Source organism: Pantoea sp. EA-12 (genome assembly GCF_030053355.1).
Taxonomy (GTDB): domain Bacteria; phylum Pseudomonadota; class Gammaproteobacteria; order Enterobacterales; family Enterobacteriaceae; genus Pantoea; species Pantoea vagans_C.
In genome coordinates this window covers 1-57,671 of sequence record NZ_JASGBY010000017.1, presented here as the reverse complement: position 1 = coordinate 57,671, position 57,671 = coordinate 1, and the positions used below count along the sequence as shown (strand labels likewise).

Annotated in this window: 54 protein-coding genes and 1 pseudogene (1 of these 55 running past the window's edge); 34 read left to right on the top strand and 21 right to left on the bottom strand. The window is 53.3% G+C overall.

What is annotated here, in order from left to right; genetic code table 11:
- The 4 genes from QMZ30_RS21175 to coaD form a co-directional block, all read left to right on the top strand.
- A protein-coding gene (locus tag QMZ30_RS21175) for a glycosyltransferase family 4 protein (protein WP_283228854.1) crosses the window boundary here: on the top strand, positions 1-838 show its 3' portion. It extends 296 nt beyond the left edge of the window; the window shows 838 of its 1,134 coding nt (coding positions 297-1,134); its start codon lies beyond the left edge, outside the window; it ends in the stop codon at positions 836-838.
- An 85-nt stretch (positions 839-923) separates the two neighbouring features.
- Entirely contained in the window at positions 924-2,198 is a 1,275-nt protein-coding gene (gene waaA, locus QMZ30_RS21170; protein WP_283228853.1) for a lipid IV(A) 3-deoxy-D-manno-octulosonic acid transferase, read from the top strand.
- A gap of 3 nt (positions 2,199-2,201) precedes the next feature.
- Positions 2,202-2,978, top strand: coding sequence for a glycosyltransferase family 2 protein (locus QMZ30_RS21165; protein ID WP_283228852.1), 777 nt, complete (start codon positions 2,202-2,204; stop codon positions 2,976-2,978).
- The gene (coaD, locus tag QMZ30_RS21160) at positions 2,975-3,463 is read left to right on the top strand and encodes a pantetheine-phosphate adenylyltransferase (protein ID WP_283228851.1); all 489 of its coding nucleotides are present in this window, start codon (positions 2,975-2,977) and stop codon (positions 3,461-3,463) included. Before QMZ30_RS21165 ends, coaD begins: the two co-directional genes overlap by 4 nt.
- A 1-nt stretch (position 3,464) precedes the next feature.
- On the opposite strand, the gene mutM is transcribed toward coaD, so the two are convergent.
- The 4 genes from mutM to radC all read right to left on the bottom strand — a co-directional run bounded on the left by mutM (position 3,465) and on the right by radC (position 5,659).
- A complete protein-coding gene (mutM, locus tag QMZ30_RS21155; protein ID WP_283228850.1) occupies positions 3,465-4,274 on the bottom strand; it encodes a bifunctional DNA-formamidopyrimidine glycosylase/DNA-(apurinic or apyrimidinic site) lyase in 810 nt (269 codons plus the stop codon).
- Positions 4,275-4,344: 70 nt separating this feature from the next.
- Positions 4,345-4,512, bottom strand: coding sequence for a 50S ribosomal protein L33 (rpmG, locus tag QMZ30_RS21150; RefSeq protein ID WP_001051798.1), 168 nt, complete (start codon positions 4,510-4,512; stop codon positions 4,345-4,347).
- A gap of 11 nt (positions 4,513-4,523) precedes the next feature.
- On the bottom strand, positions 4,524-4,760 hold the full coding sequence (rpmB, locus tag QMZ30_RS21145) for a 50S ribosomal protein L28 (RefSeq protein ID WP_007885297.1): 237 nt from the start codon (positions 4,758-4,760) through the stop codon (positions 4,524-4,526).
- 242 nt (positions 4,761-5,002) lie between these two features.
- The gene (gene radC / locus QMZ30_RS21140; RefSeq protein WP_283228849.1) at positions 5,003-5,659 is read right to left on the bottom strand and encodes a RadC family protein; all 657 of its coding nucleotides are present in this window, start codon (positions 5,657-5,659) and stop codon (positions 5,003-5,005) included.
- Between the two features lie 190 nt (positions 5,660-5,849).
- Here radC and coaBC point away from each other — a divergent pair, with 190 nt between their 5' ends.
- The 3 genes from coaBC (at position 5,850) to slmA (ending at position 8,219) form a co-directional block, all read left to right on the top strand.
- The gene (gene coaBC, locus QMZ30_RS21135; protein WP_283228848.1) at positions 5,850-7,070 is read left to right on the top strand and encodes a bifunctional phosphopantothenoylcysteine decarboxylase/phosphopantothenate--cysteine ligase CoaBC; all 1,221 of its coding nucleotides are present in this window, start codon (positions 5,850-5,852) and stop codon (positions 7,068-7,070) included.
- The gene (gene dut, locus QMZ30_RS21130; RefSeq protein ID WP_039328147.1) at positions 7,048-7,506 is read left to right on the top strand and encodes a dUTP diphosphatase; all 459 of its coding nucleotides are present in this window, start codon (positions 7,048-7,050) and stop codon (positions 7,504-7,506) included. Before coaBC ends, dut begins: the two co-directional genes overlap by 23 nt.
- Positions 7,507-7,622: 116 nt before the next feature.
- Entirely contained in the window at positions 7,623-8,219 is a 597-nt protein-coding gene (slmA, locus tag QMZ30_RS21125; RefSeq protein ID WP_039328145.1) for a nucleoid occlusion factor SlmA, read from the top strand.
- 85 nt (positions 8,220-8,304) lie between these two features.
- Here slmA and pyrE read toward each other — a convergent pair whose 3' ends face one another.
- Both pyrE and rph read right to left on the bottom strand, forming a co-directional pair.
- Complete coding sequence (gene pyrE / locus QMZ30_RS21120) at positions 8,305-8,946, bottom strand: orotate phosphoribosyltransferase (protein ID WP_034823839.1); 642 nt, start codon at positions 8,944-8,946, stop codon at positions 8,305-8,307.
- Between the two features lie 49 nt (positions 8,947-8,995).
- Complete coding sequence (rph, locus tag QMZ30_RS21115; RefSeq protein WP_283228847.1) at positions 8,996-9,712, bottom strand: ribonuclease PH; 717 nt, start codon at positions 9,710-9,712, stop codon at positions 8,996-8,998.
- Positions 9,713-9,858: 146 nt separating this feature from the next.
- Between rph and QMZ30_RS21110 the strand changes: the two genes are divergently transcribed.
- Entirely contained in the window at positions 9,859-11,043 is a 1,185-nt protein-coding gene (locus QMZ30_RS21110; RefSeq protein WP_283228846.1) for a NupC/NupG family nucleoside CNT transporter, read from the top strand.
- A 42-nt stretch (positions 11,044-11,085) separates the two neighbouring features.
- Here the strand turns inward: QMZ30_RS21110 and QMZ30_RS21105 are convergent, their stop codons facing one another.
- A complete protein-coding gene (locus tag QMZ30_RS21105; protein WP_283228885.1) occupies positions 11,086-11,529 on the bottom strand; it encodes a DUF3574 domain-containing protein in 444 nt (147 codons plus the stop codon).
- A 173-nt stretch (positions 11,530-11,702) separates the two neighbouring features.
- Here QMZ30_RS21105 and QMZ30_RS21100 point away from each other — a divergent pair, with 173 nt between their 5' ends.
- The 12 genes from QMZ30_RS21100 to QMZ30_RS21045 all read left to right on the top strand — a co-directional run bounded on the left by QMZ30_RS21100 (position 11,703) and on the right by QMZ30_RS21045 (position 25,386).
- Positions 11,703-12,566, top strand: a complete 864-nt coding sequence (locus tag QMZ30_RS21100) for a YicC/YloC family endoribonuclease (RefSeq protein WP_039328135.1) — start codon at positions 11,703-11,705, stop codon at positions 12,564-12,566.
- 123 nt (positions 12,567-12,689) lie between these two features.
- Positions 12,690-13,646, top strand: coding sequence for a trehalose operon repressor TreR (gene treR, locus QMZ30_RS21095; protein WP_283228845.1), 957 nt, complete (start codon positions 12,690-12,692; stop codon positions 13,644-13,646).
- Positions 13,647-13,842: 196 nt separating this feature from the next.
- Entirely contained in the window at positions 13,843-15,294 is a 1,452-nt protein-coding gene (treB, locus tag QMZ30_RS21090; protein WP_283228844.1) for a PTS trehalose transporter subunit IIBC, read from the top strand.
- Positions 15,278-16,927, top strand: coding sequence for an alpha,alpha-phosphotrehalase (locus QMZ30_RS21085; RefSeq protein WP_283228843.1), 1,650 nt, complete (start codon positions 15,278-15,280; stop codon positions 16,925-16,927). The genes treB and QMZ30_RS21085 overlap by 17 nt, the downstream gene beginning before the upstream one ends.
- 25 nt (positions 16,928-16,952) lie before the next feature.
- Positions 16,953-18,242, top strand: coding sequence for a maltoporin (locus QMZ30_RS21080; RefSeq protein WP_283228842.1), 1,290 nt, complete (start codon positions 16,953-16,955; stop codon positions 18,240-18,242).
- A gap of 404 nt (positions 18,243-18,646) precedes the next feature.
- On the top strand, positions 18,647-19,570 hold the full coding sequence (lpxP, locus tag QMZ30_RS21075; protein WP_039328123.1) for a kdo(2)-lipid IV(A) palmitoleoyltransferase: 924 nt from the start codon (positions 18,647-18,649) through the stop codon (positions 19,568-19,570).
- A gap of 138 nt (positions 19,571-19,708) precedes the next feature.
- The gene (locus QMZ30_RS21070) at positions 19,709-21,154 is read left to right on the top strand and encodes an efflux transporter outer membrane subunit (RefSeq protein WP_283228841.1); all 1,446 of its coding nucleotides are present in this window, start codon (positions 19,709-19,711) and stop codon (positions 21,152-21,154) included.
- Between the two features lie 70 nt (positions 21,155-21,224).
- Positions 21,225-22,367: an alanine racemase gene (locus tag QMZ30_RS21065; RefSeq protein ID WP_283228884.1), complete on the top strand. Its 1,143-nt coding sequence runs from the start codon at positions 21,225-21,227 to the stop codon at positions 22,365-22,367.
- Positions 22,368-22,535: 168 nt separating this feature from the next.
- Positions 22,536-22,931, top strand: a complete 396-nt coding sequence (locus tag QMZ30_RS21060; protein WP_283228840.1) for a polyketide cyclase — start codon at positions 22,536-22,538, stop codon at positions 22,929-22,931.
- Positions 22,932-23,369: 438 nt separating this feature from the next.
- The gene (locus QMZ30_RS21055) at positions 23,370-23,636 is read left to right on the top strand and encodes a hypothetical protein (protein ID WP_283228839.1); all 267 of its coding nucleotides are present in this window, start codon (positions 23,370-23,372) and stop codon (positions 23,634-23,636) included.
- Between the two features lie 191 nt (positions 23,637-23,827).
- Complete coding sequence (locus tag QMZ30_RS21050; RefSeq protein ID WP_039328108.1) at positions 23,828-24,472, top strand: oligosaccharide flippase family protein; 645 nt, start codon at positions 23,828-23,830, stop codon at positions 24,470-24,472.
- Positions 24,473-24,768: 296 nt separating this feature from the next.
- Entirely contained in the window at positions 24,769-25,386 is a 618-nt protein-coding gene (locus tag QMZ30_RS21045) for a trimeric intracellular cation channel family protein (protein ID WP_071885761.1), read from the top strand.
- Here the strand turns inward: QMZ30_RS21045 and ligB are convergent.
- Positions 25,327-27,069, bottom strand: a pseudogene (ligB, locus tag QMZ30_RS21040) (NAD-dependent DNA ligase LigB); the annotation flags it as partial. The gene QMZ30_RS21045 and the pseudogene ligB sit on opposite strands and share 60 nt — an antisense overlap.
- 239 nt (positions 27,070-27,308) lie before the next feature.
- Between ligB and gmk the strand changes: the two are divergent.
- From gmk to recG, 5 genes are read left to right on the top strand one after another with little or no spacing between them, the layout of a single operon-like run.
- Entirely contained in the window at positions 27,309-27,932 is a 624-nt protein-coding gene (gene gmk, locus QMZ30_RS21035) for a guanylate kinase (protein WP_282996494.1), read from the top strand.
- A gap of 57 nt (positions 27,933-27,989) precedes the next feature.
- Entirely contained in the window at positions 27,990-28,265 is a 276-nt protein-coding gene (gene rpoZ, locus QMZ30_RS21030) for a DNA-directed RNA polymerase subunit omega (RefSeq protein ID WP_034823855.1), read from the top strand.
- Between the two features lie 20 nt (positions 28,266-28,285).
- Positions 28,286-30,394, top strand: coding sequence for a bifunctional GTP diphosphokinase/guanosine-3',5'-bis pyrophosphate 3'-pyrophosphohydrolase (gene spoT / locus QMZ30_RS21025; RefSeq protein ID WP_283228838.1), 2,109 nt, complete (start codon positions 28,286-28,288; stop codon positions 30,392-30,394).
- 2 nt (positions 30,395-30,396) lie between these two features.
- Positions 30,397-31,092 carry a tRNA (guanosine(18)-2'-O)-methyltransferase TrmH gene (gene trmH, locus QMZ30_RS21020; protein WP_058972461.1) on the top strand — a complete coding sequence of 232 codons (696 nt, stop codon included), beginning with the start codon at positions 30,397-30,399 and terminating at the stop codon, positions 31,090-31,092.
- The gene (gene recG, locus QMZ30_RS21015) at positions 31,089-33,167 is read left to right on the top strand and encodes an ATP-dependent DNA helicase RecG (RefSeq protein ID WP_283228837.1); all 2,079 of its coding nucleotides are present in this window, start codon (positions 31,089-31,091) and stop codon (positions 33,165-33,167) included. Before trmH ends, recG begins: the two co-directional genes overlap by 4 nt.
- Positions 33,168-33,181: 14 nt before the next feature.
- Here the strand turns inward: recG and QMZ30_RS21010 are convergent, their stop codons facing one another.
- Positions 33,182-33,658, bottom strand: a complete 477-nt coding sequence (locus QMZ30_RS21010; protein WP_283228836.1) for a MarR family winged helix-turn-helix transcriptional regulator — start codon at positions 33,656-33,658, stop codon at positions 33,182-33,184.
- Between the two features lie 62 nt (positions 33,659-33,720).
- Between QMZ30_RS21010 and QMZ30_RS21005 the strand changes: the two genes are divergently transcribed.
- The 3 genes from QMZ30_RS21005 (at position 33,721) to QMZ30_RS20995 (ending at position 37,927) form a co-directional block, all read left to right on the top strand.
- On the top strand, positions 33,721-34,656 hold the full coding sequence (locus QMZ30_RS21005) for a quinone oxidoreductase family protein (RefSeq protein ID WP_283228835.1): 936 nt from the start codon (positions 33,721-33,723) through the stop codon (positions 34,654-34,656).
- Positions 34,657-34,748: 92 nt separating this feature from the next.
- Positions 34,749-36,125, top strand: coding sequence for a nucleobase:cation symporter-2 family protein (locus QMZ30_RS21000; protein WP_283228834.1), 1,377 nt, complete (start codon positions 34,749-34,751; stop codon positions 36,123-36,125).
- 122 nt (positions 36,126-36,247) lie between these two features.
- A complete protein-coding gene (locus QMZ30_RS20995) occupies positions 36,248-37,927 on the top strand; it encodes an AsmA family protein (protein WP_283228833.1) in 1,680 nt (559 codons plus the stop codon).
- Positions 37,928-38,042: 115 nt separating this feature from the next.
- On the opposite strand, the gene fabY is transcribed toward QMZ30_RS20995, so the two are convergent.
- From fabY to typA, 5 genes are all read right to left on the bottom strand, one after another.
- A complete protein-coding gene (gene fabY, locus QMZ30_RS20990) occupies positions 38,043-38,990 on the bottom strand; it encodes a fatty acid biosynthesis protein FabY (RefSeq protein ID WP_039328080.1) in 948 nt (315 codons plus the stop codon).
- A 59-nt stretch (positions 38,991-39,049) separates the two neighbouring features.
- Entirely contained in the window at positions 39,050-39,487 is a 438-nt protein-coding gene (dtd, locus tag QMZ30_RS20985) for a D-aminoacyl-tRNA deacylase (protein ID WP_283228832.1), read from the bottom strand.
- Positions 39,484-40,353: a virulence factor BrkB family protein gene (locus QMZ30_RS20980; RefSeq protein WP_418903624.1), complete on the bottom strand. Its 870-nt coding sequence runs from the start codon at positions 40,351-40,353 to the stop codon at positions 39,484-39,486. Before QMZ30_RS20980 ends, dtd begins: the two co-directional genes overlap by 4 nt.
- A 3-nt stretch (positions 40,354-40,356) precedes the next feature.
- Positions 40,357-40,953 (bottom strand): glucose-1-phosphatase, encoded by a 597-nt coding sequence (yihX, locus tag QMZ30_RS20975; protein ID WP_283228831.1) that lies wholly within the window; start codon positions 40,951-40,953, stop codon positions 40,357-40,359.
- A gap of 184 nt (positions 40,954-41,137) precedes the next feature.
- Positions 41,138-42,958, bottom strand: coding sequence for a ribosome-dependent GTPase TypA (gene typA / locus QMZ30_RS20970; protein ID WP_283228830.1), 1,821 nt, complete (start codon positions 42,956-42,958; stop codon positions 41,138-41,140).
- 439 nt (positions 42,959-43,397) lie between these two features.
- On the opposite strand from typA, the gene glnA reads away from it, so the two are divergent.
- The 3 genes from glnA to glnG all read left to right on the top strand — a co-directional run bounded on the left by glnA (position 43,398) and on the right by glnG (position 47,458).
- On the top strand, positions 43,398-44,807 hold the full coding sequence (gene glnA, locus QMZ30_RS20965; protein ID WP_097095542.1) for a glutamate--ammonia ligase: 1,410 nt from the start codon (positions 43,398-43,400) through the stop codon (positions 44,805-44,807).
- Between the two features lie 184 nt (positions 44,808-44,991).
- The gene (gene glnL, locus QMZ30_RS20960; protein WP_039328063.1) at positions 44,992-46,041 is read left to right on the top strand and encodes a nitrogen regulation protein NR(II); all 1,050 of its coding nucleotides are present in this window, start codon (positions 44,992-44,994) and stop codon (positions 46,039-46,041) included.
- Between the two features lie 7 nt (positions 46,042-46,048).
- Complete coding sequence (glnG, locus tag QMZ30_RS20955; protein WP_039328060.1) at positions 46,049-47,458, top strand: nitrogen regulation protein NR(I); 1,410 nt, start codon at positions 46,049-46,051, stop codon at positions 47,456-47,458.
- Between the two features lie 49 nt (positions 47,459-47,507).
- Here the strand turns inward: glnG and hemN are convergent, their stop codons facing one another.
- Positions 47,508-48,881, bottom strand: coding sequence for an oxygen-independent coproporphyrinogen III oxidase (gene hemN / locus QMZ30_RS20950; RefSeq protein ID WP_283228829.1), 1,374 nt, complete (start codon positions 48,879-48,881; stop codon positions 47,508-47,510).
- 236 nt (positions 48,882-49,117) lie between these two features.
- Positions 49,118-49,639 carry a Der GTPase-activating protein YihI gene (gene yihI / locus QMZ30_RS20945; protein WP_283228828.1) on the bottom strand — a complete coding sequence of 174 codons (522 nt, stop codon included), beginning with the start codon at positions 49,637-49,639 and terminating at the stop codon, positions 49,118-49,120.
- 554 nt (positions 49,640-50,193) lie between these two features.
- Here yihI and yihA point away from each other — a divergent pair.
- Complete coding sequence (gene yihA / locus QMZ30_RS20940; RefSeq protein ID WP_039328050.1) at positions 50,194-50,835, top strand: ribosome biogenesis GTP-binding protein YihA/YsxC; 642 nt, start codon at positions 50,194-50,196, stop codon at positions 50,833-50,835.
- A gap of 86 nt (positions 50,836-50,921) precedes the next feature.
- Here yihA and spfP read toward each other — a convergent pair whose 3' ends face one another.
- The 5 genes from spfP to QMZ30_RS20920 form a co-directional block, all read right to left on the bottom strand.
- A complete protein-coding gene (gene spfP / locus QMZ30_RS25930) occupies positions 50,922-50,969 on the bottom strand; it encodes a small protein SpfP (RefSeq protein ID WP_071892919.1) in 48 nt (15 codons plus the stop codon).
- Positions 50,970-51,244: 275 nt separating this feature from the next.
- Positions 51,245-54,034 (bottom strand): DNA polymerase I, encoded by a 2,790-nt coding sequence (gene polA / locus QMZ30_RS20935; RefSeq protein WP_283228827.1) that lies wholly within the window; start codon positions 54,032-54,034, stop codon positions 51,245-51,247.
- A 366-nt stretch (positions 54,035-54,400) separates the two neighbouring features.
- Positions 54,401-55,030: a thiol:disulfide interchange protein DsbA gene (gene dsbA / locus QMZ30_RS20930; protein ID WP_038644001.1), complete on the bottom strand. Its 630-nt coding sequence runs from the start codon at positions 55,028-55,030 to the stop codon at positions 54,401-54,403.
- A gap of 26 nt (positions 55,031-55,056) precedes the next feature.
- Positions 55,057-56,043 (bottom strand): serine/threonine protein kinase, encoded by a 987-nt coding sequence (locus QMZ30_RS20925; RefSeq protein ID WP_039328041.1) that lies wholly within the window; start codon positions 56,041-56,043, stop codon positions 55,057-55,059.
- 46 nt (positions 56,044-56,089) lie between these two features.
- Positions 56,090-56,365, bottom strand: a complete 276-nt coding sequence (locus QMZ30_RS20920; protein ID WP_039328039.1) for a YihD family protein — start codon at positions 56,363-56,365, stop codon at positions 56,090-56,092.
- 71 nt (positions 56,366-56,436) lie between these two features.
- On the opposite strand from QMZ30_RS20920, the gene mobA reads away from it, so the two are divergent.
- Entirely contained in the window at positions 56,437-57,012 is a 576-nt protein-coding gene (gene mobA, locus QMZ30_RS20915) for a molybdenum cofactor guanylyltransferase MobA (RefSeq protein ID WP_283228826.1), read from the top strand.
- Positions 57,009-57,515 carry a molybdopterin-guanine dinucleotide biosynthesis protein MobB gene (gene mobB, locus QMZ30_RS20910; RefSeq protein WP_283228825.1) on the top strand — a complete coding sequence of 169 codons (507 nt, stop codon included), beginning with the start codon at positions 57,009-57,011 and terminating at the stop codon, positions 57,513-57,515. Before mobA ends, mobB begins: the two co-directional genes overlap by 4 nt.
- The last annotated feature ends 156 nt before the right edge of the window (positions 57,516-57,671 follow it).

Here is a 57,671-nt window from a genome sequence, read left to right as displayed (position 1 = left end):
TCGCGCTGGTGACGGCGTGCATCGCGTGTGGCTTGAGCAGCGGGCACGCATCGTCTCGCCCTGGCAGCGTTTAAGCGCCAACCTCAGCCCTTATCATCGCTATGTACTGCAGGCTGAAGCGGAAATGTTCAACGCGCCGTCCTTAAAAGCCGTCATCTGTAATTCAGAGATGGTCAAACAGGATATTTTGCGTCATTTCACGCTCGATGGCAGCAAGATACACGTCATTCATAACGCCATCGATAGCCAACGTTTTCAGCCAGCCACAGAAGCCCAGCGCTTTGCCATGCGTCAGCAAATGACATTGCCGCAAGATGCCACGGTGATGATCTATGTCGGCTCCGGCTTTGAGCGCAAAGGATTGAAAGCCGCCATTAGCGCATTAGCCAACAGTGACCGTTATCTGATTGTCGTTGGCCAGGATAAGCAATTGTCGCGCTATCAGCAGTTGGCTAACCAGCTTAACTGTCTTGATCGCCTGCGCTTTGTTGGCGTACAGCAAGATGTCCAGCCGTACTATCATGCGGCTGATGCACTGCTGCTGCCGACGCTCTATGATCCTTTTCCGAATGTGGTGCTGGAAGCGATGGCCTGTGGTTTAGCGGTGATCACCAGCACGGGCTGCGGTGGTGCAGAATTCATTGCAGCGGGTCAAGAAGGCTTCGTCTGCGATGCGTTGGATATCAAAGCGTTAAATGATGCCATTATGGCGACACCCGCGCTTTTACAGAATTCTGCCATGGGCGAAGCCGCACGCCGCAGAATCGAACCTTTTGGTCCGCAACGACTGGCGCAGGCACTGACCTCACTTTATCAGCAGGTACTGAAGGCCAACTGACGAAGTGGTATGAGCAGGCGACCAGTTTCTGATAACATGCCGCCTTTCATGTGTTTTTTGACGCGAACCTGTCGTAACGATAACTATGACAACTCTATACACAGCCCTGCTCTATCTGATTCAGCCATTCATCTGGCTGCGCCTGTGGCTGCGCGGTCGAAAAGCACCGGCCTATCGTAAACGCTGGGCTGAGCGCTACGGCTATTGCGTCGGCAAAGTGCAACCGCATGGCATTGTGCTGCATTCTGTTTCCGTGGGCGAAACCCTGGCCGCGGTACCCTTGGTACGCGCACTGCGTCATCGCTACCCAACGCTACCCATTACTGTCACCACCATGACGCCAACCGGTTCGGAACGCGCTCAGTCTGCCTTTGGCAAAGACGTGCATCACGTCTATCTGCCTTACGACTTGCCTGGCTCCATCAACCGTTTCCTCGACACCGTCAATCCACGTCTGGTGATCATTATGGAAACCGAATTGTGGCCCAACATTATCCGTATTCTGCATCAGCGCCAGATTCCTCTGGTGATTGCCAACGCTCGCCTGTCTGAACGTTCGGCAAAAGGCTATAAAAAGCTGGGCGGCTTTATGTGTGATTTGCTGCAACGTATTACGCTGATTGCAGCGCAGAATAACGAAGATGCCGATCGCTTCCTCAGCCTCGGCCTTAAACGTTCACATCTGGCCGTCACGGGCAGCCTGAAGTTTGATATTTCTGTCACCCCCGAACTGGCCGCAAAAGCCGTCACGCTTCGCCGCCAGTGGGCTTCGCGCCGCCAGGTGTGGATTGCGACCAGTACTCATGAAGGTGAAGAGACCATCATTCTGGATGCCCATCGCCGTCTGCTGCAGCAATTCCCAGACCTGCTGCTGATTCTGGTGCCACGCCATCCTGAACGTTTCAAAGACGCCTGCGATCTGACGCAAAAACGCGGCTTCAGCTTTATTCTGCGCAGCAGCGGTGAAATTCCTTCCAGCGAAACGCAAGTGGTGATCGGCGATACCATGGGCGAACTGATGATGCTGTACGGCATTGCTGATATCGCCTTTGTCGGCGGAAGTCTGGTCGAGCGCGGCGGCCACAATCCACTGGAACCGGCAGCGCATGCCATTCCCGTATTGATGGGTCCGCACATCTGGAACTTCAAAGATATTTGCGCCAAGTTGCAGCAGGCGGAAGGTTTGATCACCGTTACCGATGTGATTTCGCTGGAAAAACAAGTCGCTAACCTGCTGCAGGATGACGACTATCGCCGCTACTATGGCCGACATGCCGTGGAAGTGCTGCATCAAAACCAGGGCGCATTACAGCGTCTGCTACAGTTACTCGAACCTCATTTACCGCCGCGAGCTCACTAACTCATGTCGCAACGCCAACGCCTATCCGTGGTGATGATCGCCAAAAACGAAGCTGATCTGCTACCGGAGGCGTTAGCCTCGGTCAGTTGGGCCGATGAGATTGTGCTGCTGGATTCCGGCAGTCAGGACGATATGGCAGACGTTGCACGTGCACTGGGCGCACAGGTTTATCAGGCGGAAGGTTGGGATGGCTTTGGTAAACAGCGTCAACGCGCGCAGGCTCTCGCCAGCGGCGATATGATCCTGATGCTGGATGCCGATGAGCGTGTGACGCCTGAATTGCGCCGTGCGATTGAACACGTCCTGGAGCAACCCGCAGCAAATACGGTTTACAGCCTCGGTCGCAGTAATTTGTTCCTCGGCCGCTTTATGCGCCACAGCGGCTGGTACCCGGATCGCGTTATGCGCCTGTATCCACGCGCACTCAACTATAACGACAACCTGGTGCACGAATCGCTGGATACGCAAGGCGCGCCCGTTGTTGCGCTCACCGGTGATTTGCAGCATCTCACCTGCCGCGATCTGATCGCTTTTCAGCGCAAACAGATGAATTATGCCGAAGCCTGGGCTGCTGAGCATTTCCAGCGCGGCAAACGCTGTGGGCTTTTCTCCATTTTCAGCCACACCTTAGGGGCGTTTCTTAAAACGCTGCTACTCCGCGCCGGCTTCCTTGATGGCAAACAGGGCTGGATTTTGGCGGTCGTTAACGCACAGTACACCTTCAACAAATACTCGGCGCTCTGGGCGCTGCATCACACCTCAACACAAGGCCGCGTATGAGCACTAAAGCGATTTATCCCGGCACGTTTGATCCCATCACTCTGGGGCATCTGGATATTGTTACGCGCGCGGCGCAAATGTTTGACCGCATCGTGGTGGCCATTGCCGCCAGTCCGAGCAAGAAACCGTTGTTCTCTCTGGATGAACGTGTGGATTTGGCGCGTCAGGTGACAACGCATCTGCCGAATGTCGAGGTTGTGGGTTTCAGCGATCTCATGGCGAATTTTGCCAAAGCGCAAAACGCCAATGTGCTGGTGCGGGGATTACGCGCTGTATCGGATTTCGAATATGAGTTGCAACTGGCACAGATGAATCGTCATCTGCTGCCTACCCTGGAAAGTGTTTTTCTGATGCCGTCCGAAGGGTTCTCTTTCGTCTCATCGTCACTGGTGAAGGAAGTTGCACGTCATCATGGCGATGTGCAGGCATTTCTGCCTGCCGTTGTGCATCAGGCATTGCTGGCGCGACTGGCGCAGCAACCTTGATTTAGTGCTGACAGCGTGGGCACCAGAAGGTGCTGCGCTGACCATGTTTACCGCTGACAATCGGCGTACCGCAAGCGCGACACGGCTCTCCCGCCCGGCCATATACCTGCAGTTCCTGTGCAAAATAGCCCGGCTTGCCGTCCGTTTGCAAGAAATCACGCAGCGTAGTACCGCCCTGCTCGATTGAGCGCAGCAACACAGCTTTGATGGTGGCAACCATCAACTCTGCCTCTTCACGGCTTAAACTCATCGCTGGGCGATCCGGCAAGATTCCAGCCGTAAACAGCGATTCGCTGGCGTAGATGTTACCCACGCCGACCACCACTTTGTTATCCATCAGCCACTGTTTAATCACCGTACGTTTACCACGTGACTTCTCAAACAGATAAGCACCATCAAATTCGGCACTGAGCGGCTCCGGACCAAGATGCGCCAGCACACTGCTGCCTTCCAGGTCAGCGGTCCACAGCCAGGCTCCAAAGCGACGCGGGTCGGTATAGCGCAGCACTTTGCCGTTACTCATCACTAAATCGACGTGATCGTGCTTCGCAGCCGCCTGTTCGCCAGGCAAAATACGCAAACTACCGGACATGCCGAGGTGAATGATAATCCAGCCATGCGGCAGTTCCAGCAGCAGGTATTTTGCGCGACGCTGCACGCTCAGCACGGGCTGGTCGCTTAGCGCATGAATTTCGTGCGAGACCGGCCAACGCAGGCGAGAGTTACGTACCACCGCATGCAAAATCGTTGCGCCCACCAGATGTGGCTCAATGCCACGTCGGCTGGTTTCTACCTCTGGTAATTCAGGCATGTCATCTCCTCAACAAACCGCAGAAACAAAAAACCCGGCCGAAGCCGGGTTTTTAGCAAGAACACCAAAATTACTTAATTTTGGCTTCTTTGTAGATCACGTGCTGACGTACAACCGGATCGAACTTTTTCAGTTCTAATTTCTCTGGTTTAGTACGCTTGTTCTTCGTGGTGGTATAGAAGTGACCTGTACCAGCAGAGGAAACCAGCTTGATCTTCTCACGAATACCTTTAGCCATGATTCAGTTCCTTAGTACTTCTCACCACGGGCGCGGATTTCGGTCAGAACCGTATCAATGCCCTTTTTATCAATAACACGCATACCTTTAGCAGATACACGCAGAGTAACGAAGCGCTTTTCGCTCTCAACCCAGAAACGGTGAGAGTGCAGGTTCGGCAGGAAACGGCGTTTCGTCGCGTTCATTGCGTGGGAACGGTTGTTACCCGTCACCGGACGCTTTCCAGTTACCTGGCAGACTCGTGACATTTCTATTCTCCAAAAATCAAATAAGCTCGAGCTTTAAAAACTAGGTTTTGGCCGCCTCGTCAGGCCTTAGCCCGCCAGGCGAGTTCCATGTGAACCCGCTAAGCTGACCCAAACGCCAAACCCGAGATTCTCAAAGGTGGCGTAGTATACGCCGCTCAGGCGGTGTGCTCAAGTCCCGAACAGATAAAGATCCCTATGGATCGCGCGAAAATGCATCATTTCTGCCCAACCGGCCGCATGTTTTACAGCCAGCCGCGCTCAGCGAAAGAAGTGTACTCGCCGCGACCGATCACCAAATGGTCAAGCAAACGAATATTCAGTAAGGCACAAGCCTGCCCTATTTTACCGGTGATATCGCGATCGGCGCGACTCGGTTCAGCGATGCCAGAAGGGTGATTATGCGCCAGAATCACGGCAGCAGCGTTGAGTTTCAGCGCTTCACGCACAATTTCACGTGGATGTACCTCAACGCTGGCAATGGTGCCGGAAAACATCTTCTGTGCCTGCAAGACACGATGTTGGTTATCCAGAAACAGCGCCATAAACACTTCTCGTTCCTGATGCGCCAACACGCTTTGCAGGTAATGACGCGTCACCTGCGGATTTTCCATCACATTTTCCCGTGCCAGCTGGCTGGCAAAAAAGCGCCGCCCCAGCTCAGCTACCGCGTGCAACTGCGTAATCTTCGCCGAGCCCAACCCTTTGATCTTCCCTAGCGCCTCATGGTTCGCCGTCATGATGCGATAAAGCGAACCAAACTCATTGAGCATCAGCTGTGCCAGCAGCATCACGTTGGTGCCTTGACTGCCCGTGCGCAAAAATATTGCCAGCAGTTCTGCATCGCTCAGTGATTCCGCGCCCTTTAATGCCAGCTTTTCCCGTGGTGCCAGTTCTGTCATTGCCTTACCCTCCCTGCGAAGTGGCGATTGTGCGCGCCAGCCAGGTTTCACACCAGCAAGCAGGTTGCGATTTCAGAGACGGCTCGCAAAGGCCGCTGGCAGTGAAAAGGCGAGTGGCGGATTTTGTGATAAAGTTCCCTCCATCTGCCGCGTGTGACGCGGCAATCCGTTTTGAGTTGAGGCCAGAAACATGACGGGATTAGCCGGAAAAAAAATTCTGCTCGGTGTCAGCGGCGGCATTGCTGCTTATAAAGCTCCTGAGTTGGTGCGTCGGTTGCGTGATCGCGGCGCTGACGTACGTGTGATGATGACCGAAGCCGCGAAAGCGTTTATTACGCCGTTGAGCTTACAAGCCGTTTCTGGCTATCCGGTATTTGATGATCTGCTCGACCCCGCCGCCGAAGCGGCAATGGGCCATATTGAGCTGGCCAAATGGGCTGACCTGATCCTGCTGGCTCCCGCCACGGCTGACCTGATTGCGCGCCTCACCGCAGGCATGGCTAACGATCTGGTCACAACGGCCTGCCTCGCCAGTGCAGCGCCCCTGGCCATAGTGCCCGCCATGAATCAACAAATGTATCGCGCGGCCATCACCCAAGAGAATTTACAGCGTTTGCATCAACGTGGCGTCTTGATTTGGGGCCCGGATAGCGGCAGCCAGGCCTGTGGTGATATCGGCCCTGGGCGTATGCTTGATCCACTGGCCATTGTGGCTTATGCACTTGAATGGGCGGCGCCCGTCAACGATCTGCAACATCTCAACATTATGATCACCGCCGGTCCAACCCGTGAAGCGCTTGATCCGGTGCGCTATATCAGTAATCACAGTTCGGGAAAAATGGGTTACGCCATTGCCGCTGCGGCAGCCAAACGCGGTGCCAACGTGACGCTGGTGTCCGGCCCGGTCTCGCTGCCAACACCGGCGGGCGTAAAGCGTGTTGATGTGGGCAGTGCACTGGAAATGGAAACGGCAGTGATGGCGCAAATCAGCCAACAACATATTTTCATTGCCAGTGCAGCCGTGGCAGACTACCGGGCGGCGACCATTGCCGCAGAGAAAATCAAAAAACAGGGTGGCGATGATAACGTCACGCTGCAGTTGGTGAAGAACCCAGATATTGTCGCCGGTGTTGCCGCATTGCAGAAAAATCGCCCTTATGTGGTGGGATTTGCTGCCGAAACCCAGAATGTGGAAGAATACGCGCGGCAAAAACGGGTGCGGAAAAACCTGGACCTGATTTGCGCCAACGATGTGGCGCAGGCCGGACAGGGCTTCAATAGCGACACCAATGCTCTTCACCTTTTTTGGCAGGAAGGAGAGAAAGTCTTACCGCTCAGTGATAAGACGCTCCTTGGCCAACAATTAATAGACGAGATTGTCAGCCGTTATGATGAAAAAAATCGACGTTAAAATTCTTGATGCGCGTGTGGGTAATGAATTCCCGCTGCCAACTTATGCAACCCCAGGTTCTGCAGGCCTCGATCTTCGCGCCTGCCTGGATGGCGCTTTGGAAATCACGCCAGGCATGACCACGTTGGTGCCTACCGGTTTGGCGATTCACATTGCCGACCCTTCACTGGCAGCAGTGATTCTGCCGCGTTCGGGCCTCGGTCATAAGCACGGCATCGTGCTGGGTAACCTGGTCGGCTTGATTGACTCCGATTATCAGGGGCAGTTAATGGTGTCTGTCTGGAACCGTGGCCAGGATAGCTTCACACTGCAACCAGGTGACCGCCTGGCGCAGCTGGTGTTCGTACCCGTTGTGCAAGCCGAATTCAATCTGGTGGAAGAATTCGACACCAGCGATCGCGGTGCAGGCGGCTTTGGTCACTCTGGCCGCCAGTAACACGCGACACTTTTCGCTAAGCCATCTTTTTATTTCTCATCGCCACGGGCCATTGCGCTTGTAGTAGATGAGGCAGTATTGCCTGTTTTTGGTGAATCTCAGGGGTCTTGAAGGTCATGGCAGAAAAAAAAGTCGCGAAACGGAATCGTCGCGAAGAGATTTTGCAGGCGCTGGCGCAAATGCTGGAGTCGAGCGATGGCAGTCAGCGCATCACCACCGCCAAGCTGGCAGCCAATGTAGGCGTTTCGGAAGCGGCGCTGTATCGTCATTTCCCCAGCAAAACGCGCATGTTCGACAGCCTGATCGAATTTATCGAAGACAGTCTGATTACTCGCATCAATCTGATCCTGAAAGATGAAAAAGAAACCGTTGCCCGCTTGCGTCTCATCGTGCAATTGATTCTGGGATTTGGTGAGCGTAATCCGGGGCTGACGCGCATTCTGACTGGACACGCGCTGATGTTTGAACAGGATCGCCTGCAAGGGCGCATCAACCAGCTGTTTGAACGCATCGAGGTACAGCTACGTCAGGTGATGCGTGAGAAAAAAATGCGTGAAGGTGACGGTTTCCAAACCGATGAAACGCTGCTGGCGAGCCAACTGCTGGCGTTTTGTGAGGGGTTACTGTCGCGTTATGTGCGCTCTGAATTCCGCTTCCGTCCCACCGCGGATTTCGACACCCGCTGGCCGCTGATGGCCGCGCAGTTAGTGTAATCATGAGTGGGTGCGCATCAATGCGCACCTTACGAAACGTCGCACTAGGGTCGCCATACATGGCGACCGTCATCATACAGCGATATTAAATCCCGTACTCTTTCCGATAGGCTCGCACTTTCGCCAGATGGTCCGCCATCTCCGGCTTCTCTTCCAGGTAATCAATCAGCTCCGCCAGCGTAATGATAGCGGTCACTTTGCACTGGTAGTCGCGCTCGACTTCCTGAATGGCAGAGATATCACCCCGTCCACGCTCCTGACGATCCAGAGAAATCATTACGCCTGCCAACGTCGCGTTATGCGCACTGATAATATCCATGGATTCACGAATTGCCGTGCCTGCGGTGATCACATCATCCACCAGCATCACTTTGCCCTGCAGTGGGCTGCCCACCAGCAAGCCACCTTCGCCGTGGTCTTTGGCTTCTTTGCGGTTAAAGCAATAGGGCACGTCACGGTCATGGTGATCGGCCAGCGCCACCGCGGTGGTGGTCGCAATCGGAATGCCTTTATACGCTGGGCCAAACAGCAGATCGAAGTCCACACCGCCGTCTACCAGTGCCTGCGCATAAAAACGTCCCAGCAGCGCTAAATCACGTCCTGTATTGAACAAACCGGCGTTAAAGAAATACGGGCTTTTACGACCCGATTTCAGAGTGAACTCACCAAACTTCAGAACCCCTTTGTTCAGGGCGAATTCAATAAACTGACGCTGCCAGGCTTTCATTTCTCACTCCTCAAATAAAGAAAAGGCGACTCTGTGGTCGCCTGTTAAATCAATTTGTTAACGCTGCTTTTTGCGCCTGAATCAACTGCTCAATGCCGCCTCGCGCCAGCGCCAGCAACTGCAGTAATTCCTCATGGCTGAACGGCTCACCTTCAGCAGTGCCCTGCACTTCAATCATGCGGCCATCTTCTGTCATCACCACGTTCATGTCGGTTTCAGCCGCGGAATCTTCCACATACTCCAGATCGCACAGCGCTTCACCGCCCACAATCCCGACAGAAATGGCAGCAACCAAGCCTTTCATCGGATTGGCTTTCAGTTTACCGGCCGCCACCAGCGCATTCAGTGCATCGGCTAGGGCCACGCAAGCGCCGGTAATGGATGCGGTGCGAGTGCCGCCATCAGCCTGAATCACATCGCAATCCAGCGTGATAGTAAATTCACCCAAAGCTTCTAAATCCACGGCTGCGCGCAGCGAGCGGGCGATCAGACGCTGAATCTCAAGCGTGCGCCCACCTTGTTTACCTTTTGCCGCTTCACGCGCCATACGGCTGTGGGTTGAACGCGGCAGCATGCCATATTCAGCGGTGACCCAGCCCTGACCTTTCCCTTTGAGGAAGCGCGGCACACCTTCTTCAACAGTGGCGGTGCACAGCACTTTGGTTTCACCGAACTCGACAAGGACAGAGCCTTCAGCATGTTTGGTGTAGTGACGAGTGAGGGTAACGGGACGCACTTCAGATGCGTTACGGCCTGCTGGACGCATGGTTTCTCTCCGGCTTGCTTAGGTTTGGCTGCGCATTATACGGACTTCCCACCCGGCTGTCCTGCCCGCGTGAGCGACAATCCCGGATGAAATTTAGCCTCAGCTGTGGCTAAATGCGCCCTTTCCTTCAAATAAAAAGATAAATGATGACAGCGATACTCCATTTCCTGCTGGCGCTGGGGGTGATTTTTGCCCTTGCGCTGCTGGTCAGCCATGACCGTAAACAGATTCGTCCGCGCTTTATTATTCAACTATTGATTGTTGAAGCCGCGCTCGGATGGTTCTTCCTGCATTCGGCCGGAGGCCAGTCCGTGGTGACCGCCGTCGGCGGCTTTTTCGAAACCTTATTAACCTTTGCTGCACAAGGTACCGATTTTGTGTTCGGCAACATGGCAAAACAGGGCCTGGCATTCATTTTCCTCGGTGTACTCTGCCCGATTGTGTTTATCTCTGCGCTGATTGGTATTCTGCAACACTGGCGCATTCTGCCGTTACTGATCCGCGTGGTCGGTACTCTGTTATCTAAAGTCAACGGCATGGGCAAGCTGGAGTCATTTAACGCCGTCAGCACCTTGATTCTGGGTCAGTCGGAGAACTTCATCGCCTATAAAGGTATCTTGGGCGATATCTCGGCACGGCGCATGTACACCATGGCAGCGACGGCGATGTCGACGGTTTCACTGTCGATTGTCGGCGCCTACATGTCGATGATTGATGCCAAATATGTGGTTGCCGCGCTGCTGCTCAATATGTTCAGCACCTTTATTATCTTGTCGATCATCAACCCTACTCGCCAGGAAAATGAAGAGCACATCGCGTTGGATAAGCTACATGAAGACCAGAGTTTCTTCGAAATGCTGGGGGAATACATTCTGGCCGGTTTCAAAGTGGCGATGATCATTTTAGCGATGCTGATTGGCTTTATCGCGCTGATTGCCGCCATCAATGCGCTGTTCTCTGCCGTCTTTGGCTACAGCTTCCAGCAACTGCTCGGCTACGTGTTCTATCCCTTTGCGTGGCTGATCGGTATTCCGACCGCCGATGCACTGCAGGCCGCCAGCATCATGGCGACTAAGCTGGTCGCCAATGAATTTGTTGCCATGATTGAGTTGAAAAAAGTGGCAGCAGAGATGACACCGCGCGGACTGGGTATTTTGTCGGTATTCCTGGTGTCGTTCGCCAACTTTGCGTCGATCGGAATTGTGGCCGGTGCGATTAAAGGACTCAACGAGAAGCAAGGTAACGTTGTGTCGCGCTTTGGCTGGAAGCTGGTTTATGGCTCAACGCTGGTGAGCTTGCTGTCCGCCGCGTTTGCTGGCCTGTTCATTTAAGTTCTTCAGGGCGCGCTTGAAGGGTGCGCCCTGCTCATTTCACTAAAACGCCACGCACACCAGCGCATCAACGCGCATCACGGATTCCTGATCAAATCGCTTTTTATAGATGTCACGCAGTGTGTTGATGCTGTCTGAGCTTGAGCGATCAGGCTGATGAATCAGCATCAAGGCCTTACTGTTTTCACGCGCCAGTTTGCCCCCTTCGCCCAGCCATTGCCCTTTACCGTCATACACGGAAAGCCCGTCTTTAAAGCGCGGCGTCACGTCGTTATCAACAAACTGTTGCCATTCACTGCTGCTTACCGTGCCGCCTTTGGGCTTGTTCATACCGAACCACAAGGTGGTTTGCATCATAATGTCACCCGCGCCACACACGGCGACAGGCGCGGTATTAGGTGGGATCTGTTCGTGGGAGGTAGAGGGTGCCTGGCATCCGGCCAGAGAGAGGACAAGTACCAGCGGTATCGCCAAATTATTCAACATCATAGCCTCAGAATTTTAGGTATCACACAGAACATCATAGGGTGAGAAGGGTTGATCCGTCATCCTTTTCGCCGAAAGTCGTCCACGAGGCACGCTCATTACGCATACGCCTATCATGGTTTGGCTACCGTCACTATAATGCGGGGAACATTCCTGAAAATGAGTACAAGCTTATGATCCGCAGCATGACCGCTTACGCCCGCCGCGAAGCCAAAGGCAACTGGGGCAGCGCCGCCTGGGAACTCCGTTCGGTGAACCAGCGCTACCTGGAAACCTACATCCGTCTGCCCGAGCAATTTCGCGGCCTGGAGCCGGTAATTCGCGAACGCATCCGCAACCGTCTGACGCGTGGCAAAATCGAGTGCAACCTGCGTTTTGACGCCGACCCCTCTGCACAGGGCGAACTGCAACTCAACGAAGCGCTGGCGAAACAGCTGGTGCGTGCTGCCAACTGGGTGAAGCTGCAAACCGATGAAGGCGCAATTAATCCGTTGGATATCCTGCGCTGGCCGGGTGTGATGTCGGCACAAGAGCAGGATCTCGATGCCATCAATACCGAACTGTTGGCGGCACTGGATGGTGCACTTGATGACTTTATCGTGGCGCGCGAAAGCGAGGGCAACGCGCTGAAAACGTTGATCGAACAGCGTCTGGAAGGTGTCTCTCAAGAAGTGAGCAAAGTGCGTGCGCAAATGCCGGATGTATTGAAATGGCAGCGCGAGCGTCTGATCACAAAACTAGAAGAAGCCGAAGTGCAGCTGGAAAACAATCGCCTTGAACAAGAACTGGTGATGATGGCACAGCGCGTTGATGTGGCAGAAGAGCTGGACCGCCTCGATGCGCACGTGAAAGAGACCTATAACATTCTGAAGAAGAAAGAAGCCGTGGGACGTCGCCTCGACTTTATGATGCAAGAGTTCAACCGCGAGTCGAACACGCTGGCTTCCAAGTCAATTAATGCGGATATCACTGCTTCAGCGATTGAGCTGAAAGTACTGATTGAGCAGATGCGCGAGCAGATTCAGAATATCGAGTAACATCCTTTGACGAGGTTAAGTCCCGCACCTGGGGGCTTGACCTACTCTTTGCGCTGAAGCCTTTAAGTGAAAAGGGTACACTTGCACTACCTAAACCCTTAATTGACACTGCTACGCGAAACTATGCATAACCGTCTGACCATAAAAGATATCGCCCGTTTGAGTGGCGTAGGTAAATCGACTGTCTCGCGCGTGATCAATAATGAAGGGGGCGTCAGCGAAGCGACTCGTCTAAAAGTCCTTCAAGTGGTGCAGGATCAGAATTTCAGCCCGTCAAAATCAGCGCGATCGATGCGAGGCGGCAGTGACAAAATCGTCGCGATTATTGTTTCCCGACTGGACTCGCCGGCAGAAACACAGTCTGTCCGCGCGATGCTGCCCTTGTTATATCAACAGGGTTATGACCCGATTATTCTTGAAAGCCAATTCAGCCCGGAGCGGGTCGCTGAACATTTACAGCTGCTGGAAAAGCGCAACATCGATGGTCTGATTCTGTTTGGCTTCTCTACTTTAGGCCCAAGCGTGCTTGAACAGTGGCAACACAAAACGGTGCTGGTGGCACAGGGTATGCCCGGTGTCTCATCGGTCGAATATGATAATGCCGGTGCGATCCAGCTCCTCATGCTTCAGCTTATTGAAAAAAATGTCAGGCATATTAGCTACATTGGCGTGGAAGCCAGCGATACCACCACAGGCCAGCAGCGTTCAGAGGCTTACATCACGCAATGCCAGCAACATCATATTGAAGTGACAATGGCGCTGGGTGATCTTAGCTATCAGAGCGGATTTGATCTTATCGCTCAGGTACTGAAACCCCATACTCAAGCGGTCATCTGTGCTTCTGACACGATTGCGTTAGGTGTTCAGAAATACCTGCAACAGCATGCCATCAGCCATGTACAGGTTGGCTGTGTAGGCAGTAATACCTTATTAGAGTTCATCTTCCCCCTCACCCTCTCTGTGCAACCCGGTTATAAAAATAGCGGGGAAGTGGCTGTCAGACAGCTGATTTCTCAGCTCGCGGGCAACTTAAACCCTCAACAACATCTGCTCTCCCCCACGCTGCATCCTCAGGATTAACCGCACCCGTCACCCATGACCAATGTGATCTCTGGCTCACATTTGGGAACGTTCCCGATTTTTATGTGAAGAAACACACACTATAGGGAACGTTCCCAATTATTGCAGCGACGCTTTGTGTAATGTCTGCGCCAGATGCGTAGAAAGTCAACAAGGCTTTCTGCGGTGTTAATTCTGCAGCTTAAGGCATAGAAAAATGAGCACAAACCCGCAACAGGATGTTGAACGCTTAATTGAGTATGTGGGAGGTAAAGACAATATCGCGAGTGTGAGTCACTGCATTACTCGATTGCGGTTTGTTTTGCATGATCCCTCACTGGCTTCCCCAGCAAATATTGAAACTCTGGAGATGGTGAAAGGTTGTTTCACCAATGCTGGCCAGTTTCAGGTCGTTATTGGCACCCAAGTGGGTGATTACTACAGCATGCTGTTACGCCTGACCGGCGGCGATAAACAGAACAAAGAAGCTGTGAAGATTGCCGCACGCAACAACATGAGTGTGTTCGAACGTGCCATCTCCCACTTTGCTGAGATTTTCTTTCCGCTGTTGCCCGCTTTGATAAGCGGTGGCTTAATCCTCGGCTTTCGCAATGTCATCGGTGATATCCCGTTCAGCGATGGCAAAACCCTGGCGCAAATCTCCCCGGTCTGGCAAACGCTGTATGACCTGCTCTGGTTGCCCGGCGAAGCTATCTTTATGTTCCTGCCGGTTGCGGTGTGCTGGTCCACGGTCAAAAAAATGGGCGGCACTGAGATACTGGGCATCGTGCTTGGCATTACCCTGGTCTCACCGCAATTGATGAACGCCTATGGCCTGGGGCAGCAGCTCCCTGATACCTGGTCACTCGGTTGGTTCACCATTGAAAAAGTCGGATATCAGGCTCAGGTCATTCCCTCGATGCTGGCGGGTCTTGCCCTTGCACTCATCGAAAACCGCTTCAAAAAGGCCATCCCTGATTTTCTGCATTTAGTCATCGTGCCGATCTCCACACTGCTCATCGCGGTTTTCCTTGCCCACGCGCTTATCGGTCCTTTTGGTCGTATGTTGGGTGATGCTGTGGCGTGGGGCGTGAAAAGCGTTATGTCAGGGGCGTTCGCGCCAATCGGTGCGACCTTGTTCGGTTTTCTTTATGCACCGCTGGTGATCACCGGTGTGCATCAGACCACACTGGCGATTGATATGCAGATGCTGCAAAGCACCGGCGGGACACCGCTCTGGCCGCTGATCGCCCTGTCGAATATTGCGCAGGGATCCGCGGTATTGGGGATCATTCTCTTCAGCAAGAAGCAGAAAGAGCGCGAAATTTCGGTGCCGGCGGCGATCTCCGCTTTCCTCGGCGTGACAGAACCCGCGATGTACGGGATTAACCTGAAATACCGTTTTCCCATGCTCTGCGCGATGATCGGATCGGCCTGTGCTGCACTGGTATGCGGCCTGTATGGTGTCAATGCCAACGGCATTGGCGTGGGAGGCTTGCCTGGCATCCTTTCTATCAAACCGCAGTTCTGGGGCATTTTTGCACTGGCGATGTTAATTGCCATCCTGGTGCCTGTTGCGCTCACTTCTCTCATCTACCGACACAAATTCCACTCTTCAAAATCTGCTGCGGCACGTCATCAGGAAACAGGTTATGGCACAGCTGAATGAGATCCCTTGGTGGAAAAATGGGGTGATTTATCAAATCTACCCCAAAAGTTTTCAGGACAGCACGGGCAGTGGCACTGGCGATATCAATGGCATCACTCAGCGGCTTGGGTATCTGAAAACCCTGGGCGTGGACGCCATCTGGATCACCCCTGTTTATGTTTCACCGCAGGTCGACAACGGTTATGACGTTGCCGACTACTGCAACATTGATCCGCTCTACGGCACGTTAGAAGACTTCAAACGCCTAATCGACGCCGCGCATCAATTGGGGATTCGTGTGGTGATGGATATGGTGTTTAACCATACCTCCACACAACACCCTTGGTTTAAGCAGGCAGAAAATCCAGGCAGTGATTATCGGGATTTTTATCTCTGGCACAGCGGATCTCAAGGGGTTGCGCCTAATGACTGGCAATCAAAATTTGGTGGAAGCGCCTGGCAGTGGCATGAGGAGAGTCAGCACTATTATTTGCACCTGTTTAGCCCCCAGCAGGCTGACTTAAACTGGCAGCATCCGCCTGTACGTGAAGCCCTAAAAGACATCTGTCGGTTTTGGGCAGGTCTCGGGGTAGATGGCTTGCGCCTTGATGTCGTCAACTTAGTCTCTAAACACGCTGATTTCCCCGATGATTCCCACGGTGATGGGCGATGTTTCTATACCGATGGCCCGCACATCCACCACTATTTACGCGAACTCAGCCGCGATGTTTTTCAGCCCCTGCAGCTGATGACGGTGGGTGAAATGTCCTCCACGTCGCTTGAACACTGCCGTCAGTACGCTGCGATTGATGGCAGCGAATTATCCATGACCTTCAATTTTCACCACTTGAAAGTGGATTACCTCAATGGTGAAAAATGGAGTCTCACTCCACCTGATTTTATCGCGCTGAAAGCGATTTTTAACCAATGGCAGCAAGGCATGCATGGCCATGCCTGGAATGCCCTGTTTTGGTGTAATCACGATCAGCCACGCATCGTTTCTCGCTACGGTCATGACGGTGAGTGGCGTACCTGCTCCGCCAAAATGCTGGCCATGATTCTGCACGGCATGCAAGGCACGCCCTTCATCTACCAGGGCGAAGAGATCGGTATGACCAATCCAGGGTTTAGCGATATCTCGCAGTATCGTGATGTTGAGACGCTCAATCTTTTCGCTGCGCAACAATCACAGGGTGGGGATGAGCACAAGCTGATGCCGATCCTCGCCAGTAAGTCGCGAGACAACGGTCGCACGCCTATGCAGTGGGATGCGTCACTTCATGGCGGATTTTCCCGCGCCACGCCCTGGATTTCACTTTGCGATAACGTTGAGCAAGTCAACGTGGAGCAGGCGTTGTCCGACCCCGACTCCGTTTTTTACCTCTATCAACGGCTGATCCAGTTACGCAAAACTCAACCCGTAATCACCGCAGGAGATTACCGGGATTTACGGCCCACCGATCCCTCCTTGTGGTGTTACACACGCAACGCATGCGGTCATCCGACACTCAAGGTGATCGCCAATCTCAGTCCTGCCCATCTGGAGGTGGATAACGAACTGTTATCTGGCGATGTATTGCTCGGTAACTATCCGCCATCTGTGTGTAAAAACACGCTGCGCCCCTACGAATGCCTTTACCTCAACCCTAAATAAAACAATGAAATAAAAGGATATAACAATGAAAAAACCAGGAAAATCCATACGCCTCATTCCCCTTCTGGGATGCATTATTGCGGATCCCGTACTGGCGGTAGATTTCGGCGGTTACGCGCGGTCCGGCATCGGCTGGAGTAGCAAAGGCGGTGAGCAGAAGTGCGCCCGCACCACTGGCGCCAACGGGGTTTACCGGCTGGGTAATGAGTGTGAAACCTATGCGGAACTCAAGCTGGGTCAGTCTCTATGGGAAGAGAACGGTCAGCGTTTTTATCTCGATACCAACCTCGCCTATGCCGTCTCTCAACAGAATGATGTCGAGAGCGTTACACCCAACTTTCGTGAAGCCAATGTTCAGGGAAAAAACATTATCGATGCCCTACCAGGGTCAACATTATGGGCAGGTAAACGCCTCTATCAGCGCCATGATGTGCATATGATTGATTTTTACTATTGGGATATCTCTGGTCCAGGCGTCGGGTTAGAACATATCGACACCCCCTTGGGCAAGCTCTCGTTAGCGGTGACACGCAATACCGAAGCAGGCGGATCATGGGGATTTATTGAAAACCAAATGAAGTGGCAACCCACCATTAATGACACCGTTGATGTGCGTCTTGCGGATATTGAAACCAACCGCAATGGCCAGTTGGAGTTCGGTGTCGACTACGGACGTGCGCAAGTGCAAAAAGGGTTCTCACTCGCCGAGGGAGCTTCATCCCGGGGATGGATGGCCACGGTACAGCATACGCAATCGTTAGAAGGCGGATTTAACAAATTTGCGGTGCAGTATGCGACCGACGCGATGACATCAATCACCACCGGGCGCCCAGAAGGGGCCAGCGTGGACAATAACGGTCACATGCTTCGACTCATCAACCATGGCGCTATCGATATCAATGATAAATGGAGCCTGATGTATGTCGGGCTTTACCAGAATATCGATCGGGAAAACCATAATGGCACCACCTGGTACAGTGCTGGCATCCGCCCGATGTATAAATGGACACCGATCATGAGCACCCTGGTTGAGTTGGGCTATGACCGGGTCAAATCACAGCAAGTCAGCGAAAATAATCAGCAGTATAAGGTTACGCTGGCGCAGCAATGGCAGGCGGGTGAGAGTATCTGGTCACGCCCTGCACTTCGGCTTTACACCACTTATGCCAAATGGAATGAGAAATGGGGCTACGCAGACGCCAGCGAGAGTGCCTACGGCAAAAACATCGCCCTGCGCGATTCGCCAGCTAAAACCTTCAGCAGAGGAGCAGGTAGCGAAGTGGCGTTTGGCGCACAGATAGAAGCCTGGTGGTAAAACTGTCCCTGCGCAGGCACTCAGCTTGCGCAGGGTTTCTGTCGCTCACGACCTGATTTCGCGACGCTAGCCGATTTTTTAAATTACGCAATGTAAGGCATTTGAAAGGATGCGTATTTTTGTATGATATTTTTTAACCAAACCTATGATTATGGAGGGAGTCAATGCGCCCATTACACGAATATAACTCAATGTTATTAATGATAAAAAAGAATAATCCAGCCTTACCATTCCTGCATAATTCCCTCCTCAATCAAACCCCTCAATCCTGAAGATTGCAGAGATTGCGTTTCTTTGAAGGCACTATTTGCTAATCTACTGGTCGTAAATAACACAGTCGTACCGCCAGGAATTCATGGACACCCTTCTTTGCGCGATACATTCACTCTTTCTCTGAAGGCGTTATGAAGAAAAACGGGCAGTTCTGTTCCAAACTTTTGCATCCCCGCTACTGGTTTACCTGGTTTGGTCTGGGTGTACTCTGGCTGCTGGTGCAACTCCCTTATCCCATTTTGATACGGCTTGGCGCCTCTGCCGGCAAGCTGTCACGCCACTTTCTGAAGCGTCGTGAGCGCATTACGCGTCGCAACATTGAACTTTGCTTTCCACATATTAATGAGGAAGACAAAGAGGTGTTGATCGCAGGCAATTTTGAGTCGCTGGGCATGGCATTGGCAGAAACCGGTATCGCCTGGTTCTGGTCCGATGCGCGCGTGCGCCGCTATTTTCACGTTGAAGGTCTGCACAACCTACAAAATGCACAACAAAATCATCGCGGTGTAATGGCCATTGGCGTGCATTTTATGTCACTGGAATTGGGTGGACGTATTACGGGCTTGTGCCAGCCGATGATGGCGATGTATCGCCCGCACAATAATCAGGCGATGGAGTGGGCGCAAACCAAAGGCCGTATGCGATCTAACAAGGCGATGATCGATCGTCGCGATCTACGTGGCATGGTGCAGGCGCTGAAACAGGGTGAAGCGGTTTGGTTCGCACCGGATCAGGATTACGGCCCGAAAGGAAGCGTATTCGCTCCGCTGTTTGCCGTTGAGAAAGCGGCTACCACCAACGGCACTTTTGTGTTGTCGCGTTTGGCGAAACCGGCCATGCTGACCATTGTGCTGATCCGTAACAGCGACAAGAGCGGCTATCAGCTGATTATTCAGCCAGAGCTGCAAAACTATCCTTATGAAGATGAAGCGGCTGCGGCGGCTTATATGAATAAAGTGATTGAGAAAGAGATCCTGCGTGCGCCAGAGCAGTATTTGTGGCTGCATCGTCGCTTTAAAACCCGCCCACCGGGTGAGGCATCACTTTACATCTAATCTCTTGATGCAGCAGGTTCCCGCCTGCTGCACCTTCCTGCCGCTCACATTTGCCAACCATTCTTAACGAAAAACAAGTTTGTCAAAATTTGCACAGACTCATGTAATGGTCTGCTCTCTCCTATTCTGACCAAACACATGACTCTGCAATTTAGATCCAAACTGCTCGCGCTTGCCATTGCCAGCGCCTTGCTGGCCGGTTGTGCCAACCCGCATGGCTTACACACGCATAACACGCTGCTTGATGCCAACTCACTGCAGGCCAATCAATCATTGAAAGACGCACATTTCAGTGCGGCAAACTGGCCAAAAACAGCGTGGTGGCAAAACTTTAACGATGCGCAGCTCAATCGATTGATCGCTGATGCCATGACCTCCAGCCCTGATTTACAGGTCGTCAACGCGCAGGCTGATAAAGCCAATGCGCAGGTGATTGCTGCTGATGCTGAACGTTATCCTGACGTTGACCTGAATGCCGGTATTACCCGTTCTCGCGTGGCAAAAGTGGATGACCCGCTGCTACAGGGCAAGAGCTACAGCACACTGCGCACCGCCAATATTGGCATGAGCTACACCTTCGATTTGTGGGGCGGTAAGAAAGATGCCGCTGAAGCCGCACTGGGCCAGGCGCGCGCCAGCGAGCTTGATCGCCAGGCCAGCCAGCTCACGCTCGCCGCTAACGTGACGCGCGCCTGGAACAACCTCAATCTGGCCTGGTCAAACGCTGAACTGGCAAAGCAGAATGCCGATCGCTCTCAGGGGATTGCTAAAATCCAGCAGCAGTATGTCAGCGCGGGTTTAACCTCTGACTATCAATATAAGCAAGCGCTTTCACAGCAGAAAACCGCAGAAGCCAGCCTGACCGAAGCCCAGCAGAACGTAACCGATGCCGGAATTCAGCTCTCCACACTGATTGGTAAAGGGCCCGACTACTGGCACCAATTGAAGCCAGCCAAGATGGCGGTTCCGATCGCCGCAACACTGCCGAACAACATTCCCGCCGAGTTGCTGGGACGCCGTCCAGATGTCGTCGCGGCACGCTGGCGTGTGGAAGCGGCATCGAAGCAGATCGCCGCAACCAAAACAGAGTTTTATCCCAACATCAACCTGGTGGCAGAAGCGGGTACGCGTTCACTGCTTGGCGATGCGTTCTTTGGTGCGCCGAGTCGCTTCTTCAATGTGGGGCCCAGCCTCTCCCTGCCCATCTTTGACGCCGGTAAGCGCCGCGCCGATCTGGCAGAGAGTGATGCCAACTGGGACCTGGCAGTCGCGCAGTACAATAAATTATTGATCGGTTCACTCGGCAACATCAGCGATACCATCACGCAGTTGCAATCGATTCAGGAGCAGTTGGCCCAGCAGCAGAGCGCCAATCAGTTGATTCATAGCGCATGGGATGATTTGAATCGTGAATATACGGCAGGTCTGCGGCCTTATCTGGATGTCCTCACCATCCAAAACCAGCTGATTGAATCCGACCAGAAACTGGTGGCGTTACAGGCACAGCAGATCAATCTGGCAGTGGTGCTAATTGAAGATCTGGGGGGTGGCTTCCAGAATGGCACCCCTGCTGCGCAGGGATAAGCGTGGCTGGCATTCGGCCACGCATTGATGAATGATAGTCCGCATCTGGAATAACCCGCGGACTATCATGATGGAACTGAATGCTAACGCTGGCTGGTTACGGCCGCTTATCGCTGACCGACTCACCCCTTACCTCGAAATTGATGCAGCACGCCTGCAACGCAATCTGCAACTTATGCAGCAAAAAGCGGATGCCGCTGGTGTGGCACTGCGTCCGCACATCAAAACCCATAAAAGTGTCTGGATTGCTGAGCAACAACGCAAGTTGGGCGCGCGCGGCATTACCGTGTCAAAACCAAGTGAAGGTATCGCTTTTATCCTCGGCGGCGAGCGTGATCTGTTGCTGGCGTATCCCGTGGTCCATGCCGACACATTGACCGAGCTGCTGGCCGTTGCGCGCCAGCATCAGGCACGTATTACCTTTATCGCAGACAGCACAGCAGGCGTGGCGGCCATAGTGGATGCCTGCCAGCGCCAGCCCACTGGCGATGTCGCCATCGCGATTAAAGTCGACGTCGGTTTACATCGTGTGGGCATCGATCCGCACAGTGACGCAGCGGTGACGCTGGCTAAACAGATCCATGAGGCGGGAATCTCTTTTGCCGGACTGGTTTCTCATGCGGGCCATGCTTACGGCGCGGGCAATGCTGCAGCCATCGCCGATGTGGCACTAAAGGAAATGATATTGATGCGCGACGTACAGCAGCGGCTTAACACGGCGGGCATAACGCCTTGCCCGATTTCAGTGGGCTCCACGCCAACGGCTTTAGCTGCACCGGTCACCGAAGGCAGTGACGAAATTCGCCCAGGGAACTATGCGTTGTTGGATCTCACCGCCTACCGCCTGGGTTTATGTGAGCCCGATGCCTTGGCACTCAGTGTGGTCACGCGGGTGGTGGCGGTCAATTCGCACTACGCGATTATCGATGCCGGTTCGAAAATGCTCAGCTCCGACAAAGGCCCACACGGCACTAATGCCACTGGCTTCGGAATTGCCGTTGATGAGCAGGGTAACCAGTATGAAGTGCTGAAGCTGTCGGAAGAGCATGGCTTTTTACAGTACGACGATCGAGCTCCCGCATTAGGTTCTCTTCTGCGCATCTTCCCTAATCACAGCTGCGCAGTCGTGGCACAGTCCGATGATTTTGTCCTGCGCCATCCAGATGGCAATGCAGAGACCCTCGATATTCAAGGGCGCGGCAAGTTTATCTGATCATCGCATTTCCCCCTGAAACCTCTGTGACGCCACACTTCCATGAGCGGGCCATTTCCAGCCCGCTTACCTTCAGTTAAGGTACAAAATGTTGCAGGGCCTTGTTGAACGCAGCCTTGCACGTTGTTGCCGCTTCAAACCGGCATTATCTGCTCAACAGGAGGTTCCATGCTGCCATCTCAGACAGTCACGCTAACCATTCCTCGTCACTGGTTAGATTTATATGAAACCATCTGGAAGCCGGAATGCTTTGCCAAATGGGCGAGCGGGCTCAGCGCCAGCACCCTGACCCAGGAAGGAAGCTACTGGCGAGCGAAAGGTCCCGAAGGCTCGGTAAAAATCCGCTTCACGCCCCATAACCCTTTTGGGGTTATGGATCACTGGATTGATACCGGTACCGGCAAAGAGATTTACATGCCCATGCGGGTGATAGCCAACGAGCAAGGGGCGGAAATTGTGATGGTGGTTTATCGTCAACCGCTGATGTCTGATGAGAAATTCGCGCAGGATGTTGCCTGGGTTAAGCGCGATCTGGATCAACTTCTTCATCTTTTAACCCATTAGAATCAATATATTATTAATTTTCGCCATGGCTTTAACTTGCGTTGGAATCAACCAATAAGAAAATCTCTTTTTTTTACGCAGCAGCATTTAACAGTTGTACGATTTTTTAAGCGGTTTTTTTCACGATTCACCAGTCTGGCTAAAGTCTCCTCACCAGGAAAATTCCTGGTGAGGAAGCCCATATGTCCACTGACGCGCTCTGATTTATCGATGTTTTTATAATTTCGCCCATTCCACTGACTTGTCATCGTTGCAAACTGTCGACAAAGACTAATAAATAGTAAATCGATCGCCTTATCTATTCAGATGCAAAGTCTGAAACCATTTATTTATGAAGTTTATTTATAGGAGTTTTCTTATGGTGTTAATTTAATTAAAACACGGTATAACTCATTCACACACAGCAATACACGATAATAACAACAGCAGGGAATCAACATGGATCGCTCAACCTATCCTTTGTTATCAGAAAAAGAATTTGTTGAGATTGCCAGGAGGATGCTGGCCGGGGAATATAATAACGCAAAGGGATTTTATAACGATCTTGCGGATTTCCTCCTGACTGGGGGAGATACCGCTGAGACAATTAAAAAATTACACACCAGGGTTATATTTTTAAATTCAGAGCATCATTTAATTGAATGCATCTTAACATGGCAATCCCTGAAAGGTATCTCAGGGCTGCGCCAGGAAACGCTGCATTGATGTATATCCGTCATACTTCGAACCGCAGTTGCGTTGGCTGCGTGTGCTCACCCCAGTCACTTACTGATGTAAGCTCCTGAGGGTTCACCCACTTGCCGCAATTCGAATTATTTTGGGTATAATCTGTACTCTGGGCCTCAGCCCGGGTGAACCCTCAATTGCACTGGTACATGTACCATAACGAGCAGAGTATGACGATAAGAGAAAAGAATTTGGCCAGCGCCAAATGGTCAATTTTGTCATCCATTAAAATCGTCGGCATTGGTGTTTTACAGCTTTCACTTCTGGCACAAATACTTCAGGCAAACGAGTTAGACCTGCTCGCTATTGCTATTGTGATGTTATTGGTCATTGATACACTGGCCGATCGCGGATTTGGCAACGCAGTAATTAGAAATAAAAACCTGAATAATAGCGAACTTTCCATTCTGTATTGGGGGAATGTATTAAGCGGAATGGTGATATTTGCCGTTCTGTTTATTGGCAGCGACCTGTACAGCCGCATAATGAATCAGCCGGAAATGGCCATTATGCTGGAAATGATTTCGGTTATATTTATTATTATTCCGCAAGGTCAACATTATCGCGCTATATTACAGCGGGAAAAACAATTTTCGCGCATCGCTTTCACCGAAACTTCCTCGGTGCTGGTTGGGTTAGGTGTCACGTTGTTTACCGTGTGGTTAACACCTTCAGTGCTGTGCGCTATCTGGGGCTACCTCGCGATGGTATCCATCAGAATGCTGGTCTACTGCTACTACGGCCGTTCCTGGTTCCAGCCGGAATACCGTTTTAGCCTGAAAAGTTTCGCCAATGTGCGTGCAAGAAACGGATAATAACAACAAGTCTGTATGGTGGGCTCTGGGCATCTGAGAAGATGCGTTCGCGTGCTGGTCGCCAGCACGCTTTTTTCTTTTTCAGACCCGCAAGGCGTTCAGCCGTATCCTCCCCCCTAATTCACATCACTTTTTTTTATGCGAACTGACATCACATCGCCAATTTATCCCGCCGGTTAAGCCTGTTAGCATGTTCGCCATCAAAGTGGCTAATCCGATAACCTCTTTTTAGAAAAACTCAGTGGTCTGTACGCTGGGAAATCTTTAGGCTGGCCGCCAATCATCTGGGGTGCTCTATGTTATTAACCGTTCTCTATATTATTGGGATTACCGCCGAAGCCATGACCGGTGCGCTGGCCGCAGGGCGTCGTAAGATGGATCTGTTTGGCGTCATCATCATTGCCTCCGTTACCGCCATTGGCGGAGGATCGGTGCGCGATATCCTGCTGGGCCACTATCCACTCAGCTGGGTGAAAAACCCGGAGTACATCATGATTGTGGCGGCGGCGGCAGTGGTGACCACCTTTGTCGCACCGCTGATGAATCATTTGCGTAAAGTGTTCCTGGTTTTGGATGCACTGGGCCTGGTGGTGTTTTCTATCATTGGCGCACAGGTGGCACTGGATTCGGGTCATGCCCCGATCATTGCGGCAATTGCTGCCGTGATCACCGGCGTATTTGGCGGTGTGCTGCGTGATATGTTCTGCAACCGCATCCCTTTGGTGTTCCAGAAAGAGTTGTATGCCGGTATCGCTTTCGCTTCAGGTTGGCTCTACATCCTGTTGCTGAAAACCCCTCTGCCGAATGAGGCGGTGGTCATCATCACCCTGTTGTTCGGATTCATCGCCCGTTTGCTGGCGCTGCGTTTCCGCCTGGGCTTGCCGATCTTCAACTATCCCCATCCCGAGCACTGAGTGCGCAGCAGGAATATCCTGCTGCTGCAAAAAATCAATCAGCTGCCGGACGTCGTCATGCTGCAACATGGCGACGATGCGATGCGCCAATACACTGCCAACGCCAGGCAACTGCTGCCACTCCTTGACCGATCGCGCCATCACTTGTGACCACTGTGAATCAGGCAACGCCTGCAAAGCCGCACGAGGTAAAGGTATGCCTAGCGCATTGACCCAGCGCCGCAGGGGCTGCTGACGGGTGAGATGGAAGCGCTGCCAAAACTGCTGCGCACGCTCAACGGAAAGGCCGCTGGCCTGAGCGATTTGCTCAGGGGTGAGTTTCAGCCAGGAGAAAAGATGCGTTATCGCGCCGCTGTTGAGTAAACGTTGCCAGTTGCTGCGCTGGACGCCGGGGATATTCAGCACAGATTTCTCGCTGAGCCAACTCAGGCGAGATAAAAATTGCAACCGACATGGGGGACTAAAGTGCAGGCACGTCTGCGCATTGAAGTCATCGGGTAACGGCGCTGTGGGGTAATCACGTTGCGTCACGCGCCAAATAACGCGCTCCAGACGCGGAATGCCTTGGCCAGCCAGCGCCAGTGCCACCTGATCGCCGGCAATCACATCCCGCTCGCGCCAGCGACGCACAGAACCGATATTGACCCGGCGCACCGTTTTGTCATCCAGCTGAACCGGGATCACGTTGAGTATCACCGCAATTTTCCCTGTCCGTCCGACATTAAAATCCACGGACAGCACTTCGCTGCTCACCTCTGCAGGCTGATATTTCCATGCTGCCGACCAGCGGCTTTGGCCGGGCTGCCAGTCACGTCCTGCACTCGACGGTGACAGATGCATCACCACGCCATCGGTCACAAACGGCAATGGCTCACGAAACCAGCGTTCACGCCACTCGGCGGCCTCTTCCTCATTATTAATTTGCCGACTCCAGCGTTGCGATAAACCGAATCCCCAATAGGAGAGTTGCGCCAACCGCTCATTCATTTGCACAGGTCCATCAGGCCATGCCCAGACAAACAGACCGAGCCGACCCAGTAGCGGAGAAGCGTCACGACGCATCATGGCGCCCGCGACTTGAGCACGCGCATTTTTGCCGCCATCCCGCGTTTGCTGATGATCGGTCATCTGCAGGAACAGCTCGCCTTGCAGTACCACTTCTTCTCGATCGGTATCGATATGCTGCGGGATGGCCGGAATCTGAGTGGCTTTCTCTAACCACTGTTCGCCACGCAGACCATCTCCACGACTGATGAATGAAACCAGTTGCCCATGCCGATATACCAACGTCACCGCGACGCCATCGACTTTGGGTTGTATCCAGAGCGGCGCTTTATCCTGCATCCAGTACGCCACGGCCAGCTTATCGCGCAACTTGCGCACCCCGGTGTGGGCAACCGGGTGAAGCGTACTCCCGTTCGTGGTCAGCAGAGCTTCGTAACCCGAGCGGTCAGACGTGAAGCAGCGCTGCCACTGCTGTAAACGCTGTTGCAGGCTGTCGTAATCCTCATCGCTCACCAGGCTTTTGCCCTGTCGATGGTAGGCATCGTCCCAGTGACGCAACTGGCTTTGCAACTGAACGATTTCCTGATCGGCGCGAACCGGCGACCAGTTGGGGCAAAGCGCGTCAGCCCAGCCATCGGCACTGAGTAATACGCAGCATAGAAATAGCCAACCTTTCATGGATGCACTCCTTTTTGCCTATTGGAGTGCACATCAGGGTCGATCACCAGTGTAAAACTCAACATCAGGAACCCAACTTGCACACTTCATAACGACGTTACAGCGCGCAACTTCCGCAGCGGGAACGGGCTCACGGAAAAAGAATTGCCTTAGCCCAACGGCAAACGCTGCGTGGCGAGCCTAAGCCGTGTATACTGTGCAGGAAATCGACTCCGCTCTTTACTCAATTCAAGATAACCATGGCTCAAGGCACGCTTTATATTGTTTCCGCCCCTAGCGGCGCGGGTAAATCCAGCCTGATTCAGGCGCTGTTAAAGACACAGCCGCTGTACGATACGCAGGTGTCTATTTCTCACACCACCCGCGGCGTGCGTCCCGGTGAAGCACATGGTGAACATTACTTCTTCGTCTCAAAGCCCGAATTCGAGGCCATGATTGCCGCCGATGACTTCCTCGAACACGCGGAAGTGTTTGGCAATTACTACGGCACCTCGCGCGCGGCGATTGAACGCGTGCTGGCAACCGGTGTTGATGTATTTTTGGATATCGACTGGCAAGGCGCGCAGCAAATTCGTCAAAAAATGCCGGCTGCACGCAGCATTTTTGTCTTGCCGCCGTCGACCGAAGAGCTGGACCGTCGCCTGCGTGGCCGCGGTCAGGACAGCGAAGAGGTGATCGCCCGCCGCATGGCGCAAGCCGTGGCGGAGATGAGTCACTATGCCGAATACGATTATCTGATCGTGAATGATGATTTCGACCTGGCCTTAACCGATCTGAAACACATTATTCGCGCAGAACGTCTGCGTATGAGTCGCCAAAAATCGCGACATGATGCTTTAATCAGCAAACTATTGGCAGTCTGAAGTCACTTTCAGTATTATGCCCAGTCATTTCTTCATCATCTGTGGAGTAGCACACCTATGGCACGCGTAACCGTTCAGGACGCAGTAGAGAAAATTGGTAACCGTTTTGACCTGGTGTTGGTCGCTGCACGTCGTGCACGTCAGATGCAGGTAGGCGGCAAAGATCCGCTGGTTCCAGAAGAGAACGATAAAGCCACCGTTATCGCCCTGCGCGAAATCGAAGAAGGCTTGATCACCACCCAGATTCTGGATGTACGTGATCGTCAGGAACAGCAAGAGCAGGAAGCCGCTGAGTTACAAGCCGTTACCGCTATCGCTGAAGGTCGTCGTTAACAGCACTCTGCAGGTCAACCTTGTATCTGTTTGAAAGCCTCAATCAACTGATTGAAAAATACTTGCCTGAGGAGCAAATAAAGCGCCTCAAGCAAGCTTATCTTGTCGCGCGTGATGCCCACGAGGGTCAAACACGCTCTAGCGGTGAACCTTACATCACCCATCCTGTTGCCGTTGCCTGCATTCTGGCCGAGATGAAACTCGACCATGAAACGCTGATGGCGGCGCTGCTGCATGACGTGATTGAAGATACACCCGCCACCTACCAGGATATGGAACAGCTGTTTGGCAAAAGCGTTGCCGAGCTGGTGGAAGGCGTATCGAAACTCGATAAGCTGAAGTTCCGCGACAAGAAAGAAGCCCAGGCTGAAAACTTCCGCAAAATGATCATGGCGATGGTGCAAGACATCCGCGTCATTCTGATCAAACTGGCTGACCGCACGCACAACATGCGCACCTTGGGTGCATTGCGACCGGATAAAAAGCGTCGTATTGCACTGGAAACGCTGGAGATTTACAGCCCTCTGGCGCACCGCCTCGGTATTCATCACCTGAAAACAGAACTGGAAGAGCTGGGCTTTGAGGCCCTCTATCCCAATCGTTTCCGGGTGATTAAAGAGGTGGTGAAAGCGGCGCGCGGTAACCGTAAAGAGATGATTCAGAAGATTCTTTCTGAAATCGATGGCCGCTTACAGGAAGCCGGTATTCCCTGCCGCGTCAGTGGCCGCGAGAAGCATCTCTATTCGATCTACCGCAAAATGCATCTGAAAGAGCAGCGATTCCACTCCATCATGGATATCTATGCTTTCCGCGTGATCGTGAAAGATTTAGATACCTGCTATCGCGTGCTTGGTCAGATGCACAGTCTGTACAAACCGCGTCCAGGACGCGTGAAAGATTACATCGCTATTCCCAAGGCCAACGGCTATCAATCCCTGCATACCTCAATGATTGGCCCGCATGGCGTGCCGGTCGAAGTGCAGATCCGTACCGAAGATATGGATCAGATGGCAGAGATGGGGGTAGCGGCACACTGGGCTTATAAAGAAGCCGGTGAAAACGGCACGACCGCGCAGATCCGCGCTCAGCGCTGGCTGCAAAGCCTGCTGGAGCTGCAACAGAGCGCCGGTAGTTCGTTTGAATTTATCGAAAGCGTGAAGTCCGATCTCTTCCCGGATGAAATCTACGTCTTCACGCCGGAAGGCCGCATTGTCGAGCTGCCTGCGGGCGCCACCCCGGTGGATTTCGCCTATGCCGTGCATACCGATATTGGTCACGCCTGCGTTGGCGCACGCGTCGATCGCCAGCCTTATCCGCTGTCACAATCGCTGACCAGCGGCCAAACCATAGAAATTATCACCGCGCCAGGCGCTCGTCCGAATGCAGCATGGCTCAACTTCGTTGTCAGTTCCAGAGCGCGTTCGAAGATTCGTCAGCTGTTGAAGAACCTCAAACGTGAAGACTCCGTCAACCTGGGGCGACGCCTGTTAAGTCATGCCTTGGGTGGCAGCAAGAAGCTGGCCGAGATTCCGGCAGAAAATATTCAGCATGAACTGGAACGCATGAAGCTGGCGGGTATTGAAGACCTGCTGGCGGAAATCGGGCTGGGCAATGCCATGAGCGTGGTGGTGGCGAAAAACCTGCTGCAGTCCGGCAGTGAAGAAGCGCCAAAAGACAGTAAACGTAAAAAGCTGCCGATCAAAGGCGCAGATGGTGTACTGATCACCTTTGCCAAATGCTGCCGCCCGATTCCAGGCGATCCGATTGTGGCGCACGTGAGTCCCGGCAAAGGTCTGGTGGTGCACCACGAATCCTGCCGTAACATTCGTGGCTATCAGAAAGAGCCAGAGAAGTTCATGCCGGTTGAGTGGGACAAGGATATCGATCAGGAATTTGTCGCGGAAATCAAAGTCGACATGTTCAACCATCAGGGTGCGCTGGCTAACCTGACGGCAGCGATCAACACCGCGAGTTCCAACATTCAAAGTCTGAGCACTGAAGAACGTGATGGCCGTGTTTACAGCGCCTTTATCCGCCTCACCGCCAACGATCGCGTCCATCTGGCCAACATTATGCGCAAGATTCGCGTGATGCCGGATGTGATTAAAGTTCACCGAAACCGTAATTAGGCATGAACGCTCAACGTTTTGCTCGTATCCAGGAGATGCTGGCCATGCGCCAGCACGATCTCACGGTCTGCATGGAACAGGTCCATAAGCCCCATAACGTCTCAGCGGTGATTCGTACCGCCGATGCGGTGGGCATCCATGAAGTTCACGCCGTATGGCCCAGCGTACGTATGCGCACCATGGTGTCAGCCTCTGCGGGCAGCAACAGCTGGGTAAAAGTTCAGACTCATCGTCACATCGCCGAAGCGGTTCGTCATCTGAAAGGTCAGGGCATGCAAGTGCTGGCGACCAATCTGTCGGCAAATGCCGTGGATTTTCGCGAAGTCGATTACACCAAGCCGACCTGCATTCTGATGGGCCAGGAAAAAACCGGGATTACCGCTGAAGCGCTGGCGCTTGCCGACCAAGACATCATTGTTCCTATGGTTGGCATGGTGCAATCGCTCAACGTGTCTGTTGCCTCTGCGCTGATTCTGTATGAAGCCCAACGCCAGCGGCAAAATGCCGGCATGTACCAGCGCCAATACAGCCTGCTGGATGAAGACGAACAGCAGCGTTTGCTGTTTGAAGGCGGCTATCCGGTGCTGGCGCGAGTCGCGAAGCAGAAAGGTCTGCCGTATCCGCACATCAACGCCCAGGGCGAGGTGGAAGCCGATGCCAGTTGGTGGGCCACCATGCAAGCGACGGGTAAAAAATGAAAGGCCGTCTGCTGGATGCCATCCCGCTCAGTACCCTGACCGGCGTCGGCGCCAGTCAGGCGGGTAAACTGGCTAAACTCAGCCTGTTTACCATTCAGGATTTGCTGCTGCATCTGCCGCTGCGCTACGAAGATCGCACCCAACTCTACAAAATTAATGACCTGCTACCGGGCGTTTGGGCCACGGTGGAAGGCGAAGTGCTGCACAGCGACATCACCTTTGGTCGTCGCCGAATGCTGGTGTGCCAGATCAGCGATGGCAGCGGCGTGCTGACCATGCGCTTCTTCAACTTCAATGCCGGGATGAAAAACAGCCTCGCCCCAGGGCGTCGCGTCACCGCTTATGGTGAAATCAAACGCGGCCAGCGCGGCGCAGAGATCATTCATCCCGAGTATCGCGTGCAGGGCGAGCAAGGCGGCGTAGAGCTGCAAGAGACGCTGACGCCGGTCTATCCCACCACCGAAGGGATTCGCCAGGCAACACTGCGCAATCTGACCGATCAGGCCCTGACGTTGCTGGAAACCTGCCCGATTGCCGAACTGCTGCCATCAGAACTGAGTGGTGGCTTGATGAGTTTGCCAGATGCGCTGCGCACGCTGCATCGCCCCCCACCTGATTTATCGCTCAGTGAGTTGGAAACCGGTCGCCATCCGGCACAGAAACGCTTAATCCTCGAAGAGCTACTGGCGCACAATCTCAGCATGCTGGCCGTACGCGCTGGTGCGCAGCGCCATCACGCACTGCCGATGCCCGCCAGACATCATCTGGTTGATCAATTGCTGGCTGCGCTGCCCTTCTCACCGACAGGTGCACAAAAGCGGGTGGTTGAGGAGATAGAGCGCGATCTGGCCAATGACTTCCCGATGATGCGCCTGGTCCAGGGCGATGTTGGCTCCGGAAAAACCCTGGTCGCCGCACTGGCGGCGCTGAATGTGATCGCGCATGGCAAGCAAGTGGCGCTCATGGCGCCCACCGAACTGCTGGCCGAGCAGCATGCCAACAACTTCCGCCAGTGGTTTGCACCGCTGGGCATTGAAGTAGGCTGGCTGGCCGGTAAACAGAAAGGCAAAGCGCGTGAGGCGCAGCAGGAAGCGATTGCCAGTGGTCAGGTGGCGATGGTGGTTGGCACCCATGCTCTATTCCAGGAGCAGGTGAAATTTAACGGCATGGCGCTGGTGATCATTGATGAGCAGCACCGCTTTGGCGTCCACCAGCGTCTGGCACTGTGGGAAAAGGGCGAAGAGCAAGGTTTCCATCCGCATCAGCTGATCATGACCGCAACACCGATTCCCCGCACGCTGGCGATGACCGCTTATGCCGATCTGGATACTTCCACCATCGACGAATTGCCCCCTGGCCGTACGCCGGTCACAACGGTGGCGATTCCCGATAGCCGCCGTGGCGATATTATTGAGCGTGTCAAAAATGCGTGTCACGAAGGTCGTCAGGCCTACTGGGTCTGTACATTAATCGAAGAGTCAGACGTACTGGAAGCACAAGCAGCAGAAGCGACATGGGAGGAGTTGAAAACCGCCCTACCCGGTTTGCAGGTTGGGCTGGTGCACGGTCGCATGAAACCCGCAGAGAAGCAGGCCGTGATGGCCGCATTCAAAGCTAACGACATCCAACTGCTGGTCGCCACCACGGTGATCGAAGTTGGTGTGGATGTTCCCAATGCCAGCCTGATGATCATCGAAAACCCAGAGCGACTGGGCCTGGCACAGCTGCATCAGCTGCGTGGACGTGTCGGCCGTGGTGCTGTCGCCTCGCATTGCGTGCTGCTGTACAAAGCGCCGCTGAGCAAGACCGCACAGAAGCGTTTGCAGGTGCTGCGCGACAGCAACGATGGCTTTGTGATTGCGCAACATGACCTTGAGATTCGCGGCCCGGGTGAACTGCTGGGCACGCGTCAGACCGGGAACGCAGAGTTTAAAGTCGCGGATCTGTTGCGCGATCAGGGCATGATCCCCGAAGTTCAGCGTGTGGCTCGCCATATCCACCAGCATTACCCCGAACAGGCTCAAGCACTCATTGAGCGCTGGTTGCCGGAGACCGAGCGTTACAGTAACGCTTAACTGCTGGCCCGGCCTTATAGGTTGCGGTCAATCGCCATAAAATCACCGACAAACTTCTGTAACAGACGCCCCAGTTCGGCGCGTTCATCATGCGGCCAACTGGCAAACAAATTCTGATAAATCTGCGCGCGTGCAGTATCGATTTTATCGGTCATTGCCTTGCCTGCCGGGGTAATCACCGCTTCATTCACCCGTTTGTCTTTGGCATTTTTTTGCCGTTGCGCCAGTCCTAGCTCCTCTAGCTTCGCCACCTGACGGCTTACGGTGGTGTAATCGCGCCCTGCGCGCTCCGCCAGCTCGACCACACCAATAGGACCGAAACGGCCAATCTGTATCAGCAGTGGAAACAGCGCGCGGTCGAGTTGAATATTGGACTCTTTAATCAGCAACTCATCACGCTGAGGTCGGTTGAACGTACCCACAATCATCAGCAGCGCGTTATGCAGATCATCAAACTCAGCACCATTATGTGTATTTTGCACACTTTTCATTGACGTTATCCCGAGGCAGAACTAATGTGTGCATATTACACATATTAATTTAAGGTGAAAACATGAAAGCAGCGATCGTTTCTGCGGCGGGTATCCTGCCGATATACGGTGATTTTCCGGAGCCACAGGTTGACGCAGAACAGGTTGTCGTGTCAGTCAAAGCCTCGGCCATCAGCCAACTGGCAAAAGCACGTGCGGCGGGTAAGCACTACAGCGCAGGTTCACACTATCCCTTTATTGCCGGCATTGATGGCACGGGCACATTGAGTAACGGCGACCCGGTCTACTTCCTCGCCTTTAATGCGCCTTGGGGCAGCATGGCGGAAAGAACCTTAGTACCTGCTGCCGCCATCGTTCCACTGCCCGCCACGCTGGATCCGTTACTGGCAGCGGCCATCGCCAACCCCGGCATGTCTTCATGGGCTGCGCTGACGCGACGTGCTCAGTTACAGCCAGGGGAAACGGTGTTAATTAATGGCGCCACCGGCACTTCGGGCGGACTGGCCGTGCGCATCGCCCGCCATCTCGGCGCTGGAAAAATTATCGCCACCGGGCGCAACCGTGAAGTGCTTGACCAGTTGCGTACGCAGGGTGCCGATATCACGTTGACGCTGGATGAACTGCCTGGCTCACTTCCTGCTCTGATGAAGGAAGGCGTTGATGTGGTGCTGGATTATCTGTGGGGCCCGAGTGCACTCGACATCATGCAAGCCGCGGTGGCAGGGGGTGAAAAAGTGGTGCGCTTCGTCCAGATTGGCTCGCTGAGCGGTCAGGAAATCTCTTTACACAGCAAGCTGTTACGATCTTCTGGCCTGACCCTGATGGGTAGCGGTTTGGGTAGCGTCTCCGATGCTGAACTCATCGCCTGTATCAGTGAGATGCTCAACGCAGCGGCAGAAAGCGATTTTTCCATTGCCTTCAACATGCGCCCGCTTAGTGAAGTGGCGCAGGCATGGCAGGAAGATGATAGCCGTAGCCGTACGGTGTTTACGCTTTAAATCAATGCAACGGCAAAGGGGCATTGCAAACGATTGCTTTCACAACGCAACCGTTTAAAATCGCCCCTTTGTTGTTATTGAGAACGTCCACCATGTCCGTCAATACCGCTGAATCTCACCAGCCAGCCACGCCTAAAAGTGAACTGATTTACCGCCTCGAAGACCGTCCGCCCTTGCCTCAAACACTGTTTGCGGCCTGCCAGCATCTGTTGGCGATGTTTGTCGCGGTGATTACGCCCGCGCTGCTGATCTGCCAGGCGCTGGGTTTACCGGCGCAGGATACCCAGCACATTATCAGCATGTCGCTGTTTGCTTCCGGCGTGGCATCGATTCTGCAAATCAAAACCTGGGGACCAGTGGGTTCCGGCCTGCTGTCGATTCAGGGCACCAGCTTTAACTTTGTCACCCCGCTGATTATGGGCGGTATGGCGCTGAAGAATGGCGGTGCGGATGTGCCCACCATGATGGCGGCACTGTTTGGCACTTTGATGGTGGCATCCTGTACCGAGATGGTGCTGTCACGCGTGTTGCACCTGGCGCGCCGTATCATCACGCCACTGGTATCGGGCATCGTGGTAATGATTATCGGCTTGTCGTTGATTCAGGTTGGCCTGACCTCGATTGGCGGTGGCTTCGCGGCCATGAGCGATCACACTTTTGGCGCACCAAAAAACCTGCTGCTGGCCGGTGCCGTGCTGGTAGTTATTATTCTGCTTAACCGCCAGCGCAATCCGTATCTGCGCGTGGCATCTCTGGTGATTGCCATGGCGGTGGGTTATGCGCTGGCCTGGGCGCTGGATATGTTACCCACCCTCACCGCCCCCACCAACCAGGCGCTGGTCGCCGTACCCACACCGCTCTATTACGGTCTGGGTTTTGACTGGAATCTGCTGATTCCTCTGATGTTGGTGTTTATGGTGACCTCGCTGGAAACCATTGGCGATATCACCGCCACCTCCGATGTTTCAGAGCAACCGGTGAGTGGCCCGGTATACATGAAGCGTCTGAAAGGCGGCGTGCTGGCCAACGGCCTGAACTCTTTTGTTTCCGCGTTATTCAATACGTTTCCGAACTCCTGTTTCGGCCAAAATAATGGGGTGATTCAGTTGACCGGTGTTGCCAGCCGCTACGTGGGCTTTGTGGTAGCGTTGATGCTGATTGTGCTCGGCTTGTTCCCGGCAGTCAGCGGCTTTGTGCAGCATATTCCAGAACCGGTACTCGGCGGCGCAACCATTGTGATGTTTGGCACTATCGCGGCTTCCGGTGTGCGTATTGTTTCGCGTGAGCCGCTGAACCGCCGCGCCATCATGATCATCGCGCTGTCACTGGCCGTGGGCCTGGGTGTTTCCCAACAACCGCTGATTCTGCAATTTGCGCCAGACTGGCTGAAAACCCTGCTGTCATCGGGTATCGCTGCGGGTGGTATCACCGCAATCGTACTTAACCTCATCTTCCCACAAGAAAAGTAACCCGTTCGGCAGGCTGCGGCCTGCCTGTTATTTATCCGCTTTTACATCCAGGCTGTTGAGCTGTAACGGTAATTCAGGCATAACAACCTCTTACCGGATAAATATCGGGATGGATGGATGCGATGAAATTTTTAGGCAAGTTTTTCCTTACCTTACTGCTGCTGATTCTGCTTGGGCTGGTGGTCCTGTATGTCATGCTGCAGACCCAGTGGGGCGCAGGCTGGTTTAGCCGTTGGGTAAGCGATAAAACCGCCTGGCACCTGTCGCTGAGCAAGATTGAGCACAACTTCTCTTCGCCTTCACACATCATCCTCGATGACTTCAGCTTCGGCCATGATGGCCAACCGGCGGTGCTGGTTGCCAAGCGCGTCGACCTGGGTCTGGCACTGGTACAATTCAGCGACTGGTTGCATTTTGACAGCATTGAAGTGCGCGATGGCGAAATCAACCTTGCCAATCAAACACCGGATACCACGCTGCCGATCCAGGCTAACCGCCTGCAGCTGAATAATGTGCGCATTGATAGCCCACACAGCACGCTGCCGATGATGGCCCAACGCGTAAACGGTGGGATTGTGCCGTGGAAACCGACGCCGACTGACATGCTGGGCAGCGATGCACAGTTCCAGATGAGCGCAGGTACCATGACGTTGGATGGCGTGCCCGGCAACAATGTGCTGCTGCAAGGCAGCGTTAATCAGCGGCGTTTAGTACTCACCAACATTGGCGCAGATCTCGCGCGCGGTTCGATGACCGGCAATGCTGAGCGCGATGCCCAAGGCAACTGGCAGATTGATCAGCTACGCCTCAACGATATCCGTTTGCAGACCCATCAAAACCTGAGCGATTTCCTTAATCCGTTACGTGATGTGCCTTCTGTTAGTATTAACCGACTGGATATGACGGATGCACGACTGCAAGGCCCGGATTGGGCAGTGACCGATCTTGATTTGACCCTGAAGAACATCACGCTGCGCGGTGATGACTGGCAGAGCGATGGCGGCTCACTGTCGATGAACGCCGGTAACTTTATCAACGGCGGCTTTGAGCTGAACGACCCGATTGTGAATGCCAATTTCTCAGCGCAAGGCATTGAGTTGGCACAGTTCAGTTCACGCTGGGCAAACGGGGTGATCCGCGCTAACGGCACCTGGACGCGCAGCGATAAGCGTTTGACGCTTGATGACTTAGCGATTGCCGGGCTGGAATATACCTTGCCACAGAACTGGCGCGATCGCTGGCAGCAGGCGCTACCCTCCTGGCTGGACAGCGTGCTGTTGAAACACGCGACGGCAAACCGCAATCTGGTGATCGATATCAATCCCGCCTTCCCGTTCCAGATGACAGCGCTGGATGGCAGTGCCGATAACGTTCTACTGGCGCGCCAGCATCAGTGGGGCGTCTGGAGCGGCAAAGCGAGTTTCAATGCGGCGGAAGCCACCTTTAACCGCACCGATTTGCGCCATCCATCCATCACTTTCAATGCTGACGATCAACAGGTTCAGATCACTGAAATGAGTGCCTTTAACGGCAGCGGTTTGCTGGAAGGTACCGCGAACGTCGGGCAGGATGCACAGCGTGCATTAACGCTGAATCTGAAAGGCCAGGCGGTACCCGCCAATGTGTTGCAAAACTGGGGCTGGCCAGCCTTGCCGCTCAGCGGTAACAGCAATCTGCTGTTGCAACTGAAGGGATCGCTGAGCGCTAATGCGCCGCTGCGTCCGAGCGTGGAGGGGAATTTGTCCGTGACTACTGATTCACAATCGGTACAGCAGACGATGCGAGGCGGGCAGGTTCAGTAAACGTTGATTAGGTAGAGGAGGCGTGCCTTGGCACGCCCGCTGACGCTTCGGGCGGCCTAAAGGCCGCACCCTACAGAGTTACGGATAAATTGGTCGCAACGAAACACACAACGTATTAGTTGATGCGTGCGCCGGAACCGCCCTCTTCTAACGCACCATCCGCATCGGCGGGGAGCACGATATACACCCCTTCAAACACCGCACCTAACTCATCATCACCAAACAGTTCCACTTCCATCTGCACACGCGCTTTACGGCCACGCGCCAGACGATCGAGATCGCCGCTCAATGATCCGAGATCGGCAATCGCGCCCGGACGGCCACTGATGGGCTTGCTGTAACGAATATGCGCATCCGCCAGGATGATGGTGCCGCCAAGGTGACGCTCGCGCAGCAGCAGCCAGATAAGCCCCCATCCGGTGAGTGTGGCCAGCGAGAACAGGCTACCGGCGAACAGCGTGTGGTGAGGGTTTTGGTTGCCCGTTTCGGGCATAGTGGTGACAAACTTCTGCCCGGTATATTGCAGAATGCGCACCCCCATTTTTTCACTAAGCGGGATGTGTTCATACCAGGCCTGTTGCAACTGCCCACACCAATCGGCGCGATGCAGTATGTCATCCAGCGTGACCACCGGTTTAATCATCAGGAAGTGACGCACCGGTGTGGTTTGAGGCGCGGTGATTTCACCCTGGTTGACGAAGCCCAGCTTCGCAAAGAACTCTACAGCATCTTCACGTGCGCTACAGGTGACGCGTTTCGCCCCTTCCTGACGCGCAACGGATTCCAGCGTCATCGCCACCAGCGTGCCTAAACCCTTCCCTTGCACCGAGGGATGCACGGCTAAAAAGCGGATCGCCGCTTCGTTTTCGGCGTTGATATAGAGGCGCCCGACGGCAACCGGATTGCCCTGTTCGTCCACCACCATTTGATGGTGGGCCAGCGCATCCCAGGCATCACGTTCGGAGCCCTGCGGCTGACGCAGCGGTTTACGTAACATTTCCCAGCGGAACTGATAATAAACATCCAGCTCTTCCGCTGTTTGCGGCACACGAAGATGATACATAAAGTGATTCTCTCGTTCGGAGCTTGCGTGGCTAATCCCTGGCCGCTCGGCTGAAAACCTCACACCTGCAACCAGAAGGTGACTGGACCATCGTTAACCAGTGATACCTGCATGTTGGCAGCAAAACGACCGTTCGCCGTGGTCACACCCTGTTCCTGGCAACAGTCGCTGAAATAGTGATAGAGGCGCTCGGCTTCCGCCGGTTCAGCGCCACCTGAAAAAGAGGGGCGCATGCCTTTGTTGGTATCGGCGGCAAGGGTGAATTGGGAAACCACCAGCACGCTGCCACCGGCCTGCTGTATGTTAAGGTTCATTTTGTCGTTCTCATCACCAAAGATGCGATAACCCAGTACACGCTCAGATAAACGCTGTGCCTTTTGTTCGTCGTCGCCCTTCTCAACACCTAATAACACCAGCAAACCCGCACCAATTTCGCCCACCGTCGCGCCTTCGACGCTGACGCTCGCGCGAGTGACGCGCTGAATCAAAGCAATCATGTATCCTCTCGTTCTTTTTCGCGTTCCTGCTTTTTCAGCTGGCGATAGTCGTCCAATGTGACGGTTATTTCCGCACCTAACAACACAATACACCAGGTCCAGTAAACCCACAGAAAGAGTATTGGGATGACGGCCAGTACGCCGTAAATTAATTGATACGAAGGGAACATCGTAACATAGAGCGCAAAGCCTTTTTTACCCAACTCAAACAGCAGCCCCGCAACAATCGCCCCGATCAATGCATCACGGGCAGGCACGCGCCGGGTGGGGACAATGCTGTACAGCAGCCAAAAAGCGAGGATGGCCAGCAATAAAGGAAACACACGCAAGATCTGATCAATCAGGCTGTTCACGCCGGTCACATCAATCCAGCGCAGGGACAACAAATAAGAGCTGATGGCCAGACTCGCCCCCGCCAGTAACGGGCCGAGCGTCAGGATCATCCAGTACACCGCAAAGGAATAGACCAATGGGCGCTGTTTATCACTGCGCCAAATGGTATTGAGTGCGCTGTCTACGGAATGCATCAGTAGAAGGGCAGTGACGATCAACCCCACGGTACCCACGGCCGTCATCTTATTCACATTCGCGACAAACTGATCGAGATAACGCTGAATGACGTCACCCGCTGCCGGCATGAAATTGCTGAAAACGAAGTGTTTAAGTTGGACGCTGATGTCTCTGAACATCGGGAAGGCGGCAAACAGGGCAAACACCACGGCGATAAGCGGCACTAAAGCCAGTAATGAGACGTAGGCCAGATTCCCAGCCTGCGTCGTCATATTGTCTTCATCTACGCGTCGCCACAGCAGTTTGACCCAGAGAAAAAACGCGTGCGCCGAATGGCGCAGATGGTTACGCGTCACCACTCAGAGACGGCTCGCAAACCAGGCGGGTACGGTTTTGTCATCTTCCACCAGCACGCTCTCAATACCCAAGGCACGCGCGGCATCAATATTTGCCTGGTTATCATCGAAGAACACCGCCTGGTCGGCCGTGTAACCTTCATGTTCCAGCACAGATTGATAGATACGTGCCTCAGGCTTACGCATCCCCATGTCCTGCGACATATAGACGTGGTCGGCAGCCTGTTGCACTTCCGGATATTGCGTTGGCCAGAATTCAAAGTGCAGCTGATTGGTATTCGACAGGATCACCACGCGCTCGCCGTTGGCGCGCAGTCTGTTCATGATCGCCAGTGTTTCCGGGCGAACACCGACAAACACTGCCTGCCAGCCTGCGGTGAATTGCGGATAGCTCAGCGCAATGTCCAGTTGGTCACAGATGCGTGCCGCAAATTCAGGATCGCTGATTTCACCCCGTTCGTGTTTTTCAAACGCTTCATCCATACGGAAGCGACTTTGCAGCGTCGCCAGCGGCACACGTCCCAGGTCACTCCAGACGCCGAGCACACGGTTAAAATCGATATCAACAATCACATTGCCTAAATCAAAAATGTACAGCATGACGCCTCTCCTCTATGTTCCCTGGATCATTCACTCTAGCGGTAAAACGAGAAGCTGAACAGGTACGATGAGGAGGAAATCCGCGATTTGGAAGGCGGTGCAAAGTTCAGAAAGCGAGCGTTTCAGCGGGTTGCAGACATAAAAAAGCCCCGCCATGCGGGGCTTAAATATCAGACTGTTTCGCTTAGTCTTTACCGCCGCGAGACGCACGCTTACGGTCGTTCTCGGTCAGGTGACGTTTACGAATACGGACTGACTGCGGAGTCACTTCTACCAGTTCGTCATCATCGATGAACTCGATAGCCTGCTCCAGCGTCATTTTCTGCGGTGGAACCAGAGTGGTCGCTTCATCAGTACCTGATGCACGCATGTTGGTCAGCTTCTTACCGGTCAGGCAGTTAACTGTCAGGTCGTTTGAACGGCTGTGAATACCGATGATCTGGCCTTCATACACTTCCGCACCGTGACCCAGGAACAGCTTACCGCGATCCTGCAGGCTGAACAGGGCGAACGCTACCGCTTTACCCTGGCCGTTTGAGATCAGCACGCCGTTCTGACGCTGGCCCACTTCGCCCGGACGCACATCGTCGTAGTGGCTGAAGGTGGAGTACAGCAGACCGGTACCTGAAGTCATGGTCATGAATTCGTTACGGAAGCCAATCAGACCACGGCTTGGGATCATGTAGTCAAGACGTACACGGCCCTTACCATCTGGATCCATGTTTTTCAGGTCGCCTTTACGCTCACCCATCGCTTGCATCACAGAACCCTGGTGGGTTTCTTCGATGTCGAGGGTCACGTTTTCGAATGGCTCCTGCTTGCGGCCTTCATGCTCACGGAAGATAACTTTCGGACGGGATACCGCCAGCTCGAAACCTTCACGACGCATGTTCTCGATCAGAACAGACAAGTGCAGCTCACCACGACCAGAAACGCGGAACGCATCTGAATCTTCGGTTTCTTCAACGCGCAGTGCCACGTTGTGCACCAGCTCTTTGTTCAGACGCTCCAGAATCTGGCGCGAAGTCACGTACTTACCTTCTTTACCGCAGAAAGGTGAGGTGTTGACGTTAAAGAACATGGTTACGGTTGGTTCATCGACGCTCAGTGCTGGCAACGCTTCAACCTTCTGCGTATCACAGATGGTGTCCGAGATGTTCAGCTCGCCCAGACCGGTTACCGCGATGATATCGCCAGCTTCAGCTTCGGCGCTTTCGATACGTTCCAGGCCCAGGTGGCCCAGTACTTTACCGACTTTACCGTTACGGGTTTTGCCTTCGCTATCAATGATAGTGACTTGCTGGTTCGGCTTGATTTTACCGCGCTTGATGCGGCCAATGCCGATAACACCCAGGTAGTTGTTGTAGTCCAGCTGCGAGATCTGCATCTGCAGTGGTGCTTCAACTTCAACCTGTGGCGGAGAAACACGATCCACAATCGCCTGGTACAGCGGGGTCATGTCGTCAGCCATGTCGTTGTGGTCCAGACCTGCGATACCATTCAGCGCTGAAGCATAAATGATAGGGAAGTCCAGCTGCTCGTCGGTCGCATCGAGGTTAACGAACAGGTCGAAGACCTGATCAACAACCCAATCTGGACGCGCGCCAGGACGGTCAACTTTATTGATGACTACGATCGGCTTCAAACCATGAGCAAAGGCTTTTTTGGTTACGAAGCGGGTTTGCGGCATAGGGCCATCCATCGCATCTACAACCAGCAGCACCGAATCCACCATGGACATAACGCGCTCCACTTCACCACCGAAGTCGGCGTGTCCTGGGGTATCAACGATGTTGATACGGTAGTCGTTCCATTTGATGGCGGTGTTTTTTGCGAGGATGGTAATCCCACGCTCTTTCTCCAAATCGTTGGAGTCCATTACGCGCTCAGTCGCTTCGGTACGGGCATCAAAAGTACCGGACTGTTGTAAGAGTTTGTCAACCAGGGTGGTCTTACCATGGTCAACGTGCGCGATAATGGCGATGTTACGCAAATTTTCGATCACAGCTTTGCCTCAGGCATTATAGAAATAACGCGGTATTGTACACGGATTAAGCGAAAGACTGAACATGATCACAGTATTCACTTAAAGTTTCTCATAGTGCTGTTTTTTAGCACCAATAACGGTGCATTAATCTGCACTGTGATGGTGTTTTGCACCTTTTTGGGGCGCAATTTCATCCATGGAGCACCAAATTAGTGCGCATCATCCATACTGGTGCAGTGGTCGACTCACCAAAGAGCGCGCCACAGCGCCATTTTCACCATTGTAATAAAGTTGGCACAGAATTCGCTTTATATCTTTTAAGCGAAAACGACAGTTATAAAACGGTTGAAAGAGCTTGCCGAGATCTTGGTTAGGTAATGGTCAGTAGTCGTGACACATTCCAGGCAACGAAGTTCTCTCACCATGACGATAATGACCATTTCCAGGAGAGTTGAGTATGTCCGCTGAACACGTTCTCTCGATGATGAACGAACACGAAGTTAAGTTTGTTGACCTGCGTTTTACCGATACCAAAGGTAAAGAACAGCACGTTACTATCCCTGCGCACCAGGTTAACGCTGACTTCTTCGAAGAAGGCAAAATGTTCGATGGCTCTTCCATCGGCGGCTGGAAAGGCATTAACGAATCAGACATGGTGCTGATGCCGGATGCGACCACTGCGGTGATGGATCCGTTCTTCGAAGACTCTACCCTGATCATTCGTTGCGACATCCTCGAGCCAGGCACACTGCAGGGCTACGACCGTGACCCACGCTCCATTGCTAAGCGTGCAGAAGAGTTCCTGCGTTCTTCAGGCATCGCGGATACCGTGCTGTTTGGACCAGAGCCAGAGTTCTTCCTGTTCGATGACATTCGTTTCGGTTCATCTACTTCAGGTTCACACGTTGCTATCGACGATATCGAAGCAGCATGGAACACCGGTAAAGAATACGAAGGCGGTAACAAAGGTCACCGTCCAGGTCTGAAAGGCGGTTACTTCCCAGTTCCACCAGTCGACTCAGCTCAGGACATCCGTTCTGCTATGTGTCTGACCATGGAGCAGATGGGTCTGGTGGTTGAAGCTCATCACCACGAAGTGGCAACTGCGGGTCAGAACGAAGTGGCAACCCGCTTCAACACGATGACCAAAAAAGCTGACGAAATTCAGATCTACAAATACGTGGTGCACAACGTTGCTCACGCGTACGGCAAAACTGCAACCTTCATGCCTAAGCCAATGTTCGGCGATAACGGTTCTGGTATGCACTGCCACATGTCCCTGTCAAAAGGCGGCGTGAACCTGTTCTCTGGCGACAAGTACGGCGGCCTGTCTGAAACTGCTCTGTTCTACATCGGCGGTATCATCAAGCACGCTAAAGCGATCAACGCCCTGGCGAACCCAACCACTAACTCATACAAGCGTCTGGTCCCAGGCTACGAAGCACCTGTTATGCTGGCTTACTCTGCCCGTAACCGTTCTGCTTCTATCCGTATCCCAGTGGTTGCGAGCCCGAAAGCACGTCGTATTGAAGCGCGCTTCCCAGATCCAGCGGCTAACCCATACCTGGCGTTCACTGCACTGCTGATGGCGGGTCTTGATGGTGTTATCAACAAGATCCACCCTGGCGATGCCATGGACAAAAACCTGTATGACCTGCCTCCGGAAGAAGAAGCTGAGATTCCAAAAGTTGCAGGCTCTCTGGAAGAAGCACTGAACGCACTGAACGAAGACCGCGAGTTCCTGACCCGTGGCGGCGTGTTCACTGACGACGCTATCGATGCTTACATCGAACTGCGTAAAGCGGACAACGACCGTGTGCGCATGACTCCGCACCCAGTTGAGTTCGAACTGTACTACAGCGTTTAATTTAAAAAATTCGGCTTCGGGCGCCGCTTTTTTGGCGGCGCATAAAGTCTGAAAACTTTTTATATTGCCGTGGAAACTTTGGCCCATCTCCGGATGGGCTTTTTTCTCCGCAAAATACCGTTTCAACGACAGATTTCCGCCCAAAAAGGCTATAATGCACTAAATTAGTGCAGAGGAACGCTGTATGGCAACTGGCACGCTGCCCGATGCGGGGCAGATTCTCAACTCTCTGATCAACAGTATTTTGCTGGTCGATAACGATCTGGTTATCCATTATGCCAACCCGGCAGCGCAGCAATTACTGGCGCAAAGCTCACGCAAATTGTTCGGCACGCCATTACCGGAATTAACCGGCTATTTTTCGCTGAATATTGAGGTGATGAGCGAGAGTCTTGGAGCAGGCCAGGGCTTTACCGACAGCGAAGTCACTTTGGTGGTTGATGGCCGAGCGCACATTATGTCGCTGACGGCGCAACGACTGCCAGATGGCCTTATTTTGCTGGAAATGGCGCCGATGGATAATCAACGTCGCCTGAGCCAGGAACAGTTGCAACATGCACAGCAGGTCGCTGCCCGCGATTTAGTTCGCGGACTGGCACATGAAATTAAAAACCCGCTGGGTGGGTTACGCGGCGCGGCGCAATTGTTAACCCGTGCCCTGCCCGATCCGTCGCTGCATGAATATACCCGGATCATCATTGAACAGGCGGACCGCCTGCGCAATCTGGTCGATCGCTTACTCGGGCCACAACAGCCGGGTATGCATGTAACACAAAGCATTCATCAGGTGGCCGAGCGCGTGGTCAATCTGGTCTCGATGGAGTTACCGGACAATGTCTCGCTGGTGCGTGATTACGACCCCAGCCTGCCAGAACTGCCGCATGACCCTGACCAGATTGAGCAGGTGCTGCTTAATGTGGTGCGTAATGCCCTGCAAGCGCTGGGTGAGGAAGGCGGCACTATCGTCATCCGCACGCGCACTGCTTTCCAACTGACGCTGCACGGCACACGTTATCGCTTAGTGGCACGCATTGATATTGAAGATGATGGCCCAGGCATACCTGCCCAGCTACAAGATACGCTGTTCTATCCGATGGTCAGCGGACGCGAAGGGGGTACCGGTTTAGGTCTCTCCATCGCCCGCAGTCTGATCGATCAGCACTCAGGAAAAATAGAATTTAACAGTTGGCCAGGACACACCGAATTCTCGGTCTACCTGCCTATTCGCCAGTGAGGTTTCTATGCAACGAGGGATAGTCTGGATCGTCGATGACGATAGCTCCATCCGCTGGGTGCTTGAACGTGCGCTCACTGGAGCCGGTTTGAGCTGTGCAACATTTGACAGCGCCAATGAGGTGCTGGATGCACTCTCAAGTAAAACCCCAGATGTATTGTTATCAGATATTCGCATGCCGGGCATGGATGGGCTGGCGTTGCTGAAACAAATTAAACAGCGTCATCCTATGCTGCCGGTGATCATCATGACCGCGCATTCGGATTTGGATGCCGCAGTGAGCGCCTATCAGCAGGGTGCGTTTGATTACCTGCCAAAACCGTTTGATATCGATGAGGCGGTGGCACTGGTTGAACGTGCGATTAGCCATTATCAGGAGCAGCAGCAGCCGCGCAATCAGCCGGTGAGCGGCCCCACTACCGATATCATTGGCGAAGCGCCAGCGATGCAGGATGTGTTCCGTATTATTGGCCGCTTGTCGCGCTCGTCGATCAGTGTGTTGATTAACGGCGAATCGGGTACCGGTAAAGAGTTGGTGGCACATGCGCTGCATCGCCATAGCCCGCGGGCTAAATCACCGTTTATCGCGCTGAATATGGCGGCCATTCCTAAAGACCTGATCGAATCCGAGCTGTTCGGACACGAGAAAGGCGCCTTTACCGGGGCAAACCAGATTCGTCAGGGCCGCTTTGAGCAAGCTGATGGCGGTACGCTATTCCTCGATGAAATCGGTGATATGCCGCTCGATGTGCAGACCCGCTTGTTACGCGTTTTGGCTGATGGCCAGTTCTATCGCGTGGGCGGCTATGCGCCGGTGAAAGTGGACGTGCGTATCATCGCGGCAACCCACCAAAACCTTGAACTGCGCGTGCAGGAAGGCAAGTTCCGTGAAGACTTGTTCCACCGTCTCAACGTGATCCGTGTCCATCTGCCGCCACTGCGCGAGCGTCGCGAAGACATCCCTCGTCTGGCGCGCTACTTCCTGCAGGTGGCTGCGCGTGAGTTGGGTGTTGAAGCGAAAATTCTGCACCAGGAGACGGAAACCGCACTGACGCGTCTGCATTGGTCCGGTAACGTGCGCCAGCTGGAGAACACCTGCCGCTGGTTAACCGTGATGGCAGCAGGCCAGGAAGTGTTGATTCAGGATCTGCCGCCGGAACTGTTTGAGTCGAGCACGCCAGATAGCCCGGTGCAGTCGCTGCCGGATAGCTGGGCAACACTGCTGGCACAATGGGCGGACCGCGCGCTGCGTTCCGGTCATCAAAACCTGCTTTCTGAAGCTCAGCCGGAAATGGAGCGTACGCTGCTCACCACCGCACTGCGCCACACTCAGGGGCACAAGCAGGAAGCCGCACGTTTACTCGGTTGGGGTCGAAATACGCTGACGCGTAAATTGAAAGAACTGGGTATGGAGTAAGATTGCAGCTTAGTGCAACCGCAGGCGGCCTTCAGGCCGCCTTTTGTTTTTATATCACACGTGAAAACTGCTGCATGCGGGCTTTCTGGCGCAGGTAACGATCAAAGCACATGCAGATGTTTCGGATCAGCAAACGCCCGATCCCCGTTACCTGCAGGCTGCGCCCATGCTGTTCAAGTAAGCCATCGGCCATTAACGGCGCAAGCAGCGCTAAATCCTCTGCGAAATAGTCGTCAAAATCGATCGGCCACTGCGCCTCAATGGCAGAAAAATCCAGAGAGAAATTACAGATCAGCGCTTTGATCACGTCGCGGCGCAGGCAATCATCATCGCTTAACGTCAAGCCGCGCCACAAGGCATTGCCACGCTGCTCAACGTCGCGGTAATACGCCTTTAAATCTTTCTGGTTCTGCGCATAGCCGTCACCCAGCATACTGATCGCCGACACCCCGAAACCGAGCAGATCGCTCTCTCCCTGGGTGGTGTAGCCCTGGAAATTGCGATGAAGCACACCGGCACGCTGTGCCACCGCCAGCTCATCATCTGGCTTGGCAAAGTGATCCATCCCAATGAATTGGTAACCCGCGCGGGTTAAGGTGGCGATAGTTTGCTGCAGAATCAGCAACTTCAGGGCGGCACTGGGCAGTTCATCATCTTTGATCTTACGTTGTGCCGCGAACAGGGTGGGCATATGCGCATAGTTAAACACGCTAAGGCGGTCGGGATTGAGTGCGATTACCCGCTGCAAGGTAAAAGCAAAGCTCTCTGGCGTTTGCAACGGCAGGCCGTAGATCAAATCGAGACTCACGGAACGGAACCCCTGCGCCCGAGCACGCTCGACCAGGGCAAAGATGGTCTCTTCATCCTGAACGCGGTTAACACGCTCCTGCACGGCTTTGTTGAAGTCCTGCACGCCCATGCTCAGACGGTTAAACCCCTCGGCACGCAGATGATCGATCATCTCCAGTTCAATTTCACGTGGATCGACCTCGATCGACATCTCAACATCATCAGCAATGTCAAAATGGCTGCGTAATAGTGCCACCAGCCGGCTCACCTGTGCCGGGTTAAGAAAGGTTGGCGTGCCGCCGCCCCAGTGTAGTTGGGTTACGCGACGACCAGCAAACAGCGGAGCTCGCTGACGGATTTCCTGTTCCAGCACATCAAGATAGCGGTCTGCCTTGTGCAACTGGCGCGTGACGATCTTATTGCAACCGCAGAAATAGCACAGACGATGGCAGAACGGGATGTGCACATACAGTGACAGAGAGCGCTCAGGATAGCGTTCAACGGCTTGCTGAAATGCCGCCTCGCCGAAGTTTTCATTAAACTCCAACGCGGTGGGATAAGAGGTATAGCGCGGGCCGGCGTAATTGTATTTTTCAATCAGGCGCTGATCCCATTCAATCTGCTGCGATGACATGCTCACTCCTTACGGTGACGTCGTCTGAGAGAGGGACGCGTAGCAGAAGAGTGGATGAAGCGGTGAGCCGAACGCCGGCGTATACGCGACTTCAGACGCGACAGGCGGCGTAGTTTAAACAATAACCACAGCAGATAACATGTCAGTAGCAGCGCTAAAATTGATCCAGGCCAAAGCATAAGCGAATACCTGTTTAGCGCGGCATGCGGTAAAACGCATGCCGATCAAAAAGTGCCTTAGTTGCCCTTCAACAGGCGCATCATATCTTCTTCTGCCTGCTCATCTTCCGCTTCGTCATCCAAGGCAATGCCCAGGGTTTCCATCAGTTCGTCGATGCGGTCTAAGGTTTGGTCCAGCCAGGCCTGATCTTCGCCGCTCAGCGTCTCGCCATTTTCCAGACGATCCAGCAGCGTATCCAGACGCTCATCATTTTCCAGCTTGGCCAGCTCTTCCTGCGGCGTTAAACGCACTTTCTCCGCTTTCGGCTTGGATTGCGCGGCGGGTTTCTTCTCTGGCTGAGTTTTACCATCGGCCACCAGCGAAATCGGCTTTTTGCTGCCTACGCGTGGGTCCTGGCTTTTTTTACCCTGGCCTTTATTTGCGGCTTGCACTTCCGGATTGGCACGGCTGCCAGATTTGTGGCCACTGTGTTTTTTATCGCGTTTACGGTCGCGCGCTTCCTGGTTGAGTTCTTCACGCGATTTGCGCTTGGCTTTTGCAGCAGGTTTGCCACGCGGGGCTGATGCAGGTTGCTTCATGGTGTCCGGTCTCAGTGATGCTAAGTGAATTCAGTATAGAATTGCGGCGAAATCTAGCAGAAAGCGGGCAAAGAAAAAAGGCGATAGCCTATGCTATCGCCTTATTTCGCACCTTCTCATGAAGGAATTACGGTATCAATCCTTTACGGCTCACCACGTCCCGGTTGCTCCTTCGCCCCATCGCTCCTGCGAGTATTCCTTTTCCTTGTCTGACTCTTGCCTGAATCACTTCCTGCCATGCTCTTGGTCTTCCCCGACACTCCTGAGCGCATCATCCTGATGGGTGCTGCCGTGCACTGACACTCAATGTAGACCAATCAGTAAAATGAACAAGTGAGACTTGTCTCTTATTTAGAGCGGTCTTTTTCATGATTCCATTAACACCATGATTATTAACAACAAGTCTTAATGTGAACATTCCATTAAGCGGTAATGACTGGCAGTAACAATCGTTGATCTCTTACAAAATAGCGCGTTAAGACGCCATCGGGCACTTTTGCGCCATAACAGGTATAATCAGCCCAATTGCCGAATCACTCTGCTGGAGTTTTACTTTGTCTGCTTTGAACTATCACATGACCCATTTTATGCTCAGCGCCCCGGATATTCGCCATTTGCCGGCGGATGCGGGCATTGAAGTCGCCTTTGCCGGGCGCTCTAATGCGGGCAAATCCAGCGCACTGAACACCCTGACCAATCAGAAAGGTCTGGCACGTACCAGTAAAACGCCTGGCCGTACCCAGCTCATCAACCTGTTTGAAGTGGTTGATGGTAAGCGCTTAGTGGACTTGCCAGGTTACGGTTACGCGGAAGTACCGGAAGAAATGAAGCGCAAGTGGCAGCGCGCACTGTCTGAATATTTGCAGAAACGTCAGGCACTGAAAGGCTTGGTGGTGCTGATGGATATCCGCCATCCATTGAAAGACCTCGATCAGAACATGATTGAGTGGGCCGTGCAGAGTGGTATTCCGGTGCTGGTACTGTTAACTAAAGCGGATAAGCTGGCCTCAGGCGCGCGTAAAGCACAGCTCAAGATGGTGCGTGAAGCTGCATTGGGCTTTATGGGTGATGTGCAGGTCGAGATGTTCTCATCGTTGAAAAAGCTGGGTGTGGATATCGTTCGTCAAAAGCTGGACAGCTGGTTCGCTGAACTGGAACCGGCTCAGGAAGGCGATAGCGAAGCACCATCCGCTTAATCTCTCCAGCGGGTTTTTCAGCCCGCTTTTCAGAAAAAGCCCAATAAAAAACGCCCCAGTCATAAATGACTGGGGCGGCTAAATATTCAGCCAAATCCGATTACGTGAAGTAAAAGGTCTGAAAGATAGAACATCTTACCTCTGTACCCTACGCGATGAACTTTACCTGATTTTTCCTGACCGACAAAGGGTTTTTTGTTGTTAAGTTTCAGGATCCGACATCTTTTTTACCAGGTTCGTCACACTTTGGCTTAAGGCATGTAGTTTAATTACTAAAAAAATGCTTAGGGGATAAGCAGTTACCCAACGTGCATTTTACAAGCGACTTTGCGCGCTTGCTGAACCGATTAATCAAACTTTTTTCTTATGATGATGTCAGCGGCACCGCGATGCCGCCAACATTCACCTGTTAGTGTGCCTGATCCCAGTTATCACCCGTTCCGACTTCAACCTGCAGCGGTACATCCAACTTCATGCTGCTCTCCATCAGTTGACGGATCGTCGCACTGGCACTCTCTACCGCATCATTGCGGATCTCGAACACCAATTCATCGTGTACCTGCATGATCATCTGCACTGCATCATCATTCTGCTGTTGTAACCATCCATCCACTGCAATCATCGCGCGTTTGATGATATCTGCTGCCGTGCCTTGCATCGGGGCATTAATCGCCGCACGCTCAGCCGCTTTACGACGAATGGCGTTGCTGGAATTGATGTCCGGCAGCCACAGACGGCGGCCCTCAAGCGTTTCAACGTAGCCCTTCTCCGCAGCTTGCGCACGCGTCTCTTCCATATAGCGCAGCACGCCCGGATAACGTTCGAAATAGAGATCCATATACTTCTTCGCTTCGCCGGCACCGATATTCAGCTGACGCGATAAACCAAATGCGCTCATGCCATAGATCAAACCAAAGTTAATCGCTTTGGCACTGCGACGCTGCTCCCCTGACACCTTACTCAGCGCCACACCAAACACTTCTGACGCCGTGGCACGGTGAATGTCTTCTCCCTGCGCAAAGGCATCCAGCAAGCCTTTATCCTGTGACAGGTGCGCCATAATACGCAGTTCAATTTGCGAGTAGTCAGCCGCCACAATGCGCTTATCCGCACCCGCTATAAACGCCTGGCGAATACGACGACCTTCATCATTACGCACCGGGATATTTTGCAGGTTCGGATCGGTGGAAGAGAGACGCCCGGTTGCGGTAACTGCCTGATGATAAGAGGTATGGACGCGACCGGTTTTCGGATTGATCATCAGTGGCAATTTGTCGGTATAGGTCGATTTCAGCTTCGACAGACCACGGTGCTCCAAAATCACTTTTGGCAGCGGATAGTCGAGAGCCAGCTCCGCCAGCACTTCTTCACTGGTTGATGGGGCACCGCCCGGCGTTTTCTTGGTGGGTTTAATGCCCTGCTTTTCAAACAGAATGGTTTGCAGCTGTTTGGTCGAGGAGAGATTAAACGGCTCACCGGCTAATTCGTGTGCCTTCAGCTCAAGCTCAGCCAGACGGATGGTCAGCTCCTGCGAGTGTTTCGCCAGAATGTTTTGATCGATCAACACGCCGTTACGCTCAACACGAGAAATCACCGTAACCAGCGGCATTTCGATGTCGGTAAACACCTGCTTCGGCCCCGCTTCCTGCTCCAGCTTTGGCCACATTTGCATGTGCAACTGTAGCGTGACATCGGCGTCTTCTGCGGCGTAGTGAGCGGCCTGCTCAATCGCTATCTGGTTGAAGGTCAGCTGATTTTTGCCCTTACCGGCAATCTCTTCAAAGGTCACGGTTTTGTGGTTCAGCCAGCGCGCCGCCAGGCTATCCATGTCATGTTTACCGCCAACGCTGTTCAGGCAGTAAGACTCCAGCATGGTGTCGAATTTAATACCTTTCAGCTCAATGTCGTAATTCTTGAGCACGCCGCGGTCGTACTTGAGGTTTTGCCCCACCTTCGCGGCTTTGGCATCCTCCAGTAACGGTTTCAGCTGTTTCAGGACATCGTTGCGGTCCAGCTGGTCTGGTGCATCAAGATAGTCATGGCCCACAGGAAGATAAGCCGCTTCACCCGGCGCGATCGCGAAGGAGAGACCAATAATGTTGGCGCTCCAGTTATCCAGCGAATCGGTTTCCAAATCGAAGGCAAACAGCTCCGCATTTTTCAGCTTTTGCAGCCACTCGTCGAAGGTCGCCTGATCAAGAATGGTGACGTAGCCATCCGATGACAGCACGCTGGCTGTTTCCGCGGCTGCGGCCACAGGTTCACTTGCCAGCGATTTCTGAGCCTGGGTATTGCTCTTCTTACCCTGAAGCCAGGTGCCATCTTGTAAATCGGTGATCCAGCGTTTGAACTCGTAACGGCCAAACAAAGTTTGCAGCGCTTCGACGTCAGGCTCGTTGACGGTGAGTTGCTCACAGCCCAACTCCAGCTCAACGTCGGTTTTAATCGTCGCCAGCTGATAAGAGAGGAAAGCCACTTCACGGTTTTGCTCCAGCTTCGCCGCCATGGTTTTCGCGCCACGGAACGAAAGATCGGCCACTTTATCGAGATTGTCGTAAATCGACTGCATGCCGCCTAACCCTTGCAGCAGTGCTTGTGCCGTCTTCTCTCCCACGCCCGGCACACCGGGAATATTGTCCGAGCTATCGCCCATCATGGCGAGGAAATCGATAATCAGTGACGGCGGAACGCCATATTTCTGCTCAACCTCTTCCGGGCCCAGCACCGTATTGGTCATGGTGTTAATCAGCGTGATGCCCGGCGTGACCAGCTGCGCCATGTCTTTATCACCGGTACTGATCAACACTGCACGGCCTTGCTTCTCGGCTTCCAGCGCCAGTGTGCCGATAACATCATCGGCCTCAACGCCCGTCACGGCCAATAAAGGCAGACCCATTGCTTTAACCATCTCATGCAGCGGTTCAATCTGCGCACGCAGATCGTCAGGCATGGGCGGACGGTGAGATTTGTAGTGCTCGAATAACTCATCACGGAAGGTTTTGCCTTTCGCATCGAAGACAACAGCCACGTGGCTCGGCTGATACTGCATCAACAGGCTTTTCAGCATATTGAGCACACCATACATGGCGCCTGTTGGCTCGCCAGCACTGTTGGTTAACGGCGGAAAGGCATGATATGCCCGATAGAGATATGAGGAGCCGTCTACCAGAATCAGAGGGTTTTCTGCAATTTGCGCCATAGGTTCGTATTTTCTTCGTTGCGATAATGAGGGCTATAAGGATGCCACAACCAGAGAAGAATGTTGAATCTGTGCGGGGAAGTCAGGATCTTTTTCGCGGTTACGCGGAGCAGATCGCAAGGATCGGGTTGTGGATAACTTTGTGCGTAAAAATCATAACGTATTGTTATTTACGTTAATTGCAATCATTTTACTGATAAAAAAACTTTATATTCAAATAGTTATCAACTTACCGTGATGCACAACACCTTTTTAAAAAGGTGATCGTCCATGTGGATATTAAGCGGAGGGTTAACAGGAGTATGAGTATTGCACAGTGATAATGGCGATAAAACGCCGACATTGCCGGCGTTTTATCAAGCTTGATTACTTCTTCTCAACCAGGAACTTCACTACGTTGGCATAATCAGCAACGAAATTGTCCATAGAGCTGGTATCAAGGCCGCCATTGTTGACCATGTATTTGCCGTTAACGAAGATCGCAGGCACACCTTGCAAGTTCAGGTCAGAGGCTGCTTTCTGCTGCTGCGCCACTAACGCTTTTACCGCAAAGCTGTTCCATGCAGCATCATAATCTTCAGAAGAGATGCCCGCCGCCTGGATGAAGGTCGCTTTCAGGCTTGCTGCATCAGTGATGGTTTGGGTTTTCTGGATGCCATCAAAAATCGGTGCAGTGACTTTGCTTTCCACACCTAAGGCCATCGCCACAGCCCAAGCCTGCGTGACGACTGGGCCGAAATCGCCGCCCAGGAAATCGACGTGATATTTCGTCACTTTGGTGTCAGCTGGCAGGTTCTTTTTCACTGCATCACTCACGTGATAAACACGTTCGAACTGGTAGCAGTGTGGGCAGAAGAAGGAGAAGAACTCCAGCACCTGCGGTTCACCCGCAACCGGCTTTGGCAGCGTAACGAACTGTTTGCCGTCGTTAAACTGTGCGGCTGAAGCGCCAAATGCCAGCATTAATCCTACCAGCGCAAACATAATCTTTTTCATCGTGAAAAAATCTCCTGAGTACTTCATTAAAATTGCGGGCTAAGCTGCAACGGGGGTTGATGTAACAGCCTCTCCTGCTCGATAAATAGTGCAATCTGTCGGCGCCAGAAATCCTCATCGGTCATCCAGGGAAAAGCGCGCGGAAAAGCGGGATCCTGCCAACGGCGTACCACCCAGGCCAAATAATAAACCATGCGCATAGCGCGTAAAGGCTCAATCAGTGACAATTCATGTAAATCGAAGTCACTGAATTCATTATATGCTTCCAGCAGAATGTCCCATTGGATCAGTTGCTCCTGACGATCGCCATTCACCAACATCCATAAATCCTGCACGGCCGGGCCATTACGCGCGTCATCCAGATCGACAAACATCGGGCCATCGCGCCATAGAATATTACCCGGATGGCAGTCACCGTGCAGCCGAAGTGGTTGCCATTGGCTGTGCCAACACTGCTGCAGCGTGCTGCTGAGTTTATCTACAGCGTTCAACAGTGCGTCTTTCAGCGCACCAGGCACCAGTGTGCTTTGCTCCAGTTCCCGACGAGGCTGGAACACATACTCTTCCAGACCCATTGTTGGGCGCTGCTGAAACAGACTCTGACGACCGGTTTGATGGATGCGGCCCAGAAAACGCCCCACCCACTCCATCTGTTCTTCGTTATCTGTTTCATATTGTCGTCCTCCCAGACTGGGGAAAACGGCAAACATGAATCCGGCATGCTGGTTCAGCGTGCTGCCTTGCAGCGTCAATGGCGCAGCCACCGGAACTTCATCTGCCAACAGATCCCGTGTGAACTGATGCTCTTCATGAATCTGCTGCGCACTCCAGCGTTGTGGACGATAAAACTTGGCCACATAGCGACGCTTTTCATCATCGCTGAACTGATAAACACGGTTTTCGTAGCTATTGAGGGCGGTTAGGCCTGATTCGACACGCAGACCCGCATCCCAAAGTGCATCGAGGATGACATCAGGGTCCAACGTCTGGAAAGTAAAGGCAGCTTCGCTCATCATTTTGTCTGTAGGTTACCGTTGCAAGTCATGCGCAAGGATAACACTACTCATCATCCTTAATCACACCGCGCGCACGTAATAGCGCAGTTTTGAAGTCCACTTCGTGATCCTTTTTCAGTCCGGGAATTTCAGCATGGCTGTCAGCATCACGCATCTTGAGATGGTAAATCAATACATCATCGGTTAATTCACTTAATGGGCCACTGAAACCGGATTCCTGCGCCAATTTTTGTAAAAATGCCAGCAGGTTAAGATCCGACTCCTTTTGCCATGCCGGTTGCAGGAGTTCGAGGAGTTCATTAAGGCGGTGATATTTCATCGTTGATTCCTTTATGCAGGTGGTACGCTGCCGTGATGCAAGTATCGTCCAGAATAGCTAAGGAGACGAAAATGACAGCATTTACTGGCGTGATCCTCGCTGGTGGGCAAGGCAGCCGTATGGGAGGTCAGGATAAAGGGCTGCTGGAGCTGCAGGGCAAACCGCTTTATCAGCACGTTCTGCAGCGATTCATGCCGCAGGTCAATATTGTGTTGATAAGCGCGAACCGTAACATTGATCGTTATCAGCATAGCGGCTGTCAGGTGATTACTGATTCTATGTCTGATTTCCCAGGGCCTCTGGCTGGCATGCTGAGTGGTTTGCAGAACAGCAAAACCGAATGGGTCGCCTTTTGCGCCTGTGATACGCCCTGGTTGCCAGAGGATTTCGTCGCACGTTTATGGCAGCAGCGCGGCAATGCCCCCGCTGTCTGGGTACGTTCGACGCAGCGTGATCATCCCGCATTAGCGCTGGTTCATCGATCATTAGCCGATGATCTGGAAGCCTGGCTGTTACGCGGTGAGCGACGTTTAATGCAGTTCCTACGGGAGCACGGCGGCCATGCGGTGACATTTACCGATCCTGAGTCGGCGTTTCGCAACATCAATACCCCAGACGATTTGATGAATGAGGAGAACCTGTCATGAGCGTGCCGTTGCTGGCGGTTGTGGCGTGGAGCGGGACAGGGAAAACCACCTTGTTGCAGCAGGTTATCCCATTACTCAAGGAGCGAGGCATTCGTACAGGGTTAATCAAACACACTCACCATCAAATGGATATTGATACACCGGGAAAGGACAGCTATTTGCTGCGAAAAGCGGGTGCCGATCAGGTGATCGTTGCCAGTCACCAACGCTGGGCTTTGATGTGCGAAACCCCGGATCAGCCGTTAGATTTGACGGCGTTAGCGGCCAAAATGGACAGTTCAATCTTGGATTTGGTGCTGGTTGAAGGCTTTAAGGGCGAACCTGTGCCCAAAATTGCCCTCTGGCGGCACGGTGTTAAAGGTGAAGTGACCGATTTATTGGATGAATATGTGATTGCTGTGGCAAGCGATGAGAAATTGGCAATCAACCTGCCTCTCCTTGATATTAATCAGACAGTTAAGGTGGCTAATTTTATTGAAGAGTGGCTGAAAAGGGGCAAATAAACAGAGATTTTTTGGAAGAGGTGGCTGAATCTTAGACGTAAAAAAGCCCTGAACTTTCGTTCAGGGCTTCTTCACTTGTTTGATGCCTGGCAGTTCCCTACTCTCGCATGGGGAGACCCCACACTACCATCGGCGCTACGGCGTTTCACTTCTGAG

Bases quoted from the DNA above. Each gene is read 5' to 3' on its own strand.
- waaA (WP_283228853.1), top strand. From the start codon at position 924: ATGACAACTCTATACACAGCCCTGCTCTATCTGATTCAGCCATTCATC.
- QMZ30_RS21165 (WP_283228852.1), top strand. From the start codon at position 2,202: ATGTCGCAACGCCAACGCCTATCCGTGGTGATGATCGCCAAAAACGAA.
- coaD (WP_283228851.1), top strand. From the start codon at position 2,975: ATGAGCACTAAAGCGATTTATCCCGGCACGTTTGATCCCATCACTCTG.
- mutM (WP_283228850.1), bottom strand. From the start codon at position 4,274: ATGCCTGAATTACCAGAGGTAGAAACCAGCCGACGTGGCATTGAGCCA.
- rpmG (WP_001051798.1), bottom strand. From the start codon at position 4,512: ATGGCTAAAGGTATTCGTGAGAAGATCAAGCTGGTTTCCTCTGCTGGT.
- rpmB (WP_007885297.1), bottom strand. From the start codon at position 4,760: ATGTCACGAGTCTGCCAGGTAACTGGAAAGCGTCCGGTGACGGGTAAC.
- radC (WP_283228849.1), bottom strand. From the start codon at position 5,659: ATGACAGAACTGGCACCACGGGAAAAGCTGGCATTAAAGGGCGCGGAA.
- coaBC (WP_283228848.1), top strand. From the start codon at position 5,850: ATGACGGGATTAGCCGGAAAAAAAATTCTGCTCGGTGTCAGCGGCGGC.
- dut (WP_039328147.1), top strand. From the start codon at position 7,048: ATGATGAAAAAAATCGACGTTAAAATTCTTGATGCGCGTGTGGGTAAT.
- slmA (WP_039328145.1), top strand. From the start codon at position 7,623: ATGGCAGAAAAAAAAGTCGCGAAACGGAATCGTCGCGAAGAGATTTTG.
- pyrE (WP_034823839.1), bottom strand. From the start codon at position 8,946: ATGAAAGCCTGGCAGCGTCAGTTTATTGAATTCGCCCTGAACAAAGGG.
- rph (WP_283228847.1), bottom strand. From the start codon at position 9,712: ATGCGTCCAGCAGGCCGTAACGCATCTGAAGTGCGTCCCGTTACCCTC.
- QMZ30_RS21110 (WP_283228846.1), top strand. From the start codon at position 9,859: ATGACAGCGATACTCCATTTCCTGCTGGCGCTGGGGGTGATTTTTGCC.
- QMZ30_RS21105 (WP_283228885.1), bottom strand. From the start codon at position 11,529: ATGTTGAATAATTTGGCGATACCGCTGGTACTTGTCCTCTCTCTGGCC.
- QMZ30_RS21100 (WP_039328135.1), top strand. From the start codon at position 11,703: ATGATCCGCAGCATGACCGCTTACGCCCGCCGCGAAGCCAAAGGCAAC.
- treR (WP_283228845.1), top strand. From the start codon at position 12,690: ATGCATAACCGTCTGACCATAAAAGATATCGCCCGTTTGAGTGGCGTA.
- treB (WP_283228844.1), top strand. From the start codon at position 13,843: ATGAGCACAAACCCGCAACAGGATGTTGAACGCTTAATTGAGTATGTG.
- QMZ30_RS21085 (WP_283228843.1), top strand. From the start codon at position 15,278: ATGGCACAGCTGAATGAGATCCCTTGGTGGAAAAATGGGGTGATTTAT.
- QMZ30_RS21080 (WP_283228842.1), top strand. From the start codon at position 16,953: ATGAAAAAACCAGGAAAATCCATACGCCTCATTCCCCTTCTGGGATGC.
- lpxP (WP_039328123.1), top strand. From the start codon at position 18,647: ATGAAGAAAAACGGGCAGTTCTGTTCCAAACTTTTGCATCCCCGCTAC.
- QMZ30_RS21070 (WP_283228841.1), top strand. From the start codon at position 19,709: ATGACTCTGCAATTTAGATCCAAACTGCTCGCGCTTGCCATTGCCAGC.
- QMZ30_RS21065 (WP_283228884.1), top strand. From the start codon at position 21,225: ATGGAACTGAATGCTAACGCTGGCTGGTTACGGCCGCTTATCGCTGAC.
- QMZ30_RS21060 (WP_283228840.1), top strand. From the start codon at position 22,536: ATGCTGCCATCTCAGACAGTCACGCTAACCATTCCTCGTCACTGGTTA.
- QMZ30_RS21055 (WP_283228839.1), top strand. From the start codon at position 23,370: ATGGATCGCTCAACCTATCCTTTGTTATCAGAAAAAGAATTTGTTGAG.
- QMZ30_RS21050 (WP_039328108.1), top strand. From the start codon at position 23,828: ATGACGATAAGAGAAAAGAATTTGGCCAGCGCCAAATGGTCAATTTTG.
- QMZ30_RS21045 (WP_071885761.1), top strand. From the start codon at position 24,769: ATGTTATTAACCGTTCTCTATATTATTGGGATTACCGCCGAAGCCATG.
- gmk (WP_282996494.1), top strand. From the start codon at position 27,309: ATGGCTCAAGGCACGCTTTATATTGTTTCCGCCCCTAGCGGCGCGGGT.
- rpoZ (WP_034823855.1), top strand. From the start codon at position 27,990: ATGGCACGCGTAACCGTTCAGGACGCAGTAGAGAAAATTGGTAACCGT.
- trmH (WP_058972461.1), top strand. From the start codon at position 30,397: ATGAACGCTCAACGTTTTGCTCGTATCCAGGAGATGCTGGCCATGCGC.
- recG (WP_283228837.1), top strand. From the start codon at position 31,089: ATGAAAGGCCGTCTGCTGGATGCCATCCCGCTCAGTACCCTGACCGGC.
- QMZ30_RS21010 (WP_283228836.1), bottom strand. From the start codon at position 33,658: ATGAAAAGTGTGCAAAATACACATAATGGTGCTGAGTTTGATGATCTG.
- QMZ30_RS21005 (WP_283228835.1), top strand. From the start codon at position 33,721: ATGAAAGCAGCGATCGTTTCTGCGGCGGGTATCCTGCCGATATACGGT.
- QMZ30_RS21000 (WP_283228834.1), top strand. From the start codon at position 34,749: ATGTCCGTCAATACCGCTGAATCTCACCAGCCAGCCACGCCTAAAAGT.
- QMZ30_RS20995 (WP_283228833.1), top strand. From the start codon at position 36,248: ATGAAATTTTTAGGCAAGTTTTTCCTTACCTTACTGCTGCTGATTCTG.
- fabY (WP_039328080.1), bottom strand. From the start codon at position 38,990: ATGTATCATCTTCGTGTGCCGCAAACAGCGGAAGAGCTGGATGTTTAT.
- dtd (WP_283228832.1), bottom strand. From the start codon at position 39,487: ATGATTGCTTTGATTCAGCGCGTCACTCGCGCGAGCGTCAGCGTCGAA.
- yihX (WP_283228831.1), bottom strand. From the start codon at position 40,953: ATGCTGTACATTTTTGATTTAGGCAATGTGATTGTTGATATCGATTTT.
- glnA (WP_097095542.1), top strand. From the start codon at position 43,398: ATGTCCGCTGAACACGTTCTCTCGATGATGAACGAACACGAAGTTAAG.
- glnL (WP_039328063.1), top strand. From the start codon at position 44,992: ATGGCAACTGGCACGCTGCCCGATGCGGGGCAGATTCTCAACTCTCTG.
- glnG (WP_039328060.1), top strand. From the start codon at position 46,049: ATGCAACGAGGGATAGTCTGGATCGTCGATGACGATAGCTCCATCCGC.
- hemN (WP_283228829.1), bottom strand. From the start codon at position 48,881: ATGTCATCGCAGCAGATTGAATGGGATCAGCGCCTGATTGAAAAATAC.
- yihI (WP_283228828.1), bottom strand. From the start codon at position 49,639: ATGAAGCAACCTGCATCAGCCCCGCGTGGCAAACCTGCTGCAAAAGCC.
- polA (WP_283228827.1), bottom strand. From the start codon at position 54,034: ATGGCGCAAATTGCAGAAAACCCTCTGATTCTGGTAGACGGCTCCTCA.
- dsbA (WP_038644001.1), bottom strand. From the start codon at position 55,030: ATGAAAAAGATTATGTTTGCGCTGGTAGGATTAATGCTGGCATTTGGC.
- QMZ30_RS20925 (WP_039328041.1), bottom strand. From the start codon at position 56,043: ATGAGCGAAGCTGCCTTTACTTTCCAGACGTTGGACCCTGATGTCATC.
- QMZ30_RS20920 (WP_039328039.1), bottom strand. From the start codon at position 56,365: ATGAAATATCACCGCCTTAATGAACTCCTCGAACTCCTGCAACCGGCA.
- mobA (WP_283228826.1), top strand. From the start codon at position 56,437: ATGACAGCATTTACTGGCGTGATCCTCGCTGGTGGGCAAGGCAGCCGT.
- mobB (WP_283228825.1), top strand. From the start codon at position 57,009: ATGAGCGTGCCGTTGCTGGCGGTTGTGGCGTGGAGCGGGACAGGGAAA.